Annotated in this window: 55 protein-coding genes (2 of these 55 cut by a window edge); 43 read left to right on the top strand and 12 right to left on the bottom strand. The window is 42.2% G+C overall.

What is annotated here, in order from left to right:
• From ACF3OH_RS08670 to ccpA, 10 genes are all read left to right on the top strand, one after another.
• Positions 1-375 carry the 3' portion of a hypothetical protein gene (locus ACF3OH_RS08670; protein ID WP_204590492.1) on the top strand. It extends 153 nt beyond the left edge of the window, so 375 of the gene's 528 nt are visible here — the last part of the coding sequence; the start codon falls outside the window, past its left edge; its stop codon occupies positions 373-375.
• On the top strand, positions 372-686 hold the full coding sequence (locus ACF3OH_RS08665; RefSeq protein WP_204590491.1) for a thioredoxin family protein: 315 nt from the start codon (positions 372-374) through the stop codon (positions 684-686). Before ACF3OH_RS08670 ends, ACF3OH_RS08665 begins: the two co-directional genes overlap by 4 nt.
• Positions 687-723: 37 nt before the next feature.
• Entirely contained in the window at positions 724-1,533 is an 810-nt protein-coding gene (locus tag ACF3OH_RS08660) for a DUF1444 family protein (RefSeq protein WP_392454101.1), read from the top strand.
• Positions 1,534-2,151: a YtpR family tRNA-binding protein gene (gene ytpR / locus ACF3OH_RS08655; RefSeq protein ID WP_204590489.1), complete on the top strand. Its 618-nt coding sequence runs from the start codon at positions 1,534-1,536 to the stop codon at positions 2,149-2,151.
• Between the two features lie 130 nt (positions 2,152-2,281).
• A complete protein-coding gene (locus ACF3OH_RS08650) occupies positions 2,282-4,552 on the top strand; it encodes a DNA translocase FtsK (protein WP_392454099.1) in 2,271 nt (756 codons plus the stop codon).
• 12 nt (positions 4,553-4,564) lie between these two features.
• Positions 4,565-5,860 carry a UDP-N-acetylmuramate--L-alanine ligase gene (gene murC, locus ACF3OH_RS08645; protein WP_392454097.1) on the top strand — a complete coding sequence of 432 codons (1,296 nt, stop codon included), beginning with the start codon at positions 4,565-4,567 and terminating at the stop codon, positions 5,858-5,860.
• Between the two features lie 158 nt (positions 5,861-6,018).
• Positions 6,019-6,507, top strand: coding sequence for a DUF948 domain-containing protein (locus tag ACF3OH_RS08640; RefSeq protein ID WP_204590486.1), 489 nt, complete (start codon positions 6,019-6,021; stop codon positions 6,505-6,507).
• Between the two features lie 11 nt (positions 6,508-6,518).
• On the top strand, positions 6,519-7,064 hold the full coding sequence (locus ACF3OH_RS08635) for a YtxH domain-containing protein (protein ID WP_204590485.1): 546 nt from the start codon (positions 6,519-6,521) through the stop codon (positions 7,062-7,064).
• 178 nt (positions 7,065-7,242) lie between these two features.
• Positions 7,243-8,328: a bifunctional 3-deoxy-7-phosphoheptulonate synthase/chorismate mutase gene (locus ACF3OH_RS08630; protein ID WP_392454094.1), complete on the top strand. Its 1,086-nt coding sequence runs from the start codon at positions 7,243-7,245 to the stop codon at positions 8,326-8,328.
• 140 nt (positions 8,329-8,468) lie between these two features.
• Complete coding sequence (ccpA, locus tag ACF3OH_RS08625) at positions 8,469-9,467, top strand: catabolite control protein A (protein WP_204590483.1); 999 nt, start codon at positions 8,469-8,471, stop codon at positions 9,465-9,467.
• Positions 9,468-10,145: 678 nt separating this feature from the next.
• On the opposite strand, the gene ACF3OH_RS08620 is transcribed toward ccpA, so the two are convergent.
• Genes ACF3OH_RS08620 through ACF3OH_RS08610 form a run of 3 tightly spaced genes read right to left on the bottom strand, consistent with a single transcriptional unit; the run spans position 10,146 to position 12,594 of the window.
• Positions 10,146-11,333, bottom strand: a complete 1,188-nt coding sequence (locus ACF3OH_RS08620; RefSeq protein WP_392454092.1) for an acetoin utilization protein AcuC — start codon at positions 11,331-11,333, stop codon at positions 10,146-10,148.
• Positions 11,309-11,950 (bottom strand): acetoin utilization AcuB family protein, encoded by a 642-nt coding sequence (locus tag ACF3OH_RS08615; RefSeq protein WP_392454090.1) that lies wholly within the window; start codon positions 11,948-11,950, stop codon positions 11,309-11,311. Before ACF3OH_RS08615 ends, ACF3OH_RS08620 begins: the two co-directional genes overlap by 25 nt.
• 11 nt (positions 11,951-11,961) lie before the next feature.
• A complete protein-coding gene (locus tag ACF3OH_RS08610; protein WP_204590480.1) occupies positions 11,962-12,594 on the bottom strand; it encodes a GNAT family N-acetyltransferase in 633 nt (210 codons plus the stop codon).
• 145 nt (positions 12,595-12,739) lie between these two features.
• Between ACF3OH_RS08610 and acsA the strand changes: the two genes are divergently transcribed.
• Complete coding sequence (gene acsA, locus ACF3OH_RS08605) at positions 12,740-14,458, top strand: acetate--CoA ligase (RefSeq protein WP_392454088.1); 1,719 nt, start codon at positions 12,740-12,742, stop codon at positions 14,456-14,458.
• Positions 14,459-14,544: 86 nt separating this feature from the next.
• On the opposite strand, the gene ACF3OH_RS08600 is transcribed toward acsA, so the two are convergent.
• The gene (locus ACF3OH_RS08600; protein ID WP_392454086.1) at positions 14,545-17,517 is read right to left on the bottom strand and encodes a transglycosylase domain-containing protein; all 2,973 of its coding nucleotides are present in this window, start codon (positions 17,515-17,517) and stop codon (positions 14,545-14,547) included.
• Positions 17,518-17,865: 348 nt separating this feature from the next.
• On the opposite strand from ACF3OH_RS08600, the gene tyrS reads away from it, so the two are divergent.
• Both tyrS and ACF3OH_RS08590 read left to right on the top strand, forming a co-directional pair.
• Positions 17,866-19,134, top strand: coding sequence for a tyrosine--tRNA ligase (gene tyrS / locus ACF3OH_RS08595; RefSeq protein WP_392454084.1), 1,269 nt, complete (start codon positions 17,866-17,868; stop codon positions 19,132-19,134).
• Positions 19,135-19,236: 102 nt separating this feature from the next.
• Positions 19,237-19,425, top strand: a complete 189-nt coding sequence (locus tag ACF3OH_RS08590) for a hypothetical protein (protein ID WP_204590476.1) — start codon at positions 19,237-19,239, stop codon at positions 19,423-19,425.
• 374 nt (positions 19,426-19,799) lie between these two features.
• Here the strand turns inward: ACF3OH_RS08590 and rpsD are convergent, their stop codons facing one another.
• Entirely contained in the window at positions 19,800-20,402 is a 603-nt protein-coding gene (gene rpsD / locus ACF3OH_RS08585) for a 30S ribosomal protein S4 (protein WP_378142458.1), read from the bottom strand.
• A gap of 339 nt (positions 20,403-20,741) precedes the next feature.
• Here rpsD and megL point away from each other — a divergent pair, with 339 nt between their 5' ends.
• Positions 20,742-21,938: a methionine gamma-lyase gene (megL, locus tag ACF3OH_RS08580; RefSeq protein ID WP_392454081.1), complete on the top strand. Its 1,197-nt coding sequence runs from the start codon at positions 20,742-20,744 to the stop codon at positions 21,936-21,938.
• A gap of 254 nt (positions 21,939-22,192) precedes the next feature.
• Here megL and ACF3OH_RS08575 read toward each other — a convergent pair whose 3' ends face one another.
• Together ACF3OH_RS08575 and hisJ are read right to left on the bottom strand one after the other, a co-directional pair.
• On the bottom strand, positions 22,193-22,672 hold the full coding sequence (locus tag ACF3OH_RS08575; RefSeq protein ID WP_392454079.1) for a GAF domain-containing protein: 480 nt from the start codon (positions 22,670-22,672) through the stop codon (positions 22,193-22,195).
• A gap of 9 nt (positions 22,673-22,681) precedes the next feature.
• Positions 22,682-23,485 carry a histidinol-phosphatase HisJ gene (gene hisJ, locus ACF3OH_RS08570; RefSeq protein WP_392454077.1) on the bottom strand — a complete coding sequence of 268 codons (804 nt, stop codon included), beginning with the start codon at positions 23,483-23,485 and terminating at the stop codon, positions 22,682-22,684.
• Between the two features lie 109 nt (positions 23,486-23,594).
• Between hisJ and ezrA the strand changes: the two genes are divergently transcribed.
• The 4 genes from ezrA (at position 23,595) to ACF3OH_RS08550 (ending at position 27,966) form a co-directional block, all read left to right on the top strand.
• Entirely contained in the window at positions 23,595-25,295 is a 1,701-nt protein-coding gene (gene ezrA, locus ACF3OH_RS08565; RefSeq protein ID WP_392454075.1) for a septation ring formation regulator EzrA, read from the top strand.
• 43 nt (positions 25,296-25,338) lie between these two features.
• On the top strand, positions 25,339-26,481 hold the full coding sequence (locus ACF3OH_RS08560) for a cysteine desulfurase family protein (protein WP_392454073.1): 1,143 nt from the start codon (positions 25,339-25,341) through the stop codon (positions 26,479-26,481).
• Entirely contained in the window at positions 26,478-27,683 is a 1,206-nt protein-coding gene (thiI, locus tag ACF3OH_RS08555) for a tRNA uracil 4-sulfurtransferase ThiI (protein WP_204590470.1), read from the top strand. The genes ACF3OH_RS08560 and thiI overlap by 4 nt, the downstream gene beginning before the upstream one ends.
• Positions 27,684-27,762: 79 nt before the next feature.
• On the top strand, positions 27,763-27,966 hold the full coding sequence (locus tag ACF3OH_RS08550; RefSeq protein ID WP_392454071.1) for a small, acid-soluble spore protein, alpha/beta type: 204 nt from the start codon (positions 27,763-27,765) through the stop codon (positions 27,964-27,966).
• Positions 27,967-28,143: 177 nt separating this feature from the next.
• On the opposite strand, the gene ACF3OH_RS08545 is transcribed toward ACF3OH_RS08550, so the two are convergent.
• The gene (locus ACF3OH_RS08545) at positions 28,144-28,497 is read right to left on the bottom strand and encodes a hypothetical protein (protein WP_392454069.1); all 354 of its coding nucleotides are present in this window, start codon (positions 28,495-28,497) and stop codon (positions 28,144-28,146) included.
• Positions 28,498-28,656: 159 nt separating this feature from the next.
• On the opposite strand from ACF3OH_RS08545, the gene rarD reads away from it, so the two are divergent.
• Positions 28,657-29,550, top strand: coding sequence for an EamA family transporter RarD (rarD, locus tag ACF3OH_RS08540; RefSeq protein WP_392454067.1), 894 nt, complete (start codon positions 28,657-28,659; stop codon positions 29,548-29,550).
• On the opposite strand, the gene ACF3OH_RS08535 is transcribed toward rarD, so the two are convergent.
• Entirely contained in the window at positions 29,545-30,351 is an 807-nt protein-coding gene (locus ACF3OH_RS08535) for an NAD kinase (RefSeq protein ID WP_392454065.1), read from the bottom strand. The genes rarD and ACF3OH_RS08535 overlap by 6 nt on opposite strands.
• A 108-nt stretch (positions 30,352-30,459) precedes the next feature.
• On the opposite strand from ACF3OH_RS08535, the gene sppA reads away from it, so the two are divergent.
• Genes sppA through ACF3OH_RS08510 form a run of 5 tightly spaced genes read left to right on the top strand, consistent with a single transcriptional unit; the run spans position 30,460 to position 34,737 of the window.
• Positions 30,460-31,473: a signal peptide peptidase SppA gene (gene sppA / locus ACF3OH_RS08530; protein ID WP_392454063.1), complete on the top strand. Its 1,014-nt coding sequence runs from the start codon at positions 30,460-30,462 to the stop codon at positions 31,471-31,473.
• Between the two features lie 11 nt (positions 31,474-31,484).
• Positions 31,485-31,994: an RDD family protein gene (locus ACF3OH_RS08525; protein WP_392454061.1), complete on the top strand. Its 510-nt coding sequence runs from the start codon at positions 31,485-31,487 to the stop codon at positions 31,992-31,994.
• Positions 31,995-32,029: 35 nt separating this feature from the next.
• Entirely contained in the window at positions 32,030-32,539 is a 510-nt protein-coding gene (gene tpx / locus ACF3OH_RS08520; RefSeq protein ID WP_204590464.1) for a thiol peroxidase, read from the top strand.
• Positions 32,540-32,596: 57 nt separating this feature from the next.
• Positions 32,597-33,511 carry a class I SAM-dependent methyltransferase gene (locus ACF3OH_RS08515; RefSeq protein ID WP_392454059.1) on the top strand — a complete coding sequence of 305 codons (915 nt, stop codon included), beginning with the start codon at positions 32,597-32,599 and terminating at the stop codon, positions 33,509-33,511.
• 32 nt (positions 33,512-33,543) lie between these two features.
• On the top strand, positions 33,544-34,737 hold the full coding sequence (locus ACF3OH_RS08510) for an acetate kinase (protein WP_204590462.1): 1,194 nt from the start codon (positions 33,544-33,546) through the stop codon (positions 34,735-34,737).
• Positions 34,738-34,956: 219 nt separating this feature from the next.
• Here the strand turns inward: ACF3OH_RS08510 and ACF3OH_RS08505 are convergent, their stop codons facing one another.
• Positions 34,957-35,418: a universal stress protein gene (locus ACF3OH_RS08505; protein ID WP_204590461.1), complete on the bottom strand. Its 462-nt coding sequence runs from the start codon at positions 35,416-35,418 to the stop codon at positions 34,957-34,959.
• A gap of 168 nt (positions 35,419-35,586) precedes the next feature.
• Between ACF3OH_RS08505 and ald the strand changes: the two genes are divergently transcribed.
• From ald to ACF3OH_RS08490, 3 genes are read left to right on the top strand one after another with little or no spacing between them, the layout of a single operon-like run.
• Positions 35,587-36,708 carry an alanine dehydrogenase gene (gene ald, locus ACF3OH_RS08500; RefSeq protein WP_392454057.1) on the top strand — a complete coding sequence of 374 codons (1,122 nt, stop codon included), beginning with the start codon at positions 35,587-35,589 and terminating at the stop codon, positions 36,706-36,708.
• Between the two features lie 56 nt (positions 36,709-36,764).
• Positions 36,765-37,121, top strand: coding sequence for a CrcB family protein (locus ACF3OH_RS08495; RefSeq protein ID WP_392454056.1), 357 nt, complete (start codon positions 36,765-36,767; stop codon positions 37,119-37,121).
• A complete protein-coding gene (locus tag ACF3OH_RS08490) occupies positions 37,118-37,315 on the top strand; it encodes a CrcB family protein (protein ID WP_392454055.1) in 198 nt (65 codons plus the stop codon). Before ACF3OH_RS08495 ends, ACF3OH_RS08490 begins: the two co-directional genes overlap by 4 nt.
• A 349-nt stretch (positions 37,316-37,664) precedes the next feature.
• Here the strand turns inward: ACF3OH_RS08490 and ACF3OH_RS08485 are convergent, their stop codons facing one another.
• Positions 37,665-38,750, bottom strand: a complete 1,086-nt coding sequence (locus tag ACF3OH_RS08485; RefSeq protein ID WP_392454054.1) for a M24 family metallopeptidase — start codon at positions 38,748-38,750, stop codon at positions 37,665-37,667.
• A gap of 95 nt (positions 38,751-38,845) precedes the next feature.
• Here ACF3OH_RS08485 and ACF3OH_RS08480 point away from each other — a divergent pair, with 95 nt between their 5' ends.
• Positions 38,846-39,523, top strand: a complete 678-nt coding sequence (locus ACF3OH_RS08480; RefSeq protein ID WP_392454053.1) for a metal-dependent hydrolase — start codon at positions 38,846-38,848, stop codon at positions 39,521-39,523.
• A 48-nt stretch (positions 39,524-39,571) separates the two neighbouring features.
• A complete protein-coding gene (locus ACF3OH_RS08475; protein ID WP_392454052.1) occupies positions 39,572-40,879 on the top strand; it encodes a DRTGG domain-containing protein in 1,308 nt (435 codons plus the stop codon).
• Positions 40,880-40,916: 37 nt separating this feature from the next.
• Here ACF3OH_RS08475 and ACF3OH_RS08470 read toward each other — a convergent pair whose 3' ends face one another.
• Entirely contained in the window at positions 40,917-41,219 is a 303-nt protein-coding gene (locus ACF3OH_RS08470) for a YtpI family protein (protein ID WP_392454051.1), read from the bottom strand.
• A 90-nt stretch (positions 41,220-41,309) separates the two neighbouring features.
• On the opposite strand from ACF3OH_RS08470, the gene ACF3OH_RS08465 reads away from it, so the two are divergent.
• The 14 genes from ACF3OH_RS08465 to ACF3OH_RS08400 form a co-directional block, all read left to right on the top strand.
• A complete protein-coding gene (locus tag ACF3OH_RS08465; protein ID WP_204590300.1) occupies positions 41,310-42,236 on the top strand; it encodes a bifunctional oligoribonuclease/PAP phosphatase NrnA in 927 nt (308 codons plus the stop codon).
• 9 nt (positions 42,237-42,245) lie between these two features.
• A complete protein-coding gene (locus ACF3OH_RS08460) occupies positions 42,246-45,263 on the top strand; it encodes a DNA polymerase III subunit alpha (protein ID WP_392454050.1) in 3,018 nt (1,005 codons plus the stop codon).
• A gap of 109 nt (positions 45,264-45,372) precedes the next feature.
• Positions 45,373-46,005: a FadR/GntR family transcriptional regulator gene (locus tag ACF3OH_RS08455; protein WP_204590302.1), complete on the top strand. Its 633-nt coding sequence runs from the start codon at positions 45,373-45,375 to the stop codon at positions 46,003-46,005.
• Positions 46,002-46,865 (top strand): acetyl-CoA carboxylase, carboxyltransferase subunit beta, encoded by an 864-nt coding sequence (gene accD, locus ACF3OH_RS08450; protein WP_204590303.1) that lies wholly within the window; start codon positions 46,002-46,004, stop codon positions 46,863-46,865. Before ACF3OH_RS08455 ends, accD begins: the two co-directional genes overlap by 4 nt.
• A complete protein-coding gene (gene accA / locus ACF3OH_RS08445; RefSeq protein ID WP_392454049.1) occupies positions 46,859-47,812 on the top strand; it encodes an acetyl-CoA carboxylase carboxyl transferase subunit alpha in 954 nt (317 codons plus the stop codon). The genes accD and accA overlap by 7 nt, the downstream gene beginning before the upstream one ends.
• Before the next feature lie 171 nt (positions 47,813-47,983).
• Positions 47,984-48,943, top strand: coding sequence for a 6-phosphofructokinase (gene pfkA / locus ACF3OH_RS08440; protein WP_392454048.1), 960 nt, complete (start codon positions 47,984-47,986; stop codon positions 48,941-48,943).
• Between the two features lie 18 nt (positions 48,944-48,961).
• Positions 48,962-50,722, top strand: coding sequence for a pyruvate kinase (gene pyk, locus ACF3OH_RS08435; protein ID WP_204590306.1), 1,761 nt, complete (start codon positions 48,962-48,964; stop codon positions 50,720-50,722).
• Positions 50,723-50,734: 12 nt separating this feature from the next.
• Complete coding sequence (locus tag ACF3OH_RS08430; protein ID WP_204590307.1) at positions 50,735-51,121, top strand: FxsA family protein; 387 nt, start codon at positions 50,735-50,737, stop codon at positions 51,119-51,121.
• 347 nt (positions 51,122-51,468) lie between these two features.
• Positions 51,469-52,584, top strand: a complete 1,116-nt coding sequence (citZ, locus tag ACF3OH_RS08425) for a citrate synthase (protein ID WP_204590308.1) — start codon at positions 51,469-51,471, stop codon at positions 52,582-52,584.
• 73 nt (positions 52,585-52,657) lie between these two features.
• Positions 52,658-53,923, top strand: a complete 1,266-nt coding sequence (gene icd, locus ACF3OH_RS08420; RefSeq protein ID WP_204590309.1) for an NADP-dependent isocitrate dehydrogenase — start codon at positions 52,658-52,660, stop codon at positions 53,921-53,923.
• Between the two features lie 103 nt (positions 53,924-54,026).
• Positions 54,027-54,503 carry a MaoC/PaaZ C-terminal domain-containing protein gene (locus ACF3OH_RS08415; RefSeq protein WP_204590310.1) on the top strand — a complete coding sequence of 159 codons (477 nt, stop codon included), beginning with the start codon at positions 54,027-54,029 and terminating at the stop codon, positions 54,501-54,503.
• 48 nt (positions 54,504-54,551) lie between these two features.
• Positions 54,552-55,256 carry a response regulator transcription factor gene (locus ACF3OH_RS08410; protein ID WP_392454047.1) on the top strand — a complete coding sequence of 235 codons (705 nt, stop codon included), beginning with the start codon at positions 54,552-54,554 and terminating at the stop codon, positions 55,254-55,256.
• Entirely contained in the window at positions 55,253-56,674 is a 1,422-nt protein-coding gene (gene pnpS, locus ACF3OH_RS08405; protein WP_392454046.1) for a two-component system histidine kinase PnpS, read from the top strand. The genes ACF3OH_RS08410 and pnpS overlap by 4 nt, the downstream gene beginning before the upstream one ends.
• A 14-nt stretch (positions 56,675-56,688) precedes the next feature.
• Positions 56,689-57,671 carry the 5' portion of a carboxylate--amine ligase gene (locus tag ACF3OH_RS08400; protein WP_204590313.1) on the top strand. Its footprint extends 235 nt past the window's final position, so 983 of the gene's 1,218 nt are visible here — the first part of the coding sequence; it begins with the start codon at positions 56,689-56,691; the stop codon falls past the right edge of the window.

Raw genomic sequence — 57,671 nt, 5'->3', positions numbered from 1 at the left:
GGCGAACACGGTCTATTCATTCCATCAGGCTATCAAGTAGAAACAGGGTCAGAGGCACCAAATATATTATTGAATCACTCAAACGACACGTATGTGTTATTTATAAATGAGAATGAACCGGCTACTAGCAGACTGTATTATGATTTACTCGTATCGGATCCTTCAAAAGAAATAGTGGAAGAAGAGACGAACGAATTGAGTGACCAATTTGGATTCGCAGCTGTGGTCGCGCATTCAGATGATCAATTTGAATTGATTGTTAGCCGCGGCGGCGTAAAGCTTTCTACCGTCACAAATGACAAAGCGATTGATACAAAATTACAAGATATGATGCGGATTGTGCATTCATACCAAACTGAGGAGGCGTCACAATGATTGATTTACAGTCAAAAGAACAGTTTGAAGAACTAAAACAAGGCAACACAGTATTCTTATTCACAGCTGGCTGGTGTCCGGATTGTCACTTTATCGATCCTTTCATGCCAGAAGTGGAAGAGAAGTATGCACACTATACATTTGTCTCAGTTGATCGAGATCAATTCATCGAAATCTGCCAAGAGATGGACGTCTATGGCATTCCAAGTTTCATCGTTTTTGAACAAGGGTTAGAAACGAAACGTTTTGTTAGCAAAGACCGCAAGACACAACAACAAATTGAAGAGTTTTTAGACGGTTCACTCGCGTGAGCCGTTTCATTTTGAAGCTGAGAAAGGAGTGCTCTCAATGAAGCCTTTGCAGCTGATTGCACAGTTAAAAACATCATTACTCGAAGAGGATTATACGTATTCCTACAATCGTGAAACCAATATTCTCAAACTCACACATAAACGTGTGAACCGAACAATTGAATTGTCACTCGGTCCAGTGATTGCGAAGTATGGACAAAAGAAGGAAAAGGCGATCGAAGAAGTCGTCTATATGATTCACGAAACATTTGACGCGATGGAAAAAGAGCAGCAAACAGAACGCTACTTGAATCCAACAATTTATCCTGTTATTCGCGCGACTTCATTCCCAACAAAGTCGAAGCAAGGTGTGCCGTTCATCACTAGACCTCACACTGCAGAGACACGTATTTTCTATGCACTGGATTTAGGGTCTACGTACCGCTTAGTCGATCAAGACCTGCTAGGGAAATTGCAAATGACTGAACAAGAAGTAACAGAGTCTGCACTATTCCAATTGCGCAATTTACCAACTGCGTATAAAGTAGATGAAGTTGCAGGAAACAAGTACTACTTTTTCAACGCGAATGATGGCTACGATGCGAGTCGCATTTTAAACGATCGGTTGATGAAGGAGATGCAAGACAAAGTCGAAGGTGAGATGACACTCGCTGTTCCTCATCAGGATGTTTTGATTATTGGAGACATCCGAAATGATGCTGGCTACGATATTTTAGCCCAAATGACGATGCATTTCTTTACAGTGGGAATTGTTCCAATCACATCATTATCATTTTTATACGAAGAAGGCGAGCTTGAACCGATTTTTATTCTCGGAAAGCATGCTAATCAAAAGGAGAACAACTAAATGCGCGTGTATTACAATACAAAAGGAATCGGTGACGTTTTATTAATTGAATTAGGTTCTACTACTAATGAACTTTCAACTGAACGCTTTGGCGACGTTACCCTCGTTACAGATGCAGTGACAAATGAAGCAGTAGCGTGTAATCTATTCTGTTTTTCAACATATGAAAAGTTACCTGGAGACGGAGTTGTTGAACTATCTCCTGAATTGGTGTCAAAACTACAACAAATTCTAGATCAGAATGACGTGCCACTTGAATTAAAAGCTGACTTCACTCCAAAATTCGTTGTCGGGCATGTGAAAGAACTAACAGCTCACCCGGATGCAGACAAACTTCGCGTTGCAACAGTGGACGTTGGAGATGAAGAATTGCAAATTGTATGTGGAGCTCCGAATATCGAACAAGGACAACACGTCGTCGTTGCAAAAGTTGGCGCCACAATGCCATCAGGTCTTGAAATCAAAGATGCTGTTCTTCGAGGCGTTCCCTCTTCTGGGATGATTTGTTCTGCAAAAGAGCTAGCAATTCCCAATGCACCACAAGAAAAAGGCATTCTCGTCATAGACTCTTCAGTCGTTCCGGGTACCCCTTTTGAATCGTTATCTATTACTTTCTAAGCATGCCATCTGGCGTGCTTTTTTTATTCCTACTAAAACATCACTTCTACCTAGACGTGTGTACGAAATTCCTACAGACGTCAGGCCTTTTTCTTGGTAAAATGGAGAGATAGAAAGGATGAAGAACACCATGGAATGGGTAAAACGATTATTCCGACAACACCAACAAGAAGAAATACCAGAACAATCATCCTTTGAAGAAGTGCCGGCGAAGAAGCAGCCACCATTCCGCTTCCCGCTCATTTCGGACGATGAAAAAAACTATCTAGTAAATAAACCTACGGCAGCTCCATTTGAGCCAACGCCTTCAAGTTATTCATATGAAAATCACTATACGCCTTCTGAGCCACAGGCACCGAAAAAGCCGTACGCTCCTTCAGAGCCGCGTACTCCGAAACGCCAGCAAGATCCGGTTTCAAATAAGCCTGTGCAAAAAGAAATTGTACGGTCAAAAAAGCGCTACGTGCCATCTGTCGTTCCTTCGCCAGTCTTTGGGCTGAAGACGGAGCAAGAATCAGCAGCTAGCATCACACGAACAATGCGCACATCTCACTATGATTGGACAGCTGAACAACAGGAAGAGTTACCTGTGCAAGCTGTTGAACTCGATATTCCAACTAAAGGTGAAGCCTTAAGAACAGAACCAGTTGTACTAGATAAGATGAAGGATGAAATTCCTGCGCCTCAAGAGCAAGTGGTGGAACAGTCAGTAAATCTAAACAATGAAGAAGCAACAGCAACAATTGAGCAAGTAGCCCTTGAACAAGCGGAGAATGTAGTTGAAGAAACTGTACCCGAGCCAGAGCGCCCGAAAGAAAAAATCAAACCTTTCAATGTATTGATGCTTTCTTCGGATAAACGTAAGCTTGAACAAAAAGTATCTGTACCTACTCAGCTCAAACAAGAGCCGATTCAAGTGCCAGCGCAACCAGCTGTACCTCTTGATGAGACACGCGATATGAAGTCTGAAGTAAAAGAAGAACCTATTGTACCCAACTATGCAATGCCAGCGTCCAACTTCCTACATGCACCTGTACATAAATCGGATGATAATGAGTGGATGGATCAACAAGCCGAGCATCTTGTCGAGGCACTCGCACATTTCCAGATTCAGTCTGAAGTGATCTCTATTGTCCAAGGTCCAGCTGTCACTCAGTTTGAGTTAACGGTAGGGCAGGGGACAAAAGTAAGTAAAATCCGTAATTTAACAGATGACTTGAAATTAGCACTTGCTGCTAAAGACATTCGTATCCAAGCACCGATTCCTGGGCGCCGCTCAATCGGAATAGAAATTCCAAACCGTGTGTCACGTGCTGTGCAATTATCGGAAGTAATTGAAGCACCTGCCTTTAAAAATGCAGATTCTCCACTTGAAGTGGCAATGGGGCTCGACTTGCATGGTCAACCTGTGACAATGGACTTGCGCAAAATGCCACATGGCTTGATTGCTGGTGCCACTGGTTCTGGAAAGTCTGTCTTTATTAACTCACTGCTCATTAGCTTGTTATATAAAGCTTCACCGAGCGATGTCAAACTGTTACTGATTGATCCAAAAGTAGTGGAATTAGCGCCATTTAACCATATCCCTCATTTAATCAGCCCTGTCATAACAGATGTGAAAGCTGCTGCTGCTGCACTAAAATGGGCAGTTGAGGAAATGGAAAGACGCTACCAGTTGTTCGCACATGCAGCAGTACGTGACATTTCTCGCTTTAATCAGAATGCAATTGAAGCTCGCAAATTTTCGAAAAAACTTCCATACATCGTAATTGTCATTGATGAGCTTGCGGATATGATGATGGCCGCGCCACAGGACGTGGAGGATTCGATTTGCCGAATCGCTCAAAAAGCGCGTGCATGTGGTATCCATCTCGTTCTAGCTACGCAACGACCAAGTGTTGATGTCATCACGGGTCTCATCAAATCTAATGTTCCAACGCGTATTGCGTTCTCTGTTTCATCTCAGATCGACTCCCGGACGATTCTTGACCAACAAGGAGCTGAGCGTCTGTTAGGAAAAGGGGACATGTTATACCTCGGAAGTGGGATGGCAAGCCCAATCCGGATTCAGGGGACTTATGTTTCGGATGATGAAATCGACAGAATCATTGCGCATGCTCGTTCGCAAGGAGAACCAGACTACATTTTCAAACAAGAAGATTTAATTGTGCGCGCAGTCGAAGTGGAAGAACAGGATGAGCTATTTGAAGAAGCATGCCGTTTTATTATTGAACATGGCGCTGCTTCGACTTCTCTATTGCAGAGAAAGTTCCACTTAGGCTATAATCGAGCAGCACGGCTAATGGATGCTATGGAAACAGCAGGCATCATCACAGGCCAAAATGGAAGTAAACCACGTGAAGTACTCGTATCCGAAGAGTTTTTACAGGAAATTTTGTAAGGAGGAACCCAAGTGACAACCTATCATTTTACAGGAATTAAAGGATCGGGGATGAGCTCGCTCGCTCAAATCCTCCATGACGTGGGCCATCACGTTCAAGGCTCAGATAAATCAGAGTTCTTTTTCACTGAAAAACCTCTTCATGAACGAGGAATCAATGTTTATGAATTCGAACAAGCAGATATTACCGCAGAGATGATTGTGATTGCAGGAAATGCGTATCCAGATTCTCATCCGGAGCTTGAAAAAGCACGAACTGCCGGTGCAGAAATTATTCGCTATCATACTTTCTTAGGGAATTATATGAGTCAGTTCACATCTGTTGCTGTAACAGGAGCACATGGGAAGACTTCAACTACTGGTTTGTTATCACACGTTTTGAACGTGTATTCACCAACCTCTTATTTAATTGGGGACGGAACGGGGAACGGCTTAGCAGATGCTGAGAACTTTGTGTTTGAAGCGTGTGAGTACCGTCGACATTTCCTAGCGTATCATCCAGATTATGCTGTGATGACAAATATTGATTTTGATCACCCAGATTATTTCACTAGTAAAGAAGACGTATTCTCTGCGTTCCAAGAGATGGCGTCTCAAGTCAAAAAAGCAATCTTTGCTTGTGGAGATGACGATGACTTACTGAAAATCACGGCTTCGGTTCCGGTTATCTATTACGGGATTGAGAGTGGCAACGATTTCCAAGCGACATCCATCGAGAAGACCCCGGATGGTACTACGTTTGATGTGATGATCCGTGATGAGTTTTATCACCGATTCCATATCCCGATGTACGGCGATCACACGATTCAAAATGCACTAGCAGTCATCGCACTTTGTCATTTTGAAGAGATTCCAGCAGAAGCGATTGCCAAAGGTCTATCAACATTCGGAGGGGTTAAACGTCGTTTCACAGAAACGTTTAAAGACGCACGTGTACTAATCGATGATTATGCACACCATCCAACTGAAATTACAGCTACAATTCAGTCTGCTCGTCAGAAGTATCCAGACAAAGAAGTGATTGCTGTCTTCCAACCTCATACGTTCTCACGTACTGCAAAATTCTTAGATGAGTTTGCAGACGCATTGAGTAAAGCAGATAAGATCTATCTCTGTGAGATTTTTGCATCTGCTCGTGAAGCACAAGGGGAGTTAACGATTCATGATCTTCAGAAATTGACGCCAAACAGTGCAATTTTATCGGAAAGTGATGTGTCACCACTTTTGGTCCACGAAGACGCAGTGTTCCTGTTCATGGGAGCAGGAGACGTCCAGAAATTCCAGCAGGCTTTTGAGAAGTTGATTTAAAACCGTGCCTCGGGGCGGTTTTTTATTTTCACTTGAAATCTAAGGAGCACTATTGCCATAATAGGAACATGGGAAAAAAGAAGCAGTGGAGTTTATCTTGGATGTCACAGGGTATACTAAAACTAGCAATTGAAAGTTAGCTAAAGGAGGAACAGTAGATGGAGAACTTATTGTACATAGCTGCCGTTATTGCAGCAGTCGGATTCCTTGTTCTCTGTGTCAGCATGGCGATTACCTTGTTTTCAGTAAAGAAAACATTGGCCAACGTTGCTGTTACAGTCGAGCACTTAGATTCCAACCTGCAAGACATGACAAAAGAAACGGCACTATTACTACACAAAACAAACGCTCTAACAGAAGATATTCAATACAAATCTTCTCAATTAAACGGTCTTGTCACATCTGTTAAAGGATTTGGGGATACTGTTAACCAGTTCAATTCATCTATGCAGCGTATTACAAGCTCTGTAACGAATGAAGTTGAAAAAAATGAAGACAAAATTGCACAAGTTGTGCAGTGGAGCAATGTAGTATTAGGGATTCGCGATCAATGGAAAGAGCGTAAATCATTAGAAGAAGCGGGTTACTATACGTATAAAGCAAAACAAACGAAGCAAGAAGATTCATCATATCAATCTACTTTATAGGAGGAATTACGATGACAAACTACTCAAATAAACCAAGTTATGGCGATAGCCGCAAAAATACAGAGTATTACGATCACGAAGCTTCTTATGCGTCACAAGGTGAGACGTTCTATGCACCACAAAATTATGTGGGTCATGATGAAATCTACCGTGAAGAATCTGCAAGCAAAGACTTTTTGTTAGGCGCATTAGTAGGAGGAATCATCGGAGCAGCTACTGCTTTGTTACTAGCACCAAAAAGTGGAACTGAACTACGTGGTACTATCTCTGAACAAGCTTTAACTATTAAAGAAAAGTCAGCTGATCTTTCTCAAAACGCTAAAACAAAAACGACAGAAATCTCTAAAAAAGTTTCGGATTCTTCTAACCAGTTATTAAGTAAAGTGAAGAAGAACCAAACTCCTCCGATGGATGATGGCACTGCTTCATCTGAAGGTGAAGAAGAAATGGACGTACTGGAAACTGTATCAAATACAGTAGAAGATGTAGATACAGAAACTTCTCCAGTGGGCGAAGCTTTCTCAGACGCATTAAAAGATTCAGAAGAAAAAAAATAGTAATAGGCACCAACACCTCGCAATGCGGGGTGTATTTTTTGCTAAATAACTTTAACGAGTTGAAGCGTTAAATTATTTTACGTGACTTTTCAACTCTACTTCCTTATAATAGACAGTATCTCGAAAATGAAGTACAATTTTCAGAAATTCAACCGCATCATAGGAGAGGAGCAACACAATGAGTCAATCAGAATTAGAAACACTACGCAGCCGTGTCGACGAGCTGAACACCGAAATTCTCAAACTTATTAATGAACGCGCAACAGTTGTTCAAGAAATCGGTAAAGTCAAAGAGAAATCAGGTGTGAATCGCTATGATCCTCTGCGTGAGCGCAATATGCTGGATCTTTTAAAAGAATCCAATCAGGGGCCTCTCCCACAATCTACAGTCGAACATATTTTCAAAGAAATCTTTAAGACTGCTTTAGAACTACAAGTGGACGACCAAAAGAAAGCCTTATTGGTATCCCGTAAAAAGAAAGCAGAAGATACAATTGTTACTGTGAACGGAGAGCCAATTGGACAAGGAAAACCATCATTCGTATTTGGACCTTGTGCAGTTGAATCCTACACACAAGTGGCAGAGGTTGCCGCATCAATTCAATCCAAAGGGTTAAAACTTATCCGTGGGGGAGCATACAAGCCACGTACGTCTCCATACGATTTCCAAGGACTTGGTCTAGATGGATTAAAAATCCTGAAACAAATTTCAGATGAGTTCGGTTTGGGCGTGGTATCTGAAATTGTTACACCTGGACATTTAGAAGAAGCACTTGATTACATCGATGTGATTCAAGTGGGTGCTCGCAACATGCAGAACTTCGAACTATTAAAAGCAGTTGGTTCAATAGATAAACCGGTTCTTCTAAAACGTGGAATCTCAGCGACACTGGACGAATTTGTTCATGCTGCAGAATACATCATGTCGCAAGGAAATGATCAAATCATTCTTTGTGAGCGTGGTATCCGTACGTATGAAAAAGCAACACGCAACACATTAGATATTTCTGCGGTGCCAATTTTGAAACAAGAAACGCACTTGCCAGTATTTGTAGATGTTACGCACTCAACAGGGCGTCGTGATATCTTGTTACCAGCAGCAAAAGCTGCTCTTGCCATTGGAGCAGATGGAGTGATGGCAGAGGTTCATCCAGATCCAGCTGTTGCTTTATCAGATCAAGCTCAACAAATGAACTTGAAGCAATTTGATGAGTTCTACAGTTCATTACAAAATTTCATGAAATCTCATGAGATTCACGCATAAAACTGAGCATCCTTCGGGGTGCTTTTTTTCGTTGTTAAAAGTAAATGATTTCCTTTCATGAAATGCCATGATTTTATACGTTTTTCATACAAAAGTATTGTATACTAAGTTAAATAGTACCTGACAAAGGGGAGAAAACCATGACAGTCACGATTTATGATGTAGCACGTGAAGCAAATGTCTCAATGGCTACAGTCTCACGTGTAGTAAATGGCAACCAAAATGTAAAGCCGGCAACTCGCCAGAAAGTTCTTGCCGTCATTGAACGTCTTGATTATCGTCCAAATGCAGTAGCACGTGGATTAGCAAGTAAAAAAACAAAAACTGTTGGCGTTATTATTCCCGACATCTCGAATGTCTTTTATGCAGAACTTGTGCGTGGAATTGAAGATATCGCAACAATGTATCGCTATAACATTATTCTGACGAACTCAGACCAACAGCCTCAAAAAGAAGCGCAACTGCTCTCGACTTTATTGAGTAAACAAGTGGATGGCGTAGTGTTGATGAGTGATCAATTATCAAATGAGCTCCGTGATGAAATGAAACGTTCATCTATCCCGATGGTTCTTGCAGGGACTTTAGATCAAGCGACGGATACGCCTTCTGTGAATATCGAATATCATGAAGCGGCAGTTCAAGCTGTTGAACGACTAATTCAAAACGGTCATCAACGAATTGCTTATGTGACCGGTTCGTTGAAGTCCTCCATTAATCGTTTGCACAAGCTCACAGGATACGAGAAAGCTTTGGATGCTGCAGACCTTGAAGTAGACTCGGACTTGATTGTAGAGGTCGAGAATACATATGAGGAAGGGATTCGTGCGTTTGAACAACTCCAAAGCCTAAAGCAACCTCCAACTGCTTATTTTGCAGGAAATGATGAGATTGCAATCGGCATTTTGCAAGGCGCAAAAGATGCAAATCTAAATGTCCCAGGTGATATTGAAATCATCAGTTTTGAAGATTCAAAATTAACCCGTATGGTGCGCCCGCAATTAACAAGTATTGCAATGCCTCTATATGATATTGGTGCGGTTTCGATGCGTCTACTTACGAAGTACATGAACAATGAAAAAGTCGAAGAGGGTACAGTTATTTTGCCGTACCGTCTCGAAGAACGTCAGTCAGTGAAGTAATACTTGAATTTAAGTCGCCCTCCATCCAGAACGCCATTTCCAGGGGGCTCATTTAGTATACAAAAGTCATTTCAATTTATCTCAACATTTCTTCAAGAAGAAGATCATAGAATTTTTCTCTCCAGTTAATTAGCATGCACTCGCTATCCTAAACTATATTTAATTAGACGCTAAAAAAGGCCTCCAACCAGAAATTTCTTTTCTGGTGGGGGCCTTTTTTGTAGTATTTGTTTGAAATACATTTGCAGCTGTACAATTAGTTTCCATAATATGAGCAATGTAACAATGAGCTTCGCTAACGTCATAATGGAAGCTGCTAACGTCACAATCAGCCGAATTAATGTAATAATCACCGTAGTAGTGAACTAAAGTCAAAGAGCTTCTAAAAGATTCTGTGATAAAAACTAAAGTTGAGTGGAATGGAGGGGTTGACTCCAGTGGGATTCCAGTCTGCCGTGAGATCCCGCAGGCGCTTGCGACGAGGAAGCTCACGCAGCGCCCACGGAAAGCAGCCCCGCAGTGGAACTCAACGTTTTAGAGTGGCGTTCTCCACATCTAAATGGAATCGAGTTTCGCCTCCTAGAAATCCCGCAAGAAGCCATCGCAGCCTATGAAGCAAAAAGCGCTTCACAGTCCACGCTGTCTTCTCGCACAATTTCTAACCAGTCGGCTCCACATCTAAAGACTCATTTTTTTCTCATTCCGAATAATGTACAAAGACTTCTCTAACATCTGCTGATTCTTCTCTGTGATTTCTGCTTTACGAGGAATAGCTTCGTAAAGAGGGGACGGATCTTCCCATGTCGGTATGAGGGGGACTGGGCTTTCTTGCTCCCATCGCTCTAACCACGTTTTTGGTAACTCCCCAGTAGGTGCCGGTTGATCCGACATTTCCAACCAGATCAGCGACCATGCACGAGGGACTACGCGCCAAATATCATAACCGCCGCCGCCAACCGCAATCCATTTCCCCCCACAATATTCATGCGCAAGTTCATGCGCTAGTTTAGGAATCTCTTTGTAGGTTTCGATTGTTCCATATAAATGTGTAAGAGGATCAAAGTAATGAGCATCTGCACCATTTTGCGTCAAAATCACATCTGGCTTAAAATGCTCTACGATTTCCCGGAATGCAGCACGGTAAATCTCTAAAAACGATTCGTCTTCTGTGAAGGCATCGATTGGGAAATTGAACGAAGTCCCATAGCCTTCACCTGAACCACGCTCTGTGATATTCCCCGTTCCAGGGAAAAGGTAGCGACCTGTCTCATGAATCGAGATTGTGCATACATTTGGGTCATCGTAAAAACACCATTGTACACCGTCCCCATGATGCGCATCCGTATCGATATACAGAACGCGAGCATTGTATTTTTGCTGCATATACCGAATTGCTACAGAGCTATCGTTATAAACACAAAATCCTGAAGCTTTTCCTCGGAATCCATGATGCAGGCCACCACCCAAGTTAACCGCATGTTTCGCTTTACCTTCCATTACATAGTCGACTGCAGTCAACGTACTTCCGACAAGACGGGCACTTGCTTCGTGCATGCCAACAAATAGTGGCGTGTCTTCCGTGCCAATGCCGTACGCTTCAAATTCCTCTGCATTGCAATCTGGCTCGCTCGCTTTTTTTACAGCGTCGATATAGCGCATGTCGTGTGCCAACGCGAGTTCTTCGTCAGTGGCCATACGAGGTTCGACAATTTGTTCTTTTGAAAGCGCATTCATTTTTGTTAATAAATCAACCGTCAGTGTCAAACGTTTCTGGTTGAATGGATGTGTATCTGAAAACCGGTACCCCAATTGGTCTTCTGAATAGACAAATACAGCTTCGTTTACAGTGTCGGGTGACTTGGCCATATGACGTCAAACCCTTCTTTTTCAAGAGCAGAAACGAGCTTTAGGGGATTGATCGTTTTTACTCGAATCACAAGAATCTTGTAGAGCTCGTCTTTTTTATCAGGATAGACCAGTACAGACAAGACGTTTACACGGTGTTCGTAAAAGACTTTAGAGACTTCAAACAATACACCTGATTTATTTGGAACACGGATTTCAATTTGAGAACCGGGTTGCGTAACGCCTGTTAACTCAATGAATTTATAAAGCATGTCGGACTCTGTAATCATTCCCACAAGTTTTCCTTTACTGACAATTGGTAAGCACCCGATACGATTGTCGTAAAAAATGGTAGCGGTTTCTTCCACAAAGTCAAGAGGATGACCAGTAATAGGGTTTGGAGTCATGATTTTTTCAATCGGTGTATCAAGCACGCTATAGTCATCTGAATCCAACAGATTTGAAGGTGTTGCTTGTTTGATATCACGATCAGTAATGACACCGAGTACTTCGCGTTCGTCATTCACAACTGCAATGTGGCGTATTTTTTTTTCTCGAAGTGTGGCAGCCGCTTCTCTCAATGTTTGCGTGGGAAGGAGCGTAGCCACATCCGTATTCATAATTTCTTCGATAATCATGAGCGAGCCTCCTAGTACATGAAACGATTCATAAATCGTAGCTGATCAAATTGTTGAATAGAATCATTATCGACGCGTGAGCCGATGCGAGCCATTAAACAGTTTGCCGGGTGCGAACTAATTTCTGGGTCATCTGTAGCGAAATATTCAAGTCCACCCGCATTCATCATTTTTTCCATTACTTTTCGGTATTCCCATACGTTTAAACCTGTTCCTTTTAAATCCCAGTGCCAATAATATTCCGTTGTGATGACAATGTAATCGTTCATCGCATCGTCCATCATCGAAACCTTTAATAGACTTTTTCCTACTCCGCTTCCTCGGTATTTCGGAATCACTTCGATTGCACCGAGTTCAATCAAATTTTCCATGTTTCCTTTCGACCAGCGTTCAAGAGGGTCTGGGTGCAAGAATGTCGCATACCCGACAATAGTTGTTTGCTCTCGAACAATAATCAAACGGCCTTCCGGTAACTTTGCAATATCGATAATTGCTTTATGTTGTTGATCGGGGACACGGAAAGAGGTCAAATCCTCGTGAAACTGCAAAGAAGCAATTTCCTCACTTGGCACAGGACCTTCTACGATCACAGTTCCGTGTTTTGTTTTCACTTCAATGGCATTGTAGGTTTTTTTATGAATCACATGCACACCACCTTCATTTTACTCTTATCCATTATACCGTATACCCTAGAAAATGTGTGCGCTTTCAAGAAACATTCAGAATAGTTGTACAAACGAAATAACTTTAGGTAAAATAAGGGGGTACTTACATAGAAGGGGTGACAGTATGAAACTTGAAACATTAGCAGCAGTTCAAGGAAACTATAATCTTTCGGAGTATGAATCGTTCTCAAAAGATTTCTCATGGGATAGTGCATCTGAGGTATTTGACTGGCACAAGACGGGGAAAATGAACATTGTACATGAGGCGATTGACCGTCATGCATATTCTTCAAACAAGAATAAAGTGGCGCTCTTTTATCAAGACAATGATCGTAAGGAAAGCTATACGTTTTACGAAATGATGCGCAATGTAAATCGAGCGGCAAATACGCTTTCTAAATATTCATCTCTTGAAAAAGGGGACCGCATGTTCATCTTCATGCCACGTTCACCGGAGTTGTATTTTGCACTTTTAGGTGCATTAAAGATGGGAGTAATTGTAGGGCCTTTGTTTGAAGCATTCATGGAAGGCGCGGTGTATGACCGTTTAGATGACAGCGATGCGAAAGTATTAGTGACTACTCCAGAACTTCTCAGTCGCGTACCTGTCGACAAGCTTCCAAAACTTGAAACAATCTTCCTCGTTGGGGAGTATGATTCTTTTGATGAGAAGTATGTTGATTTTACAGCAGGCCTTCAAGAAGCAAGTGACAAGTTTGATACGGTGTGGGTTGATCAAGAAGATGGTTTAGTGCTTCATTACACATCGGGTTCTACTGGTAAGCCAAAAGGAATCTTACATGTACATGGTGCGATGGTTCAACACTACCACACGATGAAGTGGGTCATGGATGTTAAAGAGAATGATATTTACTGGTGTACTGCGGATCCAGGCTGGGTTACGGGTACTGTATACGGAATCTTTGGTCCTTGGCTGACAGGGACAACATCTCTTATTTTAGGTGGACGTTTCTCACCAGATGCGTGGTATAAAGCAATTCAAGACTATGGTGTGACAGTTTGGTATAGTGCACCGACAGCTTTCCGCATGTTGATGGGAGCAGGGGACAACCTTGTAAAAGAGTATGACTTATCAACTCTTCGCCACTTGTTATCGGTTGGGGAGCCGTTAAATCCAGAAGTTGTGAAATGGGGCATGCAAGTATTTGGGCTTCGTATCCACGACACATGGTGGATGACTGAAACAGGAGGTCAGATGATTTGTAATTACCCGACGATGGCAATCAAGCCAGGCTCGATGGGGAAACCAATTCCAGGCGTGTATGCAGCTATCATCGACAACGAAGGAAATGAAGTACCACCGCTAACAATGGGGAATCTAGCCATTAAAAAAGGTTGGCCATCGATGATGCGAGAAGTATGGAACAATAAAGAGAAGTATGACTCGTATTTCATGAACGATGAATGGTATTTCTCAGGAGATTCGGCGTATATGGATGAAGACGGGTATTTCTGGTTCCAGGGGCGCGTGGATGATGTCATCATGACGTCAGGTGAGCGAGTAGGGCCGTTCGAAGTAGAAAGTAAATTAATTGAACATCCGGCTGTTATGGAAGCTGGCGTCATCGGAAAACCAGATCCGGTCCGCGGTGAAATCATAAAGGCGTTCATCGCTTTAAACGAAGGCTATGAGCAATCGGATGAGCTGGTCGCTGAGATTCAGCAGTTCGTGAAAAAAGGACTGGCTGCACATGCTGCTCCTCGTGAAATTGAATTCAAAGACAAACTTCCAAAAACACGAAGTGGAAAGATCATGCGTCGCGTTTTAAAAGCGTGGGAATTGAATCTACCGACGGGTGACTTATCGACAATGGAAGATTAAAAAGGTAAAGCAAAAAGGGAGTTTCTCAAATTTTGAGAAACTCCCTTTCGTATGTTCTATGATGCACTTATGCTCTAACTTTTATTCTATTCAGTACCTTCTTCGGGTTCTTCTGGCTCTTCAGGTTCTACCGGGTCGACTGGATCCGTGTCATCTCCACCGCCAGTGCCTCCGCCATTCCCGCCGCCAGAGTTGCCACCGCCAGAGTTACCACCACCAGAATTTCCGCCACCAGAATTTCCGCCGCCATCCCCGCCACCAGTCGCAGGTGGAGTTGTTGGGGTAGGAGTTGGAGCAGGCTCTGGCTCAGGGCGCTCACGCGTAATGGCATTTGATGGTGCAGATTGTTTACCTGTAATATCGACTGCACGAACAGAGTAATCTCCAAATCCACCAAGTGTGTATCGGTTTGCGCTAGCTTGTGGAACAGCTGCTATTCGTGTAGAGCCTTGATAAATATAGTATCCGACAACATCAGCAGAACCAGAATCTGTCCATGTCATAACATCTCCTGAAACGGAAGCTGTTACACCAGATGGAGCTGCATCATCTGCTTGGAATACATCTTCTGAAACTACATTTGAAGCAAAACCTGAGTTTTCAGGGAATAACTTACTCGCGTTGCCACCGAAGCGACCAAGCATACGTTCAATGAAGGACTCGCTTACACCAAATCCGCCTCTCACAACGAACTCTTGTGGTGTGCTTTCAAGAGCACGGTAGCGATTGCCATTGATTGTTACATACGATGAGCTCACTAAACTATCATCAGGTTTAGTTGGTAAGAAAGCAGCTGCGTTAAATAAGTCGGAACGTACAAGTCCTGCATTAGAACAAGCAGATGATGGTGCAAGACCAGAAATACTACAGAATGATCGTTCTACCACACCTTCAGGACGTTGGAACGTTTTATTCGGTGCAGCAATCAATTCTGGATTTACATCATACAGTCCGTTCATAATATTCGCCCATAAAGTATTCGAGCGAACAGAAGGATGACCATACGTGTTGTTCATATAGAACAGTGTGTTATCTCCTGCTTTAAAGTTGTAATTGTCATATCCGAGCCATACGCTCAATGTCACGTTTGGATTGTAGCCGATCAACCAAGAATCTTTATGGTCTTGTGTTGTACCAGTTTTTCCAGCAAAGTCTGAGTTAAACTTTAGACGAGAATTGGCAACAGTTGCTGTTCCCTCATCAAATACATCGCGCATCATATCGTTCATGATGTAAGAAGTCGCTGGACTAAATACTTGAACAGGCTCAGCTTTGTGCTCAAATACGACGTTGCCGTCAACATCTTCGATTTTTTCAATTAAGTAAGCATCGACAAATGATCCATTGTTCGCAAACATCGAAAATGCATTTGTATTGTCTTCAATAGTGACGCCTGTCGTTGTTCCTCCAATAGAGATAGAAGGGTAGTCATTCTCTTTCTTTTCTACACTGCTAAAGCCCATTTTGTGTAGCAAATCAATCGGTTGGCGTTGTTTGACTTCATCATACAAGCGAACCGCAGTTAAGTTTTGAGAAGTTGTCAAAGCACTACGTACAGAAATGATTCCTTTTTCTTGGTTCGGATTGTAGTTCGACGGTTCCCAACCAGAATTCGATGCATCTGTTAAAGAGAACTTTACATCGACCACCGGTGAACCTGCACCTACAAGTCCGTACTCAATGGCTGGAGCATAGACCATTAAAGGTTTGAATGTTGAACCAGGAGAACGGAAGGCAGTCGTAGAGTGATTCAAGGCTTCAAGGTTATGGTCACGACCACCCATGAAAGCAAGAATACGACCCGTTTGGTTTTCTAAAAGCATTCCACCAACTTGAACCGGTTCTTCAACTGTTTCAATTTCACCAGTTTCTTCGTTCTTTACTTCTTTCACACGTGTATACCCATACATATCGTAAGAGTCTTTTATTTCTTCCATTTTTCGCATTAAGCCTTCGTCAATCGTTGTGTGGATGCGGTATCCACCAGTAGCAATTTCTTGACGTGCTAGTTGACGATATTCTGTTCGAAGAGAGGAGTCGCCATCTACGCGGTCTGGATCAAGACCGTCACGCTCGGCTAAGATTTTTGCCATGATTGTCGTGACTCGTTCTTCAACTTCAATCGTTAACCAAGGTAAGTCTTCATACGTAGAGGCTTCACGTGGTTTAAAGTCTTTTGTAATGTCATATGCTAGAGCCTCTTGATACTCAGCATCCGTAATATACTCTGTCTCATTCATACGGAAGAGAACCGTCTTCATCCGGTCGATTCCAGGTTGTAATCCTTCAGCATCTTTTAACTCACCTTTACTAGTGAAAGGTGTGTAGCGATAAGGAGCTTGTGGAATTCCTGCGATGTAAGCAGCTTGGGCGAGGTTCAAGTCTTTTGCTTCTACACCAAAAATCCCTTGCGCAGCCGTCTCGATCCCAGCAATATTGCGTCCACTTGAATTTCGACCATACGGAATGATGTTCAAGTATGCTTCTAAAATTTCATCTTTCCCCATATATTCTTCTAAGCGCATAGCCAATAGTAGCTCTTTTGCTTTACGAGAGTAAGAAACTTCATTAGTGAGGATTTGGTTTTTAATGATTTGTTGCGTCAGTGTGGATCCACCTGTCTGTGTGTCCGCATTTGTAATATCTTGTACTAATCCGCGAAGAACAGCTTTTGGCACGATTCCATCGTGTACTTCAAAATATTCATCTTCTGTTGCAAATACTGCATTTAAGACATTCTCAGAGACGGCATCGAGCTTTGTTTCTGTTCGCTCGAGATCTGTTCGCATCTTTCCAAAATAATTATTATCTTTGAAATAGATTTCAGATGTCTCTTCATACGTAAATACGGCGTTTTTCATCTGTTCAGGTGATCGCAACGGCTCGTCTTTGACAAGAGCTGCAAAATAACCTGCACCAACAGATGCACCAAACGCACCAAGTACTAGAAACAGAACGAGAACAATCAATGCCAGATTCCAAAAAACACTTCCAGTGATACGTAATGCTTTGGCCCATTTCGAACGGGTCCAGTTATCTAATCGTTCCTTCAAACTCAAGGTCGTGCACCCCCTAAAAAATCACTTCATTATACCATATTTAGCAAGTAAATTTCGATAGTTATTGACAACTCTATGGAAATCGGTAAAATAGGGGTATATTTAAGCGATGAATAAATGCGAGTAGCTTTTGGATGATGCCATTAGAAATCTGGTGGGTGCTGCAAACCAGACATTCCCATAAGTGAAGTACAGTTTAGGAGCTTGACGTATGACGGCGTTAACGTCATTCGAGTGAGAAGGAGATAGCTCCTTTCTAAACTGGGTGGTACCGCGCAAACAAGCGTCCCTGCATCTTTTTGATGCAGGGACTTTTTTTGTTGGAAATCGCAAAAAGGAGGAAAAACAATGTCAAAACAATTACTAGACGATTTAAGCTGGAGAGGCTTGTTATATCAACAAACTGATGAAGAGGGAATGGCCGCTCTTCTTGAGAAAGAGAAAGTAGCTCTTTACTGTGGAGTTGATCCTACAGCTGACAGTATGCATATCGGCCACATTGTGCCACTACTTACGTTGCGTCGCTTTCAAATGCATGGGCATCAACCTATCCTGTTAGTGGGTGGAGCAACAGGAACAATCGGAGATCCATCTGGACGCTCTGAGGAACGCCAACTGCAGACGATGGAACAAGTCGATCAAAATGTCGCAGCGATTGCTGAACAAATGAAGCGAATTTTTGACTTTGACACAGAAAACGGTGCGAAGATGGTCAACAATAAAGACTGGATCAGTTCGATGACAATCATCGACTTCTTACGCGATTACGGTAAACTTGTGAATATCAATTACTTGCTTGCAAAAGATTCGATTTCATCTCGTTTAGATTCTGGTCTTTCTTTCACTGAATTTGCATACACACTTATTCAAGGAATTGACTTTAATCATTTGTACAATCACCACAACTGTCGCGTGCAGATTGGTGGATCCGATCAGTGGGGGAATATTACGACAGGACTTGAAATGATTCGTAAAACACATGATGAAGAAGCAAAAGCATTCGGTATCACGATTCCACTAGTAACAAAAGCAGATGGGACAAAATTTGGAAAAACAGCAGGAGGAGCAGTTTGGTTAGATGCTTCTAAAACGTCTCCATATGAATTCTTCCAATTCTGGATCAACACTGCAGACGCAGATGTGATTAAATACTTGAAAATCTTTACGTTTATCGAGCGTACTGAAATTGAACAACTTGAGAAAGCAGTAGAAGAGCAGCCACATCTTCGAGAAGCACAAAAGCGCCTTGCAAAAGAGATGACAGAATTGATTCATGGGGTGGATGCGCATGAGCAAGCAGTCCGAATCTCCCAAGCGCTATTTAGTGGAAACTTGAAAGAACTATCTGTTGCTGAAATGAAAGACGCATTTAAAGATGTTCCGTCCGCAGAAGTTGCAAAAGAAGAGAAAAACATTGTGGACTTGCTAATTGAAGCGGGTGTTTCTCCATCAAAACGTCAAGCCCGTGAAGATGTATCAAATGGGGCTATCTCACTAAATGGGGAAAAAGTAACGGATGTGGCGTATATCGTGAGTGGTTCAGATCGTCTAGACGATCAATTCCTAATTGTAAGAAGAGGAAAGAAAAACTATAAGATGATACATTTCTTACAGTAGATGGTAGTAATAATTAGTGAAAAAAATCAAAATTGACTAATTTTTTGTGATGTATATGTGGTACACTTACAGTATATATGAACCTATGCAAGGAGTACCGGTATGTCTCAAACAAAAATTTGTGTAGTTAATCTAATTGATGATTTCTTTGTCATTTTAAATGAGAAAGAAACAAATGAACGAATTTTTATTCCTAAGGATAAATTTACGATCAAAGCAAAGCCTGGAGACGAGCTCGAAGTAACACGTGATGAGCGTTTGAATGGCTATATCTTTAAAGAAATTATGTAATTGAAAACCCTGTCGCTCAATTTTGAGCGGCAGGGTTTTTGTATTTCATTCTGGTGCTCTTAGTTACGAAATCCCTCCACCCAGGTCGCCATTTCCTGGGAGGGTTTCTTTAGCCTTTGGTGCCTGTCACCATTTACCAGCAGCTCCCATTTGGTACCTGTCACCATTTACCACAGCCTTCGGTGCCTGTCACCATTTACCAGCAGCTCCCATTTGGTGCCTGTCACCATTGATCAGCCCTTACCAGCAAAGTCTTGAGCAATCAGTGAAAATGAATTTTTCATGTGCTTGTTACTGTTCGGTCAGTTTCGATAGGTGGACGACTTACAAGGTAAATAAAAAAAACCTCCCATAAAGGGAGGCAGTTACTCAGATTAACGTGAGTAGAACTCAACGATAAGAGCTTCGTTGATTTCAGCAGATAATTCGCTACGCTCTGGAAGACGAGTGAATTTACCAACTTTTTTGTCAGCGTCAAACTCTAAGTATTCAGGTACGAAGTTGTTCACTTCGATCGCTTCATTTACAGCAGTAAGGTTTTGAGATTTTTCACGAAGTGAGATCTCTTGACCTGGTTTTACTAAATATGAAGGAATATCAACGCGTGCGCCATCGACCATAACGTGACCGTGGTTTACTAATTGACGAGCTCCACGACGCGTGCGAGCAAGACCTAAACGGTAAACTAAGTTGTCTAAGCGAGTTTCAAGAAGAACCATGAAGTTCTCACCTTGCTTACCTTGTAACTTAGCAGCTTTGTTGAATAAAGTTTTGAACTGACGCTCGTTTAATCCGTAAGAGTGACGAAGTTTTTGCTTCTCTTGAAGCTGTAAGCCGTACTCAGAGATTTTTTTGCGTTGGTTCGGGCCGTGTTGACCTGGTGCGTAAGGACGCTTTTCTAATTCTTTACCTGTGCCGCTTAGAGAAATTCCAAGGCGACGAGACAATTTCCATGATGGACCTGTATAACGAGACATAGTAGTCTCCTCCTCTGTTGGTTTTATTTTGTTGTAAAATAAAAACCAATTGTATTCAGTCAAAAGGCTATTTTGTCATCTGGTGATTTCGCCCATGCAGCCGAAGGGTTACGTATCACATCCACATAGAGTGGGACAAACTAGCGGCTCTTGGCCATACAACTGCTGCGTTTATTTTACACAAAGACCATTGTATAACTTCCACTGTAGACTGTCAAGAGGATTCGCTAGACAAGCAAGTTTTACTGGTCTGACTTCTTGGAAAACCATTGCCAGAACTTCCTCTATCGGAGTAAACTAATAATGAAAGCGTTTACATTCAAAGGGGTGCTTGAACATATGAGAAAAGATACACGCTTGATCCATGAGGGGATGGATCCTGCCAACCACCAAGACAGTTTGACAGTGCCGCTCTACCAAACGTCAACATTTACTTTTCACAGTGCTGAACAAGGACAACGAAGATTTGCAGGGGAAGAGGCAGGGGGGATTTACTCACGGCTTGGTAACCCGACAGTCGATGTGTTGGAAAAACGGATGATGGCGCTTGAGCAAGGTGGAGGCGCACTAGCATTCGGTTCAGGAATGGCAGCAGTTAGTACCATTCTTGTTCATCTCACAAAGACGGGAGATCATATCCTTTGTTCAAAAGGTCTTTATGGATGCACATTTGGACTGCTCGGTATTTTTGAAACGAAATACGCTATTACACATTCACTATCAGCACTAGCGTCACGTGAGCAAATCGAAGCGGCAATCCAAGAGAATACGACAGTAATTTATGTAGAGTCACCAATCAATCCAACGATGGAAATCGTGGACTTAGGGCTGGTTTGTGAAGTGGCCAATGAACGTGGAATTCGGGTGGTTGTGGATAATACATTCTGCTCACCGTACTTACAACAGCCGCTTGAACTTGGCGCAGACTTCGTACTCCATAGTGCAACGAAATACTTGAATGGTCATGGGGATGTCATTGCAGGTATTTTAGTTGGAAAAGATGCAGACGAGATGCAGCAAATTCGAATGTCCGTTCAAAAAGATTACGGCGGAATTATTTCACCATTTGATGCTTGGCTCATTTTGCGTGGTTTGAAAACACTTCACGTACGTATGGATCGCCATGTGAAAAATGCTGAGAAATTGCTCGCGTATTTGAAAACTGAGCCGAGTGTCACCAAGATATTCTATCCATTTGATGATGCCCATCCACAAGTGGAAATTGCGAGAAAACAAATGACTGCTGGGGGAGGTTTGATTTCTTTTGTAGTAGAAGGAGGAACCGAGTCGGCCCAGCGATTTTTAAATCAGTTGCAGCTAATCCACGTAGCAGTAAGTTTAGGCGACGCGGAGACTTTGATCCAACACCCTGCTACGATGACACATTCTGTAGTACCAGAAAACGATCGAATTGCGATGGGAATCGACAATGGCATGCTGCGCTTATCCGTCGGTCTTGAAGACATGGATGATATCATCGAAGATTTACAAAAAGCTTTTCAAGCTATTACGAAAGAAGGCACCAGTCAATTCTAGTTTATAAAAAACACGCACAAAGGGAGTCTCTCAATTATCATGAGAAACTCCCTTTTCAATAGTTTATATGAGTAAGGCTTTTTATGTTGATTAAACCCGGAGGCCAGGACGACATTTCCCGGGCCATCTGAGTTTTCTCGAGACCCGGCAACGAAGATGAAAGTGCTCTTCTTTCAGCTTACGTGGGGAGGCTCGAGGAAACTCACCCAGGAAATGCCGTTCTGGCTGTAGGGTTTTCCAAATTATACTTAAAATTAGAGATGTTTCATCAAATGATCTACAAACGTTTCAAGACCAGCTTGATCCACTTCCGTAAAACGTGCTTTTGAAGGACTATCGATATCTAATACACCGATGACTTCGCCGTCTTTCACAAGCGGAATAACGATTTCAGAGTTCGAAGCCGCGTCACATGCAATATGTCCAGGGAAGGCATGAACGTCCTCAATACGAAGTGTTTCGTTTTTCTCTACAGCTGTTCCACAAACTCCGCGTCCAACTGCGATTCGTACACAAGCCGGAAGTCCTTGGAAAGGCCCGAGGACCAGTTCACCGTCTTGCATCAAATAAAAGCCAACCCAATTCGTATCATCCAAAAATTGATTTAACAAAGCAGAAGCATTGCTCAAGTTTGCGATTTGATTCGTTTCACCGTCTAGTAGCGCATCCAATTGTTTAGCAAGAAGTGCGTAATTTTCTTCTAATGAAGCCGAATAAGCTTGTTGTGTGAACATCATCATTCCTCATTTCTCTAATTCAGTAAAGTGCTCCGAAAACTGGTGAAGGTCACGTGCAATGTGAGCGTCGGACCCAAAGATAAGTGGGATTCCTTTAGATTTCGCAATGCGTGCTATATGTAAAGGAGGATAAGGCTCTTTACAAAATGATTTTGCATAGCCTGCACTATTCAGATCTATCTCTAAATTCGCGTCCTTAATTGCTTCGACAATGCGCAACAACTGCTCAGTGTCATCAGGGAAGGATGGCAGAGCGTGTTGGAATTTATGGATGAGTGAAAAGTGTCCGATTCTTTTGGGTTTCCAGTTTCCGAGAGAAGTTGTAATAGATTTTAGCACAGTAGCGTAATAAAGTGAATAGAACTGATCGGCAGAACCCAGTTGCGCGACTGACTCTAAATAAAGCTCTTTTGAGTAGTCAATGCAAACATACTCATTCATAGGAAGCTTTAAGAAATGTACAGATAGAATACTATCGTCAAGCTCAGGACCGTACGTGTTTAAAAAGCTGGTTGTCTCACGTTCAAATCCTTCGATATAATCTACCTCTAATCCCACATTCACGACCAAGTCAGTAGAGTAGGCTTTTTGCACATCACGTACAGCTGTAATATAGGATTCTATATTTCGTAAGTCCATTCCACTATCACGAGTTGGCGTTGTGTCGACGAAGCCTTCTGGAAGGGGGGCATGCTCGGTAAAACTAATTTCTTTGATGCCAAGCTCTATGGCTCGTTCACAATATAAGGCAAAACTATCCTTAGAGCCATGTGGGCAAAACGGTGTATGAATATGTCCGTCACGTCTCATCTTGAAAATCCTCTCAAAAAATAGTTACAATAGATTGAAACAATCTTAACATAACATGGTAAACTAGAAGAACAACAAGCGTTTGGAACAAAGGAACAGGGGGCTTCTAATGGAATATCTTATCCCACTACTCATTGTCATCCTTGTGGCCATTGTCGTTATTCTTGTATTTCGAAGAAAACATAACGCCACAATCAATGAGTTGGACAATAAAAAACAACAGATTCAACACAAACCGATACTTGAAGAGATGACAAAAGTGAAGCAACTCAATATGAACGGGCAGACAGAAGAGATGTTTGAGCGTTGGCGCAACCTTTGGAATGAAGTAATGGACCACGACATTCCTGAAGTCGACTCCCTTCTTTTTGATACAGAAGAGTTTGTCGACAAAATGCGTTTCGGAAAAGCATCGAAAACCGAACAAGATATTCGAGACCGTTTACATAAAGCGGAACAGAAGATGAATTCCATCTTGGAAGAATTACATAATCTGATTGGTAGTGAAGAAAAGAACCGGATTGAGATGGAACAAATCCAAGAACAATATCGAAGTGCTCGTAAAAATGTACTTGCCCATCAATATTCATTTGGAGAGGCTCTTTCAGCGCTTGAAAAAGAACTTGAAAGCTTCCAACCTGAGATGGCTGAATACAACGAGCTGACATCGAAAGGGAATTACATGAGTGCACGTGAAGTCGTGATGCGTTTACGTGAAAAAGGCGATCAATTATTCCCGAAACTTCATGACATTCCAACATTGTTTTCGGAAGTGTCTACAAAGATTCCTGCAACTTTGCATGAACTACGCTCAGGTAAAAATGAAATGGAGTCACAAGGGTACTTCTTAGATCATCTAGAAATCTCACATAAACTTGATGCGATGGAATCAGAGTTAGTTCAGCTAAAGCAACAAATTGCAGAGCTGACGGTTGGTCCAGTTAAACGCCGGGTCGAAGAAATGAAAGATGAATTGGAATCATTTTATGATTTGCTTGAAAAAGAAGTGAAAGCAAAAGCTTATGTCGATCAACATCACCTTGCAATTGCAGAGCGTTTAGATCATACAAAACAACAAACACTTACAGCACAAGAAGAAGCGAATTATGTCCGTCAGAGCTATCATTTAACAGACGAGCAACTAGCGATTCCTGTGAAGTGTTTAGAAAAATTAGCGACAGCTGAATCAAAAATGACACTTATTCAAACACGCTTGAGTGAAGAGCGTTCGGCTTACTCTTCTTTAGAAGAAGAATTGCGTGAACTCGACCAATTAACAGGTGAACAAGATGAAATTCAAAGTGAATTCCACAACCGTTTAAAGAACTTACGAATTGATGAGAATACCGCTCGTGCAAAAATTGTCGAACTTAAGCGAACGTTGCACGTAAAAGAACGCAGCCTACAAAAGGCGAACTTACCAGGCGTTCCAGAAGAAATCGATGCACGCTTTGAAGAAGCGGATGAAAACATCTTTGTCGTTGAGCAGAACTTGCAAGAGGTACCTCTTAATATGACCACTGTTGACACGAATATGAAAAAGGCAGAAGGCGCTGTTCAAGAAGCAGTTGCGAAAGCAGATGAAATGTTTGAAAATGCCTTACTAGTTGAGCGCATCATTCAATACGGAAATCGATACCGGACTACAAATACGGCTGTCAATGTGAAGCTACTTGAAGCGGAACATGCCTTCCGTCAAAAACGCTACTCAAAGGCTCTTGAAGAAGCTGGAATTGCGGTGGAAGAAGCAGAACCTGGGGCACTAAAAAAGATTCAAAAGATGATGAAAGAACAACAATGGAATCACTAAAAGCTGCCGCTTTGGCAGCTTTTTGTTATGGAGGTGGAACACGATGATTTATTTAGATAATAGTGCTACAACAAAACCGGACACGGAAGTTTTAGCTGCATTTCTAAAGGTCAATGAAGAATTTTGGTTTAATCCATCTTCTATTCATGAAGGTGGAGAAAAGGCAAACAAATTATTGGAATCAGCCCGAGCGCAAATTGCCGGTCTTTTAAAAACAGACTCCAAATCTGTTCTTTTTACTTCGGGAGGAACAGAAGGCGCGAACTTTGTGTTGAAACAAGCGGCTGTGGACCGTGAATCTATTGGAAAGCACATCCTCATTTCCGCAGTAGAGCATCCGTCTGTTTTAGAAGTGGGGAAGTATTTATCTACTAGAGGATTTGAAGTGGAATGGTTAGAAGTGAACACTGACGGTATGGTGCTTGTAGAAGAGCTCGAGCGCAAGATTCGAAAGGATACGTCCGTCATCTCTATTCAACATATAAACAATGAATTGGGCACATTACAGCCTATTCGTGAGTTAGTGAAAGTGGCACGAGCACGTTCTCGAGCAGTGTTTCATGTAGATGCCGTACAAAGCGTTGGAAAGATAGTTGTAGATTTTGATAGTCTTCCGGTAGATTGGATCACATTATCCGCGCATAAATTTCACGGGATAAAAGGTACTGGCATAGTGGCATGTCATTCGAAAATCCATTTAGAACCACTCATTCATGGAGGTGGACAAGAGTTCGGCTTAAGAAGCGGCACTACTGCTGTCGCACAAGCTGTCTCGACTGCTAAAGCTTTTCGTCTAGCTGTGGAATCTTTAGAACAAACTTCCACCCATTTAGCAAGATTAAAAGCGTCTCTTGTATCTTTCTTTTATGAACACCCATTTGTCACTGTTTTGACACCTGCCAGTTCTGCCCCACATATTGTAACGATTGCAGTGAAAGGCGTGACGGGAGAAGTACTTGTCAACGCACTAGAAAAGAAGGGGATTTATGTTTCAACAAGCAGTGCATGTTCATCGAAAAAAACGACAAGAAGTCATGTGCTCGAAGCCATTGGACTTTCAAAAGAGTTGATTGATGGTGTGATTCGGATTAGTATGGGGAAGGACACGACCGAGCAGGATGTTCAGACGCTTCAAGATGTGATGAACGAAATCCTCCGGCAATTAGAAAGGAATTTAAAAGTATGAATTGGGATCGAATTTTAGTTCGCTACGGTGAACTTTCAACAAAAGGGCGTAATCGTCGTCAATTTACGAATCGTCTACGAGACAATATTCGTTTTTCGTTTGAGGATATTCCAACGCTTCGCTTGCAAGCAGAGCGCGACAGAATGTTTTTAATGACAGATACAGATGCAGACATGCAAAAGTTATTAACTCGTCTTCCAGCAGTATTTGGGATTCAATCATTCAGTCCCGTCGCGAAAACTGAGAAAACAATTGATGCAATGGCAGCAACTGCAATTGCAATTTTAGAGGAATTAGAAACAGCAGGGAAGACATGCAAAGTAACAGTTAAGCGTTCGGATAAGAGCTTCCCGCATGAAACGAATGAGATTCAGCATCTAGTTGCGAGTCAAGTACTGCGTCATTTTGATGGATTGACGGCAAAGATGAAAAATCCAGATTACACGATTAAAATTGAAATTTTGCAAGATGCAGCGTATATCTCTGCACAAACTATTGCAGGTGCTGGTGGAATGCCAGTTGGCTCAAATGGTCGCTCGTTACTTATGTTGTCTGGTGGAATCGACAGTCCAGTAGCAGGATATATGATGTTAAAACGTGGCGTGCGTTTGGATGCCATCCATTTTCATAGTCCGCCATACACGAGTGAGCGATCATTAGATAAAGTGAAAGACTTAGCCGAAAAGTTAAGTCACTTCGGTGCGACTGTGCGTCTCCATGTCATTCCATTTACTGAAATTCAAGAAGCGATTCAACAGCAAATTCCAAAAAATGTATCAATGACCACTACTCGACGCATGATGTTAAAAATTGCGGATCAAGTGCGTGCAGACATTGGAGCTCTTGCAATTGTTACTGGGGAAAGCCTTGGTCAAGTAGCGAGTCAGACATTGGAATCATTAACAGCTATCAATGAAGTTACGGCGACTCCTGTTTTACGTCCATTGATTGCAGAAGATAAATCGACGATTATTCAACTTGCTGAACAGATTGGCACATATGAAACGTCGATTTTACCATACGAAGATTGCTGTACCATTTTTGTGCCAAGTGCACCGAAAACAAAACCAAAACTTGAAAAAGTGACGTTCTACGAAAGCTTTGAAACATTCGATGCGCGTATCGAAAAAGCAGTGGCGAATCGTGAAGTGTTCCGCTTCCCACAAAAAGAACAAAAGCCAGAGTTTGACGAGTTATTATAAATGAGAAAATTTCCTTGTAGCAAAATGTATGAATTCGCGAATTCGGTTCATTCTATTTGCACAAGGAGGTGACACACACATGGCAAACAACAACTCAAATAAGCTTGCGGTACCTGGTGTAAAACAAGCGCTTGATCAAATGAAGTATGAGATCGCTCAAGAGTTTGGCGTACAGTTAGGTCCAGATGCCACTTCACGTGCGAATGGTTCAGTTGGTGGCGAAATTACGAAACGTTTGGTTCAGATGGCTGAGCAACAATTAAACAACGGTCGTCAAAGCTAACGGAGAATCCGAATGACTCACACTGTGGGTTGTTCGGATTTTTTTATTTTTTAGATGTGGAGAACGCCACTCAAGAAACTCCGAAGAAATCAGACGTGCCCGTGAAGGCGCTCTTCAGCCTTTGCGAGTGCGGCTGATTCCGGAGCGTGTTTCTGGCGTTCGCAACTCGATTACATTTTAGATGTGGAGAACGCCACTCAAGAAACTCCCTCCACCCAGGACGCCATTTCCTGGGGGATTTTCCTCGAGCCTCCCCACGTAAGATGAAAGAACAGCACTTTCATCTTCGTTGCCGGGTCTCGTGAAAACTCCAACGGCCCGGGAAATAGCGCCCTGACTTCCGGGAGTTTCTTTGGATCCTGTCACCATTTCAGCAATGAAGAAAAGCATATAGCAACCAAGGCACTTCCCCCCACAAGCAGATTCAGCAGTAAATCCGAAAAGTGCATCACTAAAATTCAAAAGTTGCACATCAAATCTAAACTCGGTGACAGGCACCATTTTGCCTCGATATTTATTGAAAATCCCCATTTAACAACATCGTGGGTTACCAGCAGTTCCCAAAACGTACCTGTCACCACAAAAGAGCTACTATAAATAATCCTGAAATTCTGTCGTTTACTTCAACAAACTGAAGTGATACACTGAAACCATTATTTCGAAACTAAAAATAAATACGAGGTACTCATCATGATAACTGAACAAAAAGGCATCGCACAGGTTTTTCTAGCCTACCTTCTTTGGGGGCTCATGCCGATCTACTGGAAGACTGTACAACACATTTCCAGTGATGAAATTTTAGCAAGCCGCATCGTCTGGTCATTCATATTTACAGTCCTCTTAATCACTGTACTTCGTGATATTCCGAAACTAAAGACGGACTTGACGAATCTGTGGGCAGACAAAAAAGCTTTTTTTAGCTTGATGATTGCATCTTATTTAGTGACGGCGAACTGGTTCACATTTATCTTCGCTGTGAACAGTGGGGAACTTGTGCAGACCAGTCTAGGTTACTACATTAATCCATTGATTTCTGTGTTACTAGGAATCGTTTTTCTTGGAGAAAAATTAAGTGACGCACAAAAAGCAGCCGTAGGAATTGCAGCTGCTGGAGTTATGATTTTAACTTATACATATGGAGAGTTGCCTTGGATTTCCCTAGTGCTTGCAGGGAGTTTTGCATTTTACGGATTGATTAAAAAACAAGCAAAAGTAGGAGCGATTACAGGCCTTGCCATTGAAACATTTTTTGTTTTACCGTTTGCCTTCATTTATTTAGCCTACTTATTCACGCAAGACTCTCTTCAATTCGTTGAAAGCGAGCCGATTACAATGCTTTTGTTAATGTTCTCTGGCGTAGCTACTGCATTACCGCTGCTACTCTATGCAAGCGGAACAAAGCGAATTCCCCTGTATTTATCAGGCTTTATTCAATACATTGCTCCGACCATCATGTTGGTGCTCGGTGTTGTTCTTTACAATGAACCGTTCTCAAACATGGAATGGACGGGCTTTAGTTTTATCTGGGTAGCGCTTGTTTTGTTTTCGGTATCCAAATTTATACAAATAAAACGCTCATTATAAAAATGAGCGTTTTACTTTTTCCCAGTAGCTATTGTCTTTCAATTTCACCGTTTTCACAACGCGCTCACTCAATCGAATGTCAATCGTGTTCACGTGCTGAATACTGAGTGCTTCATTGTCTGTAGACATCGTCGGATAATCGTTCCAATCGTCGTGAAGTTCTAAACGCAGTGTGCGATTGCCACTTAAAATAAATGGCGAACCTAATGAACGGTATTCATTGTTGTTCATAGAAGCTGCTTCAGTCACCTGGAAGCATGGAAGCTGAGGATCCACAACAGCACCGCCTAATGATTTATTATAAGCAGAGCTTCCCGTAGGTGTTGAAACTACAATTCCGTCACCACGGTACGTTTCTAAAAGTATGTCGTCAATCTTAACATCCATCGCAATAGTCTTCATGATGTTTGAACGAATCGCAAATTCATTTAAACAATAAAAATGCGGTTCTCCGTTAACGGTTATTTCGATGACTGGATATTTACGCACTTCGACGCGGTCTTGGATAATCGCATCTGCCATATTCGGGAAGTGCAGTTCTTCTAATAAAAAATCACAGTACATCGCAAGTGTTCCAGAAGTGGAGATACCTGCATATAATACGTCTTGGCGAAACCCTGTTTTCCGCACAGCTTGAAGGAAGCTTCCGTCTGAACCGACGCTTACAATAATCGACGCTTCCTCAGGAGATAGCACTACTTCTAACCCTTGAGCATCAATCGCAGTTCCTAATTCTTGTCGAAGTTGTTGTGAAGCTTTGTCGTTTTTGGCATAAATATAAAGAGCGTTACGTTTTTTCACTCTATTCGCCCCTTTCATGAGGTTTCTATATTTAATTTACCACGGAATGAAACATTTCTGCATGTTTTACGTAAACAGTAAGGAATAGACAACAAGGAGGAATCAACTATGAATGTAAAACGTTGGGTCGCACTAGGAATTGCGACACTACTCGTCGCTGTATCCATCATCGTCAACTCAGTATCCGCAGCTTTTTCTACAGATTTTTCATCTTGGTTAGATGATTATGAAGCAACACTCATGAATTCAATGACAACATCGGTCATTGAACCTGGAGACGTGACAGACCGGATCGCAGTGTTACGTGTGGAAGGAGTCATTCAAGACACGGGATCTGCATCAAGCCTATTAGGAACAACTGGCTATAACCACGGATTTTTCTTAGCACAACTGGAAGAGGCGAAAAATGATCCGTCTGTAAAAGGAATTGTACTATCTGTAGACTCTCCAGGCGGTGGCGTGGTGGAATCAGCTGAAATCTATAAAGAACTTATGAAAATTAAAGATGAAACTGAAAAGCCGATTTATGTGTCGATGGGTGGTATGGCAGCTTCAGGTGGCTATTACATTTCAGCACCTGCTGATAAGATTTTCGTGATGCGCGAAACGATGACAGGTTCACTCGGTGTTATTTTACAAAGCATCAATTATGGAGAACTTGCAGAACGTTATGGCGTGGACTTCGTGACAATTAAAACAGGTCCTTACAAAGATATTTTAAGTCCAACACGTGAAATGCTTCCGGAAGAAGAAGAAATGCTTCAAGAAATGATCAATGATTCGTACGAAGAGTTTGTCCGTATCATTGCAGAAGGACGTAACATGACAGAAGAAGAGGTCCGTGCAGTCGCAGATGGGCGAATTCTAAATGGTCGTCAAGCAATTGAAGCGAACCTTGCAGATGATTATGGATTCGAAGAAGATGTCATCGCAGCACTCAAAGAAGACTTAGATATTCCAAATGCAGAAGTGTTCGAATTTACACAAGATCAAAGCTTGAGCTCATTATTTGGTGTCAAAGCCCGTTCATTCCTAGGTCTAGATATTGAAACACAATTAATCTCAAAGTTGATCACAGACAATCAAGCTCCTCGCATGATGTACTTATACGGTGAGCAGTAAGGAGGCCGCTGATGGAAACAATCACAGATTTTCGACCAAAATATGCAGGATTCTGGACGCGTTTTTGGGCGTATCTTTTTGACTTATTGATCGTTGCAAGTATTGGCTGGCTTGTTGTGCGTCCGATATTTCGTTTAACAGGACTCGATTTAAACGCATCTCTCTGGTATGCGCCGATTACGATTGTTTCGGTAATCATCTTTTATACCTATTTCACATTGATGACATTCTTCCTACAACAAACGCTTGGAAAAATGATTATGGGAATTCGGGTATCTACCGTAACATATGAAAAACCAAACTTTGTAACCGTGCTATTCCGTGAGAGTGTCGGGCGAATTTTGTCGGTCATACCGTTCAATTTGCCGTACATTATTGTCGGATTTACACCAAAAAAGCAGGCAATCCACGACTTCATTGCAGATACCATTGTCTTACATGAAGAAGATTACGCGAAACTTCAGCTTCCAAAACCGGTGGAACAACCGAATCAGTTGCACCAACCGAACCCTGTACAGTAAGATGATAGCAGAGTGAAAAAGGAGGCGGTTCATAGATGGCATCAGTAACATTTAAAGGAAATCCTATGACATTACCAGCAAACGAGGTAAAAGTAGGAGACAAAGCACCAGACTTTAAAGTGCTTGCAAACGATTTATCTGAAGTGACACTAGCTGATTCAGCAGGAAAAGTACGCTTGATTAGTGTAGTACCTTCTTTAGATACAGGCGTCTGCTCGACACAAACGAATAAGTTCAACAGTGAAGCAGCAAGCATGGGAGACAACGTAGAAATCTTAACGATTTCAAACGACCTTCCATTTGCACAAAAGCGCTGGTGTGGAGCAAACGAAGTCGATGCAGTGCGTACATTGTCTGATCACCGCGATTTATCGTTCGGTGAAGCATACGGTGTTACGATGAAGGAACTTCGCTTACTAGCACGTTCAATCTTCGTTGTGGATGCAAACGACACAGTCACATATGTCGAGTATGTGCCTGAAGGAACAGACCACCCGGATTATGAAAAAGCAATTGAAGCTGTGAAAGAAGCAGCAGGGAAATAATAGACGTGCCCACTTCCTCGAAGTGGGCATCTTTTACGTTACGAAAAGGAGTAGACTATGAACGCAGTAGAACAGTATTTTACAAAACTCAATACAGCAGCTGAACAAATTGAGAACTCAGGACAAGGCACGTATTTAGAAGGTGTTGTCTTTGGTCTTGAACGCTGGTTACTTGGAAGTGAAGAATTTACCGGCATCGAGGCATCTCGTGAGGAAAAACGCCGTGCCATCCAGTTAGCTATATTAAAGGGTATGCGTAAATCATCACAACCGAATCACCAGATGACACCTGATGCTCTTGGGATGCTCGTTGCATTTCTAGTACAAGAACTAACCGAACAACAATCTTCAGTCCGCATTTTTGATCCCGCCATTGGAACAGGCAATCTGTTATTTACAGTCGCGAATCATCTAGAAGGAAAAGAAGTTGGCCTTTATGGCAGTGAGATTGACGAACTACTCATTCAACTGGCTTCCCAGACAGCCGAGCTTCTCAATCAGCCTGTTGAGCTGTTTTTACAGGATTCACTGCGTCCATTGTTACTTGATCCTGTTGATGTTGTTGTCAGTGATTTACCTGTTGGCTATTATCCAGACGATGAGCACGCAGAAACTTTCGAGCTGCGTGGGTCTGAACAACATGCCTACGCCCATCACCTCTTTCTTGAACAATCTATGAACTACACAAAAGACGGGGGAACATTGATATTTTTTGTACCAACCAATTTGTTCTCGTCTAAAGAAGCACAAAATCTGCATACGTTCATTTCAAAAGTAGGCCAGTTAGAGGCTGTCTTCCAACTACCAAAAGAGCTTTTCAAATCAGAGGCTTCTGCTAAAGCACTGATCGTGCTACGAAAAGACATGGAGAAAACGCGACCGAAACGTGATGTTTTACTTGCGCAAGTTCCAACCCTGTCCAATAAAAAAGGCATGGAGTTGTTCTTTGAAAAAGTGCGTCAGTGGAAGTAAACTAAAAGAAATGGTGTGGAGAGGAAGATCTTATGAAAAATATTTTAGCCATTAATGCAGGAAGCTCTAGTTTAAAATTTCAGCTTGTTCGCACTCCAGACGAAGAAATTGTAGCGAAAGGTTTGATTGAGCGAATCGGACTCGCTGATTCCTACATTACAGTCTCTGTTGGCAGTAACAAAGTGAAAAAAGAAGAGCTGATCCCTAATCATGAAGTAGCTGTAGATTTATTGATGGCCGCTTTGATTGAAACAGGCGCTATTTCTTCCTTACATGATATTCATGGAATCGGCCACCGCGTCGTCCATGGCGGGGAAGTGTATAGTGATTCGGTCATGATTACAGATGAGATTATTGACAAGCTCGTGGAACTTTCAGAACTTGCACCTCTTCATAATCCTGCGAATATTACAGGCATTCAAAGCTTTAAAAAAGCGTTGCCAGATGTGCCGGCTGTTGCTGTATTTGATACAGCTTTCCATCAAACAATGCCAGAAAGCTCATTTTTGTATTCAATCCCGTATTCGTATTATGAAAACTACGGCATTCGGAAATATGGCTTCCACGGCACGTCGCATAAATATGTTTCAGAGCGAGCGGCTGAACTATTAAACCGCCCGATTGAGACGACACGATTTATTTCATGTCACCTCGGGAATGGAGCAAGTATTGCGGCGATTCAATATGGAAAATCTATTGATACATCAATGGGGTTCACACCACTTGCTGGTGTAACAATGGGAACGCGTTCAGGGAATATCGATCCGTCACTCATTCCATTTTTGATGGAGAAGACAGGAAAAAGTGCGGAGCAAGTACTGGATGTATTAAATAAAAAGTCTGGGATGCTTGGCGTCTCAGGGTTCTCTAGTGATTTGCGCGATATCGTCGAACAAGCTGAAAAAGGCAATGACCGTGCGCAGCTTGCACTAGATGTTTTCGCGGATCGTATTCATAAGTACATTGGCTCGTATGCTGCCCGCTTGAATGGTGTAGACGCAATTATTTTCACGGCAGGTATTGGAGAAAACAGTTCAATCATTCGTGCCAAAGTACTCGAAGGTCTTCAGTTCATGGGTGTCTACATGGACCCAGAGTTGAACGAGCAGATTGGTAAAGAAACACCAATCAATTATCCGCACTCACCGGTTAAAGTGCTTGTCATCCCTACAAACGAAGAAATCATGATTGTCCGTGACACCGTGCGTGTTGCAGATTTAGATTAAACTAGTTTTATTAAAATGAAGTTGAGTGGAGTGGAGGGGCTGACTCCGGAGGGATCAAAAAGCGGAACGTGAGACCCCACAGGCGCGTTCTTCCGCCGAGGAGACTCACGCGCGCCCTCGGAAAGCAGACCCGCAATGGAACTCAAGTTTATTTATCCAACCAAAAACAGCACCATCTCTAGAAATTACTCCAGAGATGGCGCTGTTTTTTAACTTTACTTATTCTACATCATCAAACTGAGAATCTGTTCGTACTACCAATACGTCACACTTCGCGGAGCGAACAATATTTTCAGAAACACTACCGATCAAGAAACGTTCTACAGTATTCAAACCAGTAGCACCCACAATGATTAAGTCTGCGTTCACTTTCTTCGCAAGATCTTTCGAAATCATAGTTTTCGGTGAACCGTACTCAACCATAACGTGAACATTCGCCACACCATGTTTTTCTGCTTCTTTCTTGTATCCATCTAGTAGCTCTTCAGCAAAATTTTGTGCTCGTTCTGCAATCGAACGGTCATACGCTTCAATTGCCGCAAATGAACGTGTATCAATAATGTTCACGAGGTGAAGTGTTGCATTGTTTCGGGAAGCAATCGCTACTGATTTCTTAAAGGCAAGCTCCGCTTCTTTTGAACCATCCACTGCTACTAAAATTTCGTTGTACGTTAGTGTCATTTGAAAATCCTCCTTATAAATGAATTCACTTATACCTTTCGACAAGACTTTCCAAATCTCCTTTTTTAATTTGTGAACAATTTAAGAAACTACTAAAAAAATAACTAGAGCTTTTTTTTTTACAATTTGCTAAAATGGATTTGATTTGAAGAAAGGGAGGCAGTTCGAATGAAAATTGGCGTTCCAACAGAAGTAAAAAACAATGAAAACCGTGTCGCGATGACACCAGCTGGAGTCGTAACTCTAGTTTCAAGCGGTCACGAAGTATATATTCAAGCAGGTGCTGGACTTGGTTCTAGCTTTACAGATGAAGATTACACAAAAGCAGGCGCACATATCGTAGCGACTGCGCAAGAAGCATGGCAGCAAGAAATGGTGATGAAAGTAAAAGAACCGGTTGCGTCTGAATATGAATTGATTCAAAAGGATCAAGTTCTGTTTACATACCTTCACCTTGCGCCAGAACCAGAATTAACAAAAGTGTTACTTGAGAAAAATGTTACAGCTATTGCTTATGAGACGGTTCAATTACCAAACAACTCACTTCCACTCCTAACTCCGATGAGTGAAGTAGCTGGTCGTATGGCGACACAATTAGGTGCGCAATACCTTGAAAAAATCAACGGCGGAAAAGGGATTCTTTTAGGTGGGGTTCCAGGCGTTGAACGTGCAAATGTAACAATCATCGGTGGCGGAATTGCAGGAACGAACGCTGCGAAGATGGCAGTCGGCCTTGGAGCAAACGTAACAATTATCGACCTTAGCCCAGAGCGTCTTCGTCAATTAGATGAAATGTTTGGAGCGACTGTTCATACATTGATTTCAAATCCTTACAATATCGCGGAGTCTGTAAAAAATGCAGATTTAGTGATCGGAGCTGTTCTAATTCCGGGGGCGAAAGCACCGAAATTAGTATCAGAAGAAATGATTAAGTCAATGACACCAGGTTCTGTTGTGATTGATATCGCAATCGACCAAGGTGGTATTTTTGAAACATCTGACCGCATTACTACACATGATGAGCCTACGTATAGTAAACACGGAGTCGTTCACTATGCAGTAGCAAATATGCCTGGAGCTGTACCACGTACGTCAACAATTGCTTTGACGAATACAACAGTTCCTTATGCACTACAAATCGCAAACAAAGGCTACAAGCAAGCATGTTTAGACAATCCTTCTCTATTAAAAGGATTAAATACATTAAACGGAGTATGTGTCTATAAAGCAGTAGCAGATGCACAAGGCATTGAGTACCGCGATGTAAATGATGTACTTGCAGTTATCTAATGATGTAGAGCTGATTCTTAGTGAATCAGCTTTCTTTTTTGGAAGGAGGGGTTCGAGTGCTATTTGTCATGCTAGGTGGGGCTGTTGGCACTTTGTTACGAGCAGGTTTGTCGTATAGTATTCCGTTTGGACTGTTCGGGATTCCCATTGCCACATTGATTGCGAACCTTCTCGGGAGTGCGATGATTGCACGAATTTCTCTTATTCGTTTTGAAATGCTTCAAGACAATTGGCGGAAATTTTGGATGACGGGTGTGCTCGGTGGTTTTACAACGATGTCCATTTTTAATTGGGAAGCATTGCAATTGATTCAGCAAGGGGAGTTTCTAGTATACGCAGTCTATGTGGGTCTAACGCTGCATGGTAGTGTGCTTGTTGCGCGCTTCGTGTTAAAGAGGGGGCGTGCGGCATGATTATCGTATTTCTTGCAATCGGAGGAGGTCTTGGGGCGGGTGTTCGTTACGCGTTCAGTCGTTTTAATAGAGGATTCCCATTTGGAACACTCCTAGCAAATCTCCTTGCTTCTTTTTCTATCGGCATATGCATTCCTTCTATCCAAGGGGGGAGGGACTGGCATTTTTTGTTGTCGGGTTTTGCGGCGCACTGAGTACGGTTTCAACATTTGCTCTAGAAGCAGCTACAAGTGATCGACCGCTTCGCTACGGCCTAGTCACATGGGCTTCGACACTTATTGCTGTAAGTTTGGGGTATTTCATCAGCACCATTTAAATCAAATAGTTTCCATAATATCAGGAAGTGGTGAACGTCAGCAAATAGCCATCGAATCTTTCGACTTAGGCAGCGAATCTCTCGACTTATCCAGCGAATCTCTCGACACAATTGGTGAATAACCATAAAAACGCCACCCGTAAAATTGGTGCCTGTCACCAATTACCAGCAGTTCCTATTTGGTGCCTGCCGCAGCGCCAGAGATTGAGGCCAGCTAGAGTGCCGTTCTACACATCTAAAACTAGTAATTCCTTCGTAAACTTCGTCAAAACTTCCACACCATCTGCCGTAACCACAACGTCATCCTCTATTCGCACACCCGTTACTTCCGGGTGGTAAATACCTGGCTCAATTGTGAAGACCATTCCTTCGCGTAAAGCCATATCATTTTCCCCGTGAATCGATGGGAATTCGTGAACCGAAATGCCAAGACCATGTCCAAGACGATGTGTGAAATATTCTCCGTATCCTGCCGACGTAATAATGTCGCGTGCTGCTTTATCCAAATCTTTCGCGAACACTCCAGCTTTAACAAGTGATACGGCTTTTACTTCCGCTTCTTTCACTGTTTGGTAAATCGTGCGCTGTTCTTCCGTTGGTTCACCAAATGCTACGGTACGCGTGATATCCGAACAATAGCCATTCACGATAACACCTAAATCAAAGAGGATGAAGTCGCCTTTTTGGATTTTTCGATTACCGGGCGTTCCATGAGGAGATGCTGTTTTCAATCCGCTCAGTACCATCGTACTAAAGGACATGCCATCCGCACCTTTTGCTTTAACTGCGGTCTCCACTTCAGACAAAATTTCCATCTCTGTTTTTCCTTCTGCAATCAGTGAGCATCCAACTTCAATCGCATAATCGGCAAGTTCTGCTGCCTTACGAAGATGGACGAGTTCTTCTTCCGTTTTGATCAAACGCATTTCCGTCACGACGTCATCAATACCAGAGAATGTCACGCCTTGGATGCGACTTTCTAAAAATTCCATCCGTTCAACCGTCATGTGGCTTTTCTCAATCGCAAGCTTTGCGACAGGAACTGTAAACGATGAGACAAGTTTATCCCAAGCGTTTTCAGTATCTACATGTCCTATCAACTGGCCACTAAAGAATTCTTTTGCATCTGGTACTTCCATTTGAGGGCAAATTAAAAAACTTTCACCATCAGCAGGAATGAATACCCCGAGTAATCGTTCGTGGGGATTGCTACGAAACCCTGTGAAATAGAAAACATTATCGGGATGTGTGATAAAAGCTGCGTCGACCTGTTGCTGTTTCAAGTGATGTTGTAGAGCTGTAATCTTCTGCATGTGAAAAGACCTCCTATGTATATGACTACCTATTTTCCATCCTAACATAGTAGAATAAAAGTTAGCAGTAAAATCTGACTATTGGAGTGATTCCTATGAAAATTTCGTACCATGGACATTCGGTTGTAAAAATTGAAACTGGAGAGCACACAATTTTAATTGATCCATTTCTTACGGGGAACGGACAGACAGATTTGCAAGCGAAGAATGAAAAACCTACACATATTCTCTTAACTCATGGCCATAATGACCATGTTGGCGATACAATTCATCTGGCCAAAGACCATGGCGCACTTGTTATTGCAACATTTGAACTGGCGGATTATTTAGCTACTCAAGGTGCAGACACACATGGCATGGGAATTGGCGGGAGCCGAGAGTTTGATTTTGGAACTGTAAAGTTTACACAAGCCTTCCACAGTTCTTCTTATACAGACAATGAGGGGACAGTACACTATACCGGTATGCCAGCGGGATTACTCTTGAAGATTGAAGGTAAAACGATTTACCATGCTGGAGACACAGGGTTGTTTAGTGACATGAAATTAATCGGGGAGCACGGCATTGATCTTGCTTTCTTACCAATTGGTGATAACTTTACGATGGGACCTCGTGATGCTGCACGCGCGGTGGAATTTATTGAACCAAAGATCGTTGTGCCTATGCACTACAATACTTTTCCACCAATCGAACAAGACCCTGAACATTTCAAATCTCTTGTACACAGTGCTGATGTTCAACTTCTTAAAGCCGGGGAAGAGGTTCGTTTTTAGTAGACTGTGGTAAGATAAGAGCACCAACCAGACAGGACGTGAAAGACAGTGGCAACAAAGCACGAGCAAATTTTGAGTTACATCGAGTCGTTACCTATTGGAGATAAAATCTCGGTTCGGCAAATTGCAAAGGATTTAACAGTCAGTGAAGGAACTGCTTACCGCGCTATAAAAGAAGCGGAGAATCGTAGACTCGTCTCAACGATTGAACGCGTGGGGACAATTCGTATTGAAGTGAAACGCAAAGAAAACTTCGAGCGTTTAACTTTCGCAGAAGTTGTGAACATTGTAGATGGAATAGTATTTGGCGGGAAATCAGGTTTACATAAGTCATTAAGTAAATTTGTGATCGGTGCCATGCAAGTCGATGACATGATGCGCTATGTGGATCCTGGAAACCTGTTGATTGTCGGAAATCGCTACAAAGTTCATGAACATGCGCTCAAAGCTGGAGCGGCTGTGCTAGTAACCGGAGGATTTGACGTGCCGGAATCGTCTAAACGCTTAGCCGACGAGCTAGAACTGCCTTTAATTTCAACAAGCTACGATACATTCACTGTAGCAACAATGATTAACCGCGCAATTGATGATCAATTGATCAAAAAAGATGTGCTATTAATAGAAGACATCTTTATACCAAAAGAACAGACTGCATATCTGCATGTCACAGATACGGTTGAGAAATATCGTGAACTGAACAGCACAACAAGCCACGGAGGGTATCCAGTTCTTGATTCAAAAGATGTAGTTGTAGGAGTCGTAACGGCACGAGATGTAATAGACGCACAAAGTATGGATACAATCGACAAGGTGATGACGAAAAACCCGATTGTTATCACATTGACGACGAGTGTTGCAGCAGCGAGCCACAGAATGGTGTGGGAGAGTATTGACCTTCTTCCGGTCGTTGATGACTCGAACCGACTAAAAGGTATCATCAGTAGGCAAGATGTTTTAAAAGCATTGCAAGCATCTTCACGCCAGCCACAAAACGGAGAGACGATTGATGATTTGATCAAGTCTCAAATGACGCCTGCAACTGATGAAAAATCAGGAACAGCTTTTACGGTGACACCTCAAATGACGAATCATTTTGGAACCTTGTCCTATGGAGCTTTTACTACTGTTTTGGCAGAAGCAGGATCTCAAGCATTGCGCACGAAAAAGCGCATCGAAAGTGTTGTTGAAAATATTACGATTTACCATACCAAGCCGGTTCCACTAGAAGCGAATATCAAATTGTATCCGAAAGTTCTCGATTTTACTCGGCGTATGGCGAAAGTGGATGTAGAGGCATATAACGATAAACAACTTGTAGGGAAAGCTCTTATTACGTATCAAATATTCGACCATTAAAAAACCGTTCTGCCACTTATGGCAGAACGGTTTTCACTCACTGATTCAATTCAAACTCTTCTTGCACATACTTCCCATAATGCTTCGACGCTTTATAATTAAAGACAGCCATATATCCACCGAGTGCCATAAAGATACCCGCAATAACGTATGTTAACGTTTCTGGAAATAAAAAAACATAATTTAATCCAAATAAGAAGACGAAGGCGCCTAAACAACTACTTGCTTTAGCTGCATACCACTTCTTACGTATTGGAAGATCCGTTCGAAATTGTCTTGTTTTAAAATAGAAATACCATACAATAGAGATAACTATAGCAATTACTAATATTGAATTCATTCGTTTCCCTCCAAAACCGTGCTTTCTCTAGTTTAACGACTTTTACATGAAAATGCGACATTTGGGAACGACTCTACAGGAGGAAACTATATGCATCGTCAAATACTGGACAAAATTAAACACTATTCTAAAATTGTGATTCACCGCCACGTTCGACCTGATCCAGATGCGTACGGCTCCTCAATCGGCCTTCACATGCTACTCAAGCACAACTACCCAGAAAAAGAGATCTATGTAACAGGCAAACATGATTTAACTCTAGATTATCTTGCAAAACCAATGGTTGTTCCGGATTCTGCATTTGAAAATGCCTTGATTATCGTAACAGATACTGCAAACACAGAACGAATCGATGATGAACGCTATAAAAAAGGGGAATTCTTGATTAAAATTGATCACCATCCAAACGAAGATCCCTATGGAGATATCGTGTATGTAGATACACAAGCAAGTTCAGCTAGCGAAATTATTTACTCGTTATTCAAAACAGGAGAGCAGCAAGAAGACTGGACACTTCCGGATCAAGCAGCACGGCTCCTGTATGCAGGAATCGTAGGGGACACTGGTCGATTCATGTTCACTAGTACATCACTCAAAACGATGAGCTATGCAGGAGAACTAATGGGCTATGATTTCGATCGTACGAAATTATTTAATGAGATGTATGAAGTGTCTCCAAATGTATTGAAATTAAAAGGATACGTGTACGAGAATTTTGAGATGAAAAATGGCATCGGGCATGTGAAATTATCGAAGCGTCTACTTGAAGAATATGGCGTAAGTCAATCTGAAGCATCTCTTTTAGTGAGTGCTCTTGCAGATGTTCAAGGCATGCGGGCATGGGTGTTTTTCATTGAAGATTCTGAGAGTATTCGCGTTCGTTTACGCTCTAAAGGCCCAGTGATTAACGGCATTGCTAAAAAGTTTAATGGCGGTGGTCACCCACTAGCCTCTGGTGCCACGATTTACGAATGGAATGAAGTAGAAGATGTCTTAAACGAAATGTATCACTTATAGGAGGGGCCTATGACGATCTGCTATCCACAAATTATTACATCGATGGATCTATTACAAAGTACGATCCGGCTAGATCGTCTAGGGGACCATCTGAGTAAAAATGCTATTAAATTAGCTGCACTAACCAATTCTACCCTTTATGGGGTGCAGGCGTTTCACTCTGAAATGGTAAAACGCAATATCCAACCTATCATTGGTCTTCGCTATCAATTGGAAATTAATGAAGGGGAGCGGGTGGAAGTGGTGAGTTACGCGCGCACACAAAAAGGGTGGAAAAACTTACTGAAGCTCTCAAGCGCTATCGAGACGAGACATGTGCCAGCCGTTCCACAAAAATGGTTTACGGCGTATTCTGAAGGATTGGTTTCATTACTTGTAACGACGCGACACGTGTACCCACAACTCTCCGCATTGTATTCTCCCACTACTGTTCCAGCTATCTCGTTTGAAACAGCAACGGACGAAGAATTTATAGCGCAGTTAAAGTCCAATCATCCTTTTGTGATGCCATACGCTCCTGCGCAGCTTGAGACCAAAGACGACCAATTAGCCTATCGCCTTTTGCAAGCACTTGACCAAGGCAAAAAATTGCATGAAGTAGCAGAGGCCGAGGTTCATTCCCTTTATTCGACAACTCAATGGGAAGAATTGTTCGCAAATCTAAAAGGATGGGATCAGTCATTTTATAAGTTGTTTTCCTCATCCTATTCCTTGGTATCTGAAACGCCTTTACTACCGAAATTCCCTATGCTTGAAGGTGCGAATACTGTGGACTACTTGCGCCAACTGAGCTATGGTCGATTAGAGAAATTGATGGGGAATTTACCTACGGCTTATCAGGAGCGACTCGACTACGAACTATCTATCATTGAGAAGATGGGCTACAGTGATTATTTCTTAATCGTGCAAGATTTTATTCACTATGCAAAGTCAAAAGGAATCTCTGTCGGACCAGGTCGCGGTTCTTCTGCAAGTTCATTAGTTGCCTATGCTCTTGGGATAACTGGTATCGATCCTCTTGAGTATGGTTTATTGTTTGAGCGTTTTTTAAATCCAGAGCGTGTCTCACTTCCCGATATTGATGTGGATTTTACAGATTATCGCCGTGATGAAGTGATTGCTTATGTGCGTGATAAATATGGTGCTCAGTACGTTGCACAGATTTTAGCGTTTGGAACACTCTCAACAAAAGCAGTTGCTCGCGAAGTAGCCCGGGTGATGGAATTTTCACAAGAAACATTAAGTTTTTTATCAAAAGCCATACCTTCTCAAGTGTCATCCCTGCAAAAAGCGCTTGCAGAAAATAGAGAATTACAAGCCTTTGTAGCCCGTGATGAGAAACATGCGCTCTGGCTTGACCTGGCAACAAGGCTTGAAGGGATGCCGCGCAATGTTACTGTTCACGCTGCAGGTGTCATTATTTCACCAGTACCACTTGTCGATGTTGTACCAATTGAAGAGCATCAAGATGGTATGTATTTGACGCAGTGGACAATGAAAGAAGTAGAAGCAGCGGGACTGTTGAAAATGGACTTTTTAGGACTCCGAAATTTGACGTTGATCGAGCAAATGACAGCGCGGATACGAGAAACTGAGAACGTCTCTTTTCGTACCGAGCAAATTGATAGAGAAGATAGAGGAGCATTAAAGCTTCTAGCATCCGGTGACACACTTGGCGTATTTCAGTTTGAATCCGCCGGAATGCGCAAGGCGTTGACGGTTGTGAATCCAGAGTCATTCCGTGAAGTTGTAGCTGTAAATGCCTTGTTTCGACCAGGACCAATGGCATTTATTCCGAATTTTGCTGCTCGGAAAAAAGGTCAAGAAAAGGTGAGCTATCCCCATCCATCAGTTGAGCCGATTTTACGGGAAACCTATGGAATCATTGTCTATCAAGAGCAAATCATGCAAATTGCACGTGCAGTTGCAGGATATACATATGCCGAAGCGGATTTGCTGCGCCGAGCAGTGAGTAAAAAAGATCGAGCCGTTTTGATGAGCGAGAAAAAGAAATTTGTAGATTCGGCACGTCGACAACAAGTTGATGAATCGGTTGCATCAAATTTATATGAATTGATTGTACGTTTTTCTGAGTACGGATTCCCAAAAAGCCATGCGACAGCTTACAGTTTAATTGCGATGCAAATGGCGTATATCAAAGCCCATTATCCAAAAATCTTTTATGCTACGTTACTTACTTCATCAGCTGGCAATCGTGACAAACAGTTGGCACTATTCCGTGAGATGAAGCGGCGATCGATTCCACTTCTGCCTCCAGATCTTTGGAAAAGTTCAACACGATTTACTGTTGACGGTGAGGGAATTCGAATTGGATTAAGCAGCATCAAAGGCATTTCAAAACCCTTTTTAGTTAAGCTTCTTGAAGTGAGAAAACTCAGGCAGTCGCCTTGGAAATCGTTATTTGAACTCGCTTCTGATTTATCAGCAGTGCATTTCACGCGTCAAACAATTGAGCCACTTATTAAAGCTGGAGCACTAGATTTTTTAAGGAAAGATCGAGCTGTTCTACTTGCAAGTCTTGATCCAGCTGTCATGCATGCGGAACTTGTGCGACCAAGTGATAAAGTAGATTTGTTGTCTGGATCGATTGCCTCTTTTGGAGAACCCAAATATACAGAGAGTGCAGCAATGCCGACAGTCTATAAACTTGCGTATGAGAAAGAAGTGGTGGGGACCTATATTTCAACACATCCAGTAGAGGAATTTCGGTCAAAGCTCCATCCTCCTTTACAGTCTTTAGATGAAATCGGACAACAGATTGGTAAGCAGGTAAAAGTCATAGGACTCCTTAAGGAAATCCGAAAAATCCGCACAAAAAAAGGTCAAGCAATGGCTTTTGCTGTGATAGAAGATGAACGTAATGAACTTGACATCACCTTTTTCCCAGAGACATTTGCTGTTGTCAATGTGCAGCTGAAAGAGCAACAGGTCTACAAGATACAAGGAAAGCTTGACCAAAGAAACGGAAGAATGCAATTAATCGTTTCAACAGTAGAATCTGTCTAACCGCCAAGATATTTGGCGGTTTTTTTTGTTGTCAGCATGAAAAAAATACGGTATGCTACTACATGTGAGTGGTCAGACCACTTTCAAAAAAATGGAAAAAGGTGACGAGATGACGAATGCTTCACCTAAACTATTTACTGAGATTGTCCGTAAACTTCGAGAAATCATCGAGCAACAACGCATTCCAATCGGAGGGAAACTCCCGTCCGAGCGCGAATTAGCTGAACGTTTAGAAGTCGGTCGGTCCACCGTTCGAGAAGCACTACGAAGCCTTGAATTACTTGGACTAATTGAAACTAGACGCGGAGAAGGAACTTTTTTAGCAGACTTTCGTAAACATAAATTAGTAGAAGTCCTTGCGACATTTATTTTAAAAGATACCAAGTCTTTAGAAGACATTCTTTCTACAAGACAAGCACTTGAAAAACAAGCGCTATTTGAAATGAGTGCTCAAAATGCACTAAATCTTGTAGGACTAAAAAAAGCTTTAGAAACAACAGATGACATCCAGCAAGAATGGCTAGTAAAAGAATTGATCATTGCTTCTGGTAATCGATTGGCATTAAAAATTTGGCTTTTACTTAATGAATACAGCAGCAATCCACTACGTACATCTCTAACTGATGAAGACCGAGTGGTGTGGGAGAAGCTCCTGACAGCCATTGAAACAACGGATTGGCCCAAGGCACATCAGTTGCTAGAACAGTGGCAAGGTGATTTGAAAGGGGAAGAGACTGAATGATTCGAGAACTATTTGCAAAAAATAAAGTGAAGTACGCAACTGTCCCAAGAAAAACACATAAAAATGATGTTCCAGAAGGCATAATGATGAAGTGTCCTTCATGTAAAAAAAATACATTCACCAAAGAAATTGAAGCAAATCTATGGGTATGTCCACACTGCGAACACCACTATACATTAAATGCTAAGCAGCGAGTAGCGCTTTTACTCGAGGAGGAAGGACAACAATCATTTGATACAGACCTTCAAACGACAAATCCACTAGGCTTCCCAGGTTATACAGAAAAGATTCAGTCGGATCAAAAGAAGACAGGTTTAAACGAAGCGGTTTGGACAGGGACTGGCAAGTTGGAAGGCCAACAGGTGGTTCTTGGTGTCATGGATTCAACTTTCCGCATGGGCTCAATGGGGTCTGTTGTCGGTGAAAAAATCACACGTGCCATTGAATATGCAACAAAACACAAATTACCGTTCATCTTGTTTACAGCAAGTGGAGGTGCACGCATGCAAGAGGGCGTTCTTTCACTGATGCAAATGGCCAAAACAAGCGTTGCATTAAACCGTCACCGAAATGAAGGCTTATTATATGTAGCAGTTTTGACGCATCCGACAACAGGTGGTGTCTCTGCAAGCTTTGCTTCACTGGGAGATATTAACTTAGCTGAACCAAAAGCATTAATTGGATTCGCAGGTCGTCGCGTAATCGAGCAGACAGTTCGAGAGAAATTACCGGAAGATTTTCAGACTGCAGAATTTTTACTTGAAAAAGGACAGCTCGATGCTGTAGTTCATCGCCATCAATTGAAACAAACTCTCTCAACTTTAGTAGCCTTGCACAGTAAGGAGGTAGTCAAATGGTAAAAACATTATCGTTTGAAGAACCGATTGAAAAGCTCCAAGCAAAAATTACTGAACTCAAATCCTATACAGAAGACGCTGATGTGGATTTATCCGAAGAAATTGAAAAGCTAGAACTGCGCTTGCACGAACTCCGTGTAGATGTCTATTCGAATCTTCAACCTTGGGACCGCGTCCAAATTGCACGCCATCCTGAGCGCCCGACTACGTATGATTACATTGATGCTTTAATTGAAGATTTCATCGAATTGCACGGAGATCGTAATTACGGAGATGATGCCGCAATCGTAGGCGGTTTAGGGAAGTTAAATGGCAATCCCGTAACAATTATCGGACACCAACGGGGACGAGACACGAAAGAAAACGTGCGCCGTAACTTCGGGATGCCACATCCAGAAGGCTACCGAAAAGCATTGCGTTTAATGAAGCAAGCGGAACAATTTGGTCGTCCTATCCTTTGTTTGATTGACACAAAAGGCGCATACCCTGGAAAAGCGGCAGAAGAACGTGGGCAAAGTGAGGCCATTGCACGAAACTTAATTGAAATGGCGGATCTCTCAGTTCCAGTCGTAAGTATTATTATCGGTGAGGGCGGTAGTGGAGGAGCGTTAGCACTAGGTGTAGCAAATCACGTGCACATGCTTGAAAACAGCACCTATTCAGTAATCTCTCCAGAAGGAGCAGCCTCAATTCTTTGGAAAGACGCGAGCTTAGCTCAAAAGGCCGCAGAATCTATGAAGATAACAGCAGCTGACCTTCAAGAGATGGGAATCATCGATGAGATCATTCCAGAAGTGAGGGGCGGTGCACATCTAGATCAGCAGCAACAAGCTGTATTTGTAAAAGAGGCAATTGTGTCTTCTTTACGCGAACTCTCTTCTTTAGATGCGCAGCAATTAGTGGAGCAACGCTACGAAAAATTTGCGAAGATGGGATCATTTTCGTCCTAGAATCGCATGGTTTTAAAGATACACCTACCTTTTTTCGGAAACGAGAAAAGGTTTTTTTGTCCAATGAAAATATTTCTGAAAATAAAGCGTTCTCATTGTTTCACAACTTAGACATCTGACATCCTGCATGATAAGCTAAATGAAGAAATGGTGACGCGAGGAGGATTTCTTGTGAAGAGAATTGCTGTATTAACAAGTGGTGGAGATGCACCTGGTATGAATCCAGCTATTCGAGCAGTCGTTCGAAAAGGGATTTATGAAGGACTTGAGGTTTATGGCATATATAACGGCTACCAGGGTTTGATTGAAGGTAAAATTGAACCGATGACCCTTGGTTTCGTAGGAGATATCATTCAGCGTGGTGGAACGAAGCTGTATTCCGCACGTTGTCCAGAGTTCCGTACGAAAGAAGGGCAACAAAAAGCTCTAGAACAAATTAAAAAGCATGAAATCGATGGTTTAGTCATCATTGGTGGAGACGGATCCTATCAAGGTTCTATGGTTTTAACAAATCATGGTATTCCATGTGTTGGTATTCCAGGCACTATTGATAATGATATTCCAGGTACGGATTATACGTTAGGATTTGATACAGCACTCAATACAGTGGTAGAAGCGATCGATAAGATCCGTGATACCGCAACATCTCATGAGCGCACGTTTATCATTGAAGTGATGGGCCGTGATGCTGGTGATATTGCTGTATGGGCAGGACTTGCTGGAGGTGCGGAAACAATTGTGATTCCAGAAGTGAACGAATCGATGGAGTCCATAGTGAAACGCTTAGAAAGCGGTTCTGAACGCGGAAAAAAACATAGTATTATTGTTGTAGCTGAGGGCGTGATGAGTGGAAACGATTTTGCTGCAAAACTTAAAGAGTATACATCGATGGATACGCGTGTGTCTGTTCTTGGACATATCCAACGAGGAGGAACACCTTCTGCGCGCGATCGTGTAATGGCCAGCCAGTTCGGAGCAAAAGCAGTTGAAGTGCTCTTACAAAATAAAGGCGGACGTGCAATCGGTTTACGCCACAATAAAGTGGTCGATTATGATATGAAAGAAGCTTTCGAAGGGCAACATGATTTAGATCTATCCATGTATCATCTATCAAAAGAATTATCTATCTAAGCGAGGAGCTAATTAAACATGAGAAAAACAAAAATTGTATGTACCATTGGACCAGCCAGTGAAAGCGAGGAAATGTTAGAAAAGTTGATTTTAGCAGGCATGAACGTTGCACGTTTAAACTTTTCACATGGAAGTCATGAAGAACATGGTGCTCGTATTCAGCGCATCCGTGAAGTATCAAAACGATTAAACAAAATTGTAGGTATTTTACTCGACACAAAAGGGCCTGAAATTCGCACACACAAAATGGAAAATGATGCGATTGAATTGGCAACAGGACAAAAGATTGCCATCTCAACAACAGAAGTTCTTGGGAACAATGAAGTCTTCTCGATTACGTATGATAAGTTGATTGAAGATGTTACTCCAGGTTCGATTATCTTATTGGATGATGGTTTGATTGAACTTCGCGTAGAATCCATCGACATGGAAGCTGGGAAAATCCACACAACAATTATCAATGCAGGAACTCTTAAGAACAACAAAGGTGTAAACGTCCCAGGTGTATCTGTACAATTGCCAGGAATTACAGAAAAAGATGCACAAGACATCTTATTTGGAGTCGAACAAGACGTTGACTTCATTGCCGCATCTTTCGTGCGTCGCGATTCGGATGTATTAGAAATTCGTGAGTTACTTGAGAAAAATGGTGGAAGCCATATTCAAATCGTACCAAAGATTGAAAACCAAGAGGGTGTCGACAACATCGACAAAATTCTAGAAGTATCGGACGGGTTGATGGTTGCCCGTGGAGATTTAGGCGTTGAAATACCTGCTGAAGAAGTGCCTCTTGTTCAAAAGAAATTGATTTCAAAATGTAATCAACTTGGGAAAGCGGTTATTACAGCTACGCAAATGTTGGATTCGATGCAACGTAACCCACGCCCAACACGCGCAGAAGCTTCTGACGTTGCAAACGCAATTTTAGATGGAACAGATGCAATCATGCTTTCAGGTGAGACAGCTGCTGGGATGTATCCAGTAGAATCAGTTGAGACGATGCATAAAATTGCAGTACGTACTGAAAAAGCAGTCGATTATCGTTCAGTTGTAGGAAAACTGAGCAAAAAACGTGGTGTCAACATGACGGATGCAATTGGTCAAGCAGTTGCGCATACATCCCTTAACTTAAATGTAAAAGCAGTGCTAGCACCAACGGAAAGTGGTCACACAGCAAAAATGATTTCAAAATTCCGTCCTGGTGTTCCAATCATCGGTGTAACACCTTCTCCTCGACCTGCACGCCAACTAACACTCGTGTGGGGTGTCTATCCAATTATTGGTGCAAAAGCACATACGACGGATGAAATTTTAGAAACATCGATTGATGAGAGTTTAGAACATGGTTACGTGTCACATGGTGATTTGGTCATCATCACTGCTGGTGTTCCTGTCGGAAAAGCTGGTACAACAAACCTTATGAAAGTCCATGTTATAGGTGACATGGTTGCTAAAGGTCAAGGAATCGGAAAAACAACTGCGATCGGTAATGCGTATGTTGTTAAACCTGGTGAAATAGCAGATCCTGAAAGAGCGCAGGGCAAAATTTTGGTTACAGTCGGTACAGATAAAGAGATGGTACCAGCAATTGAAAACTGTGCAGGCCTCGTTGCTGAAGAAGGTGGTTTAACAAGCCATGCAGCAGTTGTAGGTTTAACACTTGGTAAACCAGTAATCGTAGGAGTAGAGAATGCGACTTCCTTGATTGAAGACGAGCAAGAAATTACAATAGATGCAGAGTCTGGTGCAATTTATCACGGTCAGGCCCATATTATTTAAGGACGTGATGACGTGAAATGGATTCTATTGTCCGTTGTTCTTTTTCCTATCGTCGAACTCATTCTTTTTCTGACAGTTGGTAAGGCGATCGGTGTCTTATGGACGCTCGGGCTGATTCTCGTTTCAGGAATCGTGGGAATTTATTTAGTTCGCACTGTAGGAATTCAAGCTTTTAAAGAACTCCCCAAACAGATTGAGCGAGGAGAGCATCCTGCCAATACCGTAGTGGATGGTGTATTAATTGGTATTGGAGCAGTTCTAGTGCTGCTACCAGGTTTTTTGACAGATGTCATTGGAATTACGCTACTGTTAGCGCCAACTCGAAAACTGTATCGACCTGCTATCAATCGATTCATCCAACGTAAAATCCGTAAAGGGAATATTATTGTTGTGCGTTAATCGTGTCTGGCCAGTTTACTGGTCAGGCTTTTTTTGTGATGTGCTTTAGCCCAGGTCATTATAGGGGATAAAGCAAAGGCTAGAAAAAGAGCAGTATAAACGGGTGTCACAAATTGTAGGAAAAAAAGAACGAGTACAACTGAACTACCAAAGAATAGTATTTTTTTGCTAGAAGGACTCATCAATTACATCCAATCTTTTCAAATATTTAGGGAATGAACTGTCGCACAATTGTTATTTATTTATAAATTCAAGCGTTTTCATTCACAAACCCGCCATAATTAGCTATAATACGAAAGGTAAGGTTGTTGAGAGGTACATAGAAACAATTCAAAGGAGAGAGACACATGACATCCACACGTGGACTTGAAGGTGTTGTAGCAACGCAATCAGCGATCAGTTCAATTATTGACGATACGTTGACTTACGTAGGCTATGACATTGATGATTTAACGAACAACGCAAGCTTTGAAGAAGTTGTCTACCTTTTATGGCACAAACGTCTTCCAAAGCACGATGAATTAGCAGAATTGAAGCAGCAACTAGCTGAGCATATGGCAGTACCAGCGGAAGTGTTAGCTCACTTTAAAACATATGATAGTCAATCTGTTCACCCAATGACTGCTCTACGTACGGCAGTATCGATGCTTGGTCTTTTTGATGAGGCAGCTGAAGATATGTCAGACGAAGCAAACTACTTAAAAGCAATCAAACTACAAGCAAAGTTACCAACTCTTGTAACAGCATTTGCACGTGTGCGTAAAGGTGAAGAGCCAGTACAACCACGTCAGGACTTAACATATGCTGCTAACTTCTTATACATGTTGTCTGGTAAAGAGCCAGAAGCAATTGAAATCGAAGCGTTCGATAAAGCACTAGTTCTACATGCTGACCACGAGCTAAACGCTTCTACATTTACAGCGCGTGTTTGTGTAGCTACACTTTCAGACATGTACTCAGGTGTTGTAGCTGCAATCGGTGCACTAAAAGGGCCACTTCACGGTGGAGCAAACGAACAAGTAATGAAAATGCTTTCTGAAATCGGTTCAGTTGAAAATGTAGAGAGCTATATTCAAAACAAACTCGACAACAAAGAAAAAATTATGGGCTTTGGTCACCGCGTATATCGCAACGGCGATCCTCGTGCTAAACACCTTCGCGAAATGTCACAGAAATTGACAGCTTTACGTGGAGAGTCGAAATGGTACGAGATGTCTGTTAAAATTGAAGAGTTGGTAACTGGCCAGAAGAAACTTCCACCAAACGTGGACTTCTATTCGGCTTCCGTGTATCACTCATTGAATATTGATCACGATTTGTTCACACCAATTTTCGCGGTTTCCCGTGTATCTGGTTGGACAGCGCATATCTTAGAGCAATATTCAGACAACCGTCTAATTCGCCCACGTGCTGAATATACAGGACCTGGCATGCAGACTTACGTACCGATTGACGAGCGCTAATCAGTACGACGAGGGCTACCGCATTTTATGCGTCTAGCCCTTTACTCATGACCTTTAGGAGGAGACTACTACAATGACAAACGGTAAAATTACAGTAGAAAACGGTGTACTTAACGTACCAAACGAACCAGTAATTCCATTCATCGAAGGTGATGGAACTGGCCCAGATATCTGGAACGCAGCAGTTCGCGTATTAGATGCTTCTGTTGAAAAAGCATTCGGTGGCGAGAAAAAAATCCAGTGGAAAGAAGTTTTAGCTGGAGAAAAAGCATTCAACCAAACAGGTGAGTGGTTACCACAAGCAACTCTAGACACAATTGATGAGTACCTTTTAGCAATCAAAGGACCTCTTACTACACCAATCGGTGGCGGAATTCGTTCATTGAACGTAGCACTTCGTCAAGAGCTTGACCTGTACGCATGTGTACGTCCAGTCCGTTACTTCGATGGTGTTCCTTCACCAGTTCGTCGTCCAGAAGATACAGACATGGTCATCTTCCGTGAAAACACAGAAGATATCTATGCAGGTATCGAGTACGCGAAAGGTTCTGACGAGGTGAAAAAACTTGTTGATTTCCTACAAGGTGAAATGGGCGTTAAAAACATCCGCTTCCCTGAAACTTCTGGTATCGGGATCAAACCTGTATCTGAAGAGGGAACAAAGCGTTTAGTACGTGCTTCTCTTGAGTATGCAATCAAAGAAGGCCGCGAATCATTAACACTTGTTCACAAGGGGAACATCATGAAGTTCACTGAAGGAGCTTTCAAAAACTGGGGCTATGAAGTGGCTGAGCAAGAGTTTGGCGACAAAGTATTCACTTGGAACCAATACGATAAAATTAAAGAAGAGCAAGGGACAGAAGCAGCTGACAAAGCGCAAAGCGATGCACTGGCTTCAGGCAAAATCTTAGTAAAAGATTCGATTGCTGATATCTTCTTACAACAAATCTTAACTCGTCCAAAAGAGTTCGATGTAGTAGCTACAATGAACTTGAACGGAGATTACATCTCAGATGCACTTGCTGCACAAGTAGGTGGAATCGGAATCGCACCAGGAGCAAACATCAACTATGTAACGGGTCACGCAATCTTCGAAGCAACTCACGGAACTGCTCCGAAATATGCAGGTCTTGATAAAGTAAACCCATCTTCAGTAATCCTTTCAGGAGTATTAATGCTTGAGCACCTTGGATGGACAGAAGCTGCGAAACTAATCATGGACTCTATGGAGAAAACAATTTCTTCTAAAGTTGTAACATATGACTTTGCACGTCTAATGGACGGCGCTACAGAAGTGAAATGTTCGGAGTTCGCTGACGAGTTAATCAAAAACATGTAATTGCTTTTTACCGGATCCTTTTGGGTCCGGTTTTTTATTTGACTAGCGACAGATTGCCTTTCTTGATACACTAGAATCAAAGGGAAGAATGGAGGAATTGTCCGTGTTATTAGGGAAGAAGCGAAAACTAGGGCGCAAAATAGAAGATATCTCAGTCGGTGAAAAGCTCGTCATCACTGAAAAAATAGAAGATAAAGATTTACTACTTTATTTAGGTCTTACAAATGATGCAAATCCGCTTTACATACAACATGACTATGCCATGAAAACCACATTTGAAAAGCCAGTCGTGCCAACGATCATGCTCACTGGTATTGTCACATCCGCTGTGTCGAAATATATGCCAGGTCCTGGTTCACACGTCTTCCAACAAATTCTCTCGTTTCCTCATGCAAGCTATCACTATGATACGCTTGAATTTATTTTTGAGGTGAAAGAAGTAGACGCTGCCAACAATAAAATTACTGTGGCAGTCGAAGCGAAAAATGAGCAACAAAAAGTCGTGGTTGTTGGGGAGTTACAGGTGCTTCCGCCAAGACTTTCAAATCGAATGATGGAACAATCAATGGAGAATTTCTAATACTCAGGTTTGAAAAGGGGTTTTCATATCACTGAGGGGGAAAAGACGATGGCTAAAATTCTTGTTATTGAAGATGAACAATCGATTCAAACGTTATTGACGTACAATTTAAAAGAGGCAGGCTATGAAGTCATCAATGCACTAGATGGTCGTGAAGGGCTTGAAAAAGCGGAGCAGGAAAATCCGGATCTTATTTTATTGGATTGGATGCTTCCGCATATGGATGGAATGGATATATGCAAAAATCTTCGCCTTCAAAAAAACCAAGTGCCTATCATCATGTTAACAGCGAAAGATGCTGAATTTGATAAAGTGTTGGGGCTTGAGCTTGGAGCCGATGATTATATGACGAAACCATTCAGTCCACGGGAAGTACTTGCACGTGTGAAAGCTCTTCTTCGACGCTCCAGTATTAACGAAGGCTTCGATTCATCAGGTGAAAAGAAATACCAGTTTGGCGATCTTGTCATTTATCCAGACCGTTTTGAGGTTTTGAAAAGTGGCGAGAGTCTTGAATTTACGCCAAAAGAATTTGAGCTATTGGTGTACTTGGTTGAAAATAAAAACCGCGTATTAACACGTGATCAGCTGTTGAGTTCGGTTTGGAATTACGATTTTGCAGGTGACACACGTATTGTGGATGTTCATGTCAGTCATGTTCGTGAAAAAATCGAGGAAAATAGTCGCAAACCTTTCTACATCAAAACGATTCGTGGATTGGGGTACAAATTTGAGGAGCCGAAAAGAGGATGAGAACGTTTTATAGTCGACTCCTCTTCGTCTTTGCTGTCCTGTATGCCGTGATGCTCGCTGCTCTCGGCGTCGTCTTAGGACAGCTTTTTCCAATTGTTTTCGCCCAGCGATTGCAGGTAGAGCGTGAAGACCTTTATATTTTTTATATCGTATTGTTTGTCGTTCTTGGACTGTTTTATCTCGTCTCTTTATGGGTAGCGAGTAGAGTACTAACTCGTTACATTAAGCCATTTGATGATATTTCAACGACGGCGCTGCAGCTTGCTGATGGCGATTACACAGCGCGTGTTTTTGAAGATGATCTGACAGGGATCACTACACTTAGCCATTCTCTAAACGTTTTAGCACGGAATCTTCAAGAGATGTCTCAACAGCGTGAAAGTGAGCAAGAGCGACTAAAAACATTGATTGAGACAATGGGTTCGGGTCTGATTGTACTTGGTCGATCTGGTACGATTTCCATCATGAACAAAACATTTGGCCAGTTATTTGGCTTACAGTTCAAAGAAGTTCGTTCCAAAAACTATCAAGACATTGGCCTTCCTAAAGATTTAGAATCATTTGCTTATCAGCTCTTGATGACAGAAACGCCAACACGAAAACAATTACGCTTAAATACAGCGAAGGGTTTTCGGTATACAGAGTGTTACGGAGCACCGGTTATCGGAGAGTACGGTAAATGGTTGGGCATGGTCATCGTCATTCACGATATCACCGAACTGAAACACCTTGAAAAAGTGCGTCAAGACTTCGTGGCGAACGTATCACATGAACTCAAAACACCGGTCACATCGATTAAAGGATTCACCGAAACATTACTATACGGCGCTTATCAAAAGGAAGAGACCTTGCTAGAGTTCTTAGAAATCATTAAACTAGAGAGCGACCGTCTGCAATTGTTGATTGATGATTTACTTGACCTTTCAAAAATGGAACAGCAGGAATTTGAAATGCGAAAAACAGCGGTCTCTGTACAAACTCTCTTTGAGAGAGCTCTCCAGATTACAAGGCAATCGGCTGAAGCAAAAGAAATTCATCCACTCATTGAAGGAGATGACTCACTGCTTGTAAAAGGCGATGAGAACCGTTTGCTACAAATTGTCGTCAATCTAGTGAGTAATGCTATAACGTACTCAAGTCCAGGCACCGCCATCACCCTAAGAAGTGACAAATACCAGCAATACGGTATTTTGATCATTCAAGATGAAGGGATTGGTATGGGTCCTGAGGAACTTCCGAGAATTTTTGAGCGGTTTTACCGTGTAGATAAAGCACGGTCACGAAATAGCGGGGGAACAGGACTTGGACTCGCTATCGTCAAACATTTAGTAGAAGCACACAATGGAAAAATAGAAGTAGAAAGTGAAGTTGGAAAAGGAACAACATTCAAAGTGTATATCCCTTTAGTCACTTCCTAGTTTGGAGGAAAGTTATGCAACAGAAGTTTTTACCGGTCATTATAGGAACAGATATGAATGCTTACAATATGGCGATTTCATTTCATGAAGAATACGGAGTTCACTCCGTACTCGTAGGAAAAGAAGAGATGTCATTTACGAGCTTAAGCTCGATTCCTCGAGCGATTGAATATGATAAAGATTTATGGAACAAAGATGCATTTGTGTCGATTCTAGGTTCTGTAGCAGAGAAGTACCAACAGCCAGACGTGCAGCTTGTACTCATTGGAACAAACGATTTTTATGTACGTTTAATTATTGAAAATCAAGAACAATTACGTCAATGGTATGTATTCAATTACATGTCAGAAGATCTAATGAACGATTTGCTCGTGAAAAAGAATTTTTATCGACTTTGCGACGAACACGGATTGGACACCCCGGATACGTATTTCTATAGCTGTAAAGAGCAAGGGATTTTTGATAAAGACATCCAATACCCCGTTATTATCAAACCAAGTAATGGAGTCGAATATTATAAAAATAAATTCCCTGGGCAACAAAAAGTCTACCGTGTTGAATCGAAACAAGAGCTCCAACACGTCCTTGATCAAGTGAATGCGTCTGGCTATCAAGAAGACATGATTATTCAAGACTTCATCCCAGGGGACGACACGTTCATGTGGGACTCCGTGTTTTATGTGAACTCTCGCGGAAAATCTGAGCTTGGGACGCTTGCGCAAGTTGTGTTACAAGAACATACCGTGACAGCTATCGGAAATTATACAGCACTAGTGACGCGCTATGATGAAGAGCTGATGAAAAAGTTGCAACACTTTTTAGAGGCAGTCGGCTATCAAGGCTTTGCAAACTTTGATTTAAAATACGATGCACGTGACGGTAAGTACAAAGTGTTTGAAGTCAATATTCGCCAAGGACGATCAAGCTACTACACAACGGCTTGTGGGCACAACATGGCAAAATACTTTGTTGACGATATTTTACTAGGTGTTGAGAA

This window comes from Chryseomicrobium aureum (assembly GCF_043182735.1).
GTDB lineage: Bacteria > Bacillota > Bacilli > Bacillales_A > Planococcaceae > Chryseomicrobium > Chryseomicrobium aureum.
This window is presented reverse-complemented; position numbering and strand designations above follow the sequence as displayed.

Coding starts and splice junctions, on each gene's coding strand:
- ACF3OH_RS08490 (WP_392454055.1), top strand. CDS start 37,118: ATGATTATCGTATTTCTTGCAATCGGAGGAGGTCTTGGGGCGGGTGTT.
- citZ (WP_204590308.1), top strand. CDS start 51,469: ATGACATCCACACGTGGACTTGAAGGTGTTGTAGCAACGCAATCAGCG.
- ACF3OH_RS08525 (WP_392454061.1), top strand. CDS start 31,485: ATGGAAACAATCACAGATTTTCGACCAAAATATGCAGGATTCTGGACG.
- ACF3OH_RS08455 (WP_204590302.1), top strand. CDS start 45,373: ATGACGAATGCTTCACCTAAACTATTTACTGAGATTGTCCGTAAACTT.
- acsA (WP_392454088.1), top strand. CDS start 12,740: ATGAAACTTGAAACATTAGCAGCAGTTCAAGGAAACTATAATCTTTCG.
- hisJ (WP_392454077.1), bottom strand. CDS start 23,485: ATGAGACGTGACGGACATATTCATACACCGTTTTGCCCACATGGCTCT.
- ACF3OH_RS08590 (WP_204590476.1), top strand. CDS start 19,237: ATGTCTCAAACAAAAATTTGTGTAGTTAATCTAATTGATGATTTCTTT.
- ACF3OH_RS08460 (WP_392454050.1), top strand. CDS start 42,246: ATGACGATCTGCTATCCACAAATTATTACATCGATGGATCTATTACAA.
- ACF3OH_RS08575 (WP_392454079.1), bottom strand. CDS start 22,672: ATGTTCACACAACAAGCTTATTCGGCTTCATTAGAAGAAAATTACGCA.
- ACF3OH_RS08640 (WP_204590486.1), top strand. CDS start 6,019: ATGGAGAACTTATTGTACATAGCTGCCGTTATTGCAGCAGTCGGATTC.
- ACF3OH_RS08665 (WP_204590491.1), top strand. CDS start 372: ATGATTGATTTACAGTCAAAAGAACAGTTTGAAGAACTAAAACAAGGC.
- ezrA (WP_392454075.1), top strand. CDS start 23,595: ATGGAATATCTTATCCCACTACTCATTGTCATCCTTGTGGCCATTGTC.
- ACF3OH_RS08470 (WP_392454051.1), bottom strand. CDS start 41,219: ATGAATTCAATATTAGTAATTGCTATAGTTATCTCTATTGTATGGTAT.
- ACF3OH_RS08620 (WP_392454092.1), bottom strand. CDS start 11,333: ATGGCCAAGTCACCCGACACTGTAAACGAAGCTGTATTTGTCTATTCA.
- accA (WP_392454049.1), top strand. CDS start 46,859: ATGGTAAAAACATTATCGTTTGAAGAACCGATTGAAAAGCTCCAAGCA.
- ACF3OH_RS08515 (WP_392454059.1), top strand. CDS start 32,597: ATGAACGCAGTAGAACAGTATTTTACAAAACTCAATACAGCAGCTGAA.
- ACF3OH_RS08660 (WP_392454101.1), top strand. CDS start 724: ATGAAGCCTTTGCAGCTGATTGCACAGTTAAAAACATCATTACTCGAA.
- ACF3OH_RS08465 (WP_204590300.1), top strand. CDS start 41,310: ATGCATCGTCAAATACTGGACAAAATTAAACACTATTCTAAAATTGTG.
- ACF3OH_RS08510 (WP_204590462.1), top strand. CDS start 33,544: ATGAAAAATATTTTAGCCATTAATGCAGGAAGCTCTAGTTTAAAATTT.
- tyrS (WP_392454084.1), top strand. CDS start 17,866: ATGTCAAAACAATTACTAGACGATTTAAGCTGGAGAGGCTTGTTATAT.
- ACF3OH_RS08650 (WP_392454099.1), top strand. CDS start 2,282: ATGGAATGGGTAAAACGATTATTCCGACAACACCAACAAGAAGAAATA.
- ytpR (WP_204590489.1), top strand. CDS start 1,534: ATGCGCGTGTATTACAATACAAAAGGAATCGGTGACGTTTTATTAATT.
- ACF3OH_RS08630 (WP_392454094.1), top strand. CDS start 7,243: ATGAGTCAATCAGAATTAGAAACACTACGCAGCCGTGTCGACGAGCTG.
- pnpS (WP_392454046.1), top strand. CDS start 55,253: ATGAGAACGTTTTATAGTCGACTCCTCTTCGTCTTTGCTGTCCTGTAT.
- ACF3OH_RS08485 (WP_392454054.1), bottom strand. CDS start 38,750: ATGCAGAAGATTACAGCTCTACAACATCACTTGAAACAGCAACAGGTC.
- ACF3OH_RS08550 (WP_392454071.1), top strand. CDS start 27,763: ATGGCAAACAACAACTCAAATAAGCTTGCGGTACCTGGTGTAAAACAA.
- ccpA (WP_204590483.1), top strand. CDS start 8,469: ATGACAGTCACGATTTATGATGTAGCACGTGAAGCAAATGTCTCAATG.
- icd (WP_204590309.1), top strand. CDS start 52,658: ATGACAAACGGTAAAATTACAGTAGAAAACGGTGTACTTAACGTACCA.
- ACF3OH_RS08615 (WP_392454090.1), bottom strand. CDS start 11,950: ATGATTATCGAAGAAATTATGAATACGGATGTGGCTACGCTCCTTCCC.
- rpsD (WP_378142458.1), bottom strand. CDS start 20,402: ATGTCTCGTTATACAGGTCCATCATGGAAATTGTCTCGTCGCCTTGGA.
- sppA (WP_392454063.1), top strand. CDS start 30,460: ATGAATGTAAAACGTTGGGTCGCACTAGGAATTGCGACACTACTCGTC.
- ACF3OH_RS08545 (WP_392454069.1), bottom strand. CDS start 28,497: ATGGGGATTTTCAATAAATATCGAGGCAAAATGGTGCCTGTCACCGAG.
- accD (WP_204590303.1), top strand. CDS start 46,002: ATGATTCGAGAACTATTTGCAAAAAATAAAGTGAAGTACGCAACTGTC.
- ald (WP_392454057.1), top strand. CDS start 35,587: ATGAAAATTGGCGTTCCAACAGAAGTAAAAAACAATGAAAACCGTGTC.
- ACF3OH_RS08560 (WP_392454073.1), top strand. CDS start 25,339: ATGATTTATTTAGATAATAGTGCTACAACAAAACCGGACACGGAAGTT.
- ACF3OH_RS08505 (WP_204590461.1), bottom strand. CDS start 35,418: ATGACACTAACGTACAACGAAATTTTAGTAGCAGTGGATGGTTCAAAA.
- rarD (WP_392454067.1), top strand. CDS start 28,657: ATGATAACTGAACAAAAAGGCATCGCACAGGTTTTTCTAGCCTACCTT.
- megL (WP_392454081.1), top strand. CDS start 20,742: ATGAGAAAAGATACACGCTTGATCCATGAGGGGATGGATCCTGCCAAC.
- ACF3OH_RS08480 (WP_392454053.1), top strand. CDS start 38,846: ATGAAAATTTCGTACCATGGACATTCGGTTGTAAAAATTGAAACTGGA.
- ACF3OH_RS08410 (WP_392454047.1), top strand. CDS start 54,552: ATGGCTAAAATTCTTGTTATTGAAGATGAACAATCGATTCAAACGTTA.
- pyk (WP_204590306.1), top strand. CDS start 48,962: ATGAGAAAAACAAAAATTGTATGTACCATTGGACCAGCCAGTGAAAGC.
- thiI (WP_204590470.1), top strand. CDS start 26,478: ATGAATTGGGATCGAATTTTAGTTCGCTACGGTGAACTTTCAACAAAA.
- ACF3OH_RS08635 (WP_204590485.1), top strand. CDS start 6,519: ATGACAAACTACTCAAATAAACCAAGTTATGGCGATAGCCGCAAAAAT.
- tpx (WP_204590464.1), top strand. CDS start 32,030: ATGGCATCAGTAACATTTAAAGGAAATCCTATGACATTACCAGCAAAC.